We start from the raw sequence: 56,526 nt of genomic DNA, 5'->3' as shown, positions 1-56,526 counted from the left end.
GCGTTGGGCCTGCCGCTCGCCTGCGGGCTGTGGCCCCTGGCGCTGTCCGTCGCCGGCTATCTGGTGCTGAACATTGCGTACACGCTGAGCCTGAAGCACAAGGTGCTGGTCGACGTGTTCTGCATTGCCGCCGGCTTCATGATCCGGCTGGCCTGCGGCACTTACGCGGTCGGCATCATTCCGTCGCGCTGGATGCTGCTGTGCAGCTTCATGCTGACGCTGTTCCTGGGCTTTGCCAAGCGGCGCGCCGAATTCGCCTCGGCGCCCGTCGATGCGCCCGCCGCGAATGGCGGCACGCGCACCGTGCTGCGGCACTATTCCCCGCAATTGCTGGACATCCTGGTGGCCATCACCGCCAGCGCCACGTTGCTGGCCTACGGCCTGTACACGGTGGACGCGGAGACCGCGGCATTGCATGGCACGCAGCATCTGGTCATCACGCTGCCCATCGTGACCTTCGGCGTCTTTCGCTATATCTACCTGCTGCACAAGGGCGGATCGGGCGAGGAACCGGGCCGCGACCTCTTGGCCGACACGCCGATACGCATTGCGGTGCTGGCGTGGGTGGCGGTGGTGGTTTTGCTCGTAAGGACGTGAAGATGGCATATGTATGGCTGATACTCAGCGGGGCATGCAGCGTGGCGGCCAGCGTGGCGCTCAAGCTGGCGGGGGCCGCGTCCGCGCAGGCCGCCACGTCGTCGTTGCTGGCACAGGCATGGCCCTATCTGGGCGCGATTGGCGCCTACGGCCTGGGATTCGGCTTTTACGCGCTGGCGTTGCGCCAGCTCGATCTGACGCTGGCCTACCCGCTGATGGTGGCGTTCGCGATCGCGGGGCTGTTCGTTTATGGGCTCGTGTCGGGCACCGAGACCATCACGGCCCTGCGCATGGCGGGCGCGGCGTTCATCGCCATCGGCGTCTTTCTCATCTTGAAATAGGCGTGCGAGCACTCCATGAAGCGATTCTTCCATAGCGCAGGCTACCGCTGGTTTTTGCTGTGTTGCGCGTATGTCGTGGTCGCCGCCGCGGTGATGAACGGTTTCTACACCAAATGGCGGCTCAACGACGGCCATCCCGCCCTGGGCCTGTCGCAGATGGTGGAAGGCACCGCCCACCGCCCCTACGTGTATCGCCAGTTCATTCCGGCGCTCGCCAACGGCGTCCAGGCGCTGCTGCCGCCGGCGACCGTCGCGCGCCTGTCCGAACGCCTGTCCGAGCCGCGGCGGGTGAATAGCCGGTCGGGACTGGCGATGCGCTATCCGGCGTCCGAAGCCTTGCTCCCCGCTGTCACCCTGCGCTATCACCTGGTCTATTACCTGACGTTCGTCGCGCTGCTGGCGTCGCTCTTTGTCATGCGGCGGCTCTGCCTGCAGGCCGGCGCCACGGCGGTCGCCTCGACCGCCGCGCCTGCCGTGCTGGCGCTGATGCTGCCGTTCTTCCTTACCGAGGGCGGGTATTTCTACGACTTCGTCGAGCTGCTTTTCGTGATGAGCGCCGTGCTGCTGGCCTTGGGGGGATCGCGTCAGACACCGATGAGGCTTGTCGCGCTGGTGGCGCTGGCGGGGCTGGCGACTTGGAACAAGGAGTCTTTTTTCTTTTTCACGCCCGCCCTGTACCCGCTCTTGCGGCGGAACCTGCCCCGCCCGCAGTCGGCCGCGCTGGTGGCCGTGCTGCTCCTGGTCTGCGGCAGCGTCTACCTCGCATTGCGGATGCGCTACGCGGGCAATCCCGGCTCGACCGTCGACTACCAGCTGTGGGACAACCTGCGCTACTACCTCGATCCGGGCAACTGGCTGCGCACCGAAAGCACGTACGGCGTCCTGCTGCCGCGCGGCTTCGGCATCGTGACCGTGCTGGCTTTCGCCGGCATCGCCGTCAACGGATGGGCGGGGCTGCCGCCAGCGCTGCGCGGGCACGCGCGGGTGGCGTTGTGCATCAACCTGCCGCTGTTCTTGCTGTTCTGTTCGCCCGGCGAGATGCGCAACCTGAGCATGCTGTATCCGTCGCTGCTGGTGCTGATGGCGATGGCCTTGACCGCGTGGATGCGCGGCGCGGCAGCGCCTGCGCCTCGCGCAGGCAATCGATGAAGCACTGCGCCGCGGGGGTGGGCGGCGAGCCGGCGCGCGTCAGGATGGAGACGCGTGCCGCGGGAAGCGCATGATCCAGCGGCACCATGCGCAGCCCGCGGGGCAGCAGCTGGTGGTCGAACAGATTGCGCACGAAGATGCCCAGCGCGTCGCTTTCCGCAATGAGCGCCAGCGCCACGGCGATGGACTGGCAGGGAATGACGTCGCGCGGCGGCGGCAGCTTGTGCGCGTCGAACGCCAGCCGCAGCAGGTTGGCGGGCGCCTGGATGTTGCCGGGCAGCAGCCATAGCGCGTCGACCAGGTCCGCCAGGCTGCGCGCGCCGCGCAAGGGATGGCCCGCGCGCGCACCCACCGCCAGCGGCAGCGAGAACAGGGTGGTCCGTGTAAAGCCATCGTCGATCTCGCCGTCATACTCGGTCTGGACCAGGAAATCGTAGCGGCCCGACTCCAACTGCTCATGGCTGTAGGGCGGCGCGACTTCGTTGAAGGCCACCGCGACGCGCGGCATGCGCGCGCGAAACGCCGCCAGCGCGGCAGGCAGCACGGTCAGCGCGGCCGAGCTGATGGCCAGGTTGAGGGTGCCGCCTTCGCCGTCGCGCATCTGGCCGATTTCTTCCTGGGCCTTGCGCGCTTCCTGCAGAATCAGGACGGCGCGCTTGTACAGCGCCTCGCCATAAGCAGTGAGCTCGACGCCCTTGGCGCTGCGGCGAACCAGTTCGGCGCCCACGCTTTGCTCCAGTTCGCGCAGGCTGCGGGTGGCGGCGGGCTGGGTGACGAAAAGCGCGCGCGCGGCGGCGCGGATGCTGCGATGCTCGGCGATCAGCACGAAGGCGCGAAGTTGGCGCAGGTTCATGGGCGTTGCGGTCCAGTTGCGGGCCGCCCGCGGCCAGGGGCGGCAGCCATATAAAGAAAAGTATTCACTAGAACAAAAATACTGTCTTTTTCTTATCGTGCGCCATCCGTATATTCACGGCGATGGGGCAGGCAAAGCGTCCGGAGCCACGGACGGGCAGCCCCGACCGGACATCAAGGGGAAAACATGTCTATTGCCATCGCCGCATCGGGCGGTCATGCGCTGTACGCGCCGTCGATGCGCCGCCGGGTCATTGCCGGCACCACCATCGGCAACGCGCTGGAGTTCTTCGACTTCACCGTCTTCACCTTCCTGATGCTGGTCATCGGGCCGCTGTTCTTTCCGGCGGCGTCCGCGTACGGCCAGTTGCTGTTGACGACCGCCACCTTCGGCGTGGGCTTCCTGATGCGGCCCGTCGGCGGGATGCTGATCGGGTCGTATGCGGACCGGCATGGGCGGCGCGCCGCGATGACCCTGACGCTGTGGCTGATGGGCCTGGGCTGCGCGCTCATCGCGGCGGCGCCCACCCACGCGCAGATGGGCGTGCTGGGCCCGGTCCTGATGGTGCTGGCGCGGCTGATCCAGGGGTTCGCGGCGGGCGGCGAGGTGGGCGCGTCGACGACGCTTCTGGTCGAACACGCGCCGCCCGGCAAGCGTGGCTTTTATTCGAGCTGGCAGTTCGGCAGCCAGTCGCTCGGCGTGATGCTGGGCGCGCTGACCGTGGCCGTCCTGACCGCGGCATTGACCCAAGCGCAGATGCAGGACTGGGGGTGGCGCGTGCCTTTTGTGATCGGCATCCTGACGGTGCCGGTGGGCGCGTACATCCGGCGCAACCTCGAAGAAACGCTGGAACCCGCGCCCACGCCCGCCACCGGCGACCGGCGGGCCGCCGTGGCGGGCCATCAGCCGCTGCGGCGGGTGTTTGCCGAGCACAAGGGCACGGTGACCAAAGGCATCCTGCTCGTAATCGGCGGGATGGTGTGCGCGCAGATCATCGGCTTCTACATGCCGGCCTACGCCACCAAGGAACTCGGGCTGCCCGCCACGTCCACGCTGCTGGCCAGCGTGGTGCTGGGTGCGATCGGCTTTGTGCTGGCGCCCATGGTCGGCATGCTCGCCGACCGGGTCGGCCGCAAGCGCGTGATCTTCTGGTCGCGCGCCGTCACGGTATGCGCGCTGCTGCCGTGCTTCGAATGGCTGGTGTCCGCGCCCAGCACGGGCCGGCTGATGACGGTCATCGCCTTGCTGGCCGTGCTGCTCGCGATGCAGACCGCGCCGGTGATCACGATGCTGCCCGAACTGTTCCCCAAGTCCGTGCGCACCACGGGCATGTCGGTCGTGTACGGGCTGGGCATCTCCGTGTTCGGCGGGTTCGCGCAGTTCTTCGTGACGTGGCTGCTGCACGTGACCGGCAACCCGATGGCGCCCGCCTGGTACCTGATGGTCACCGTGACGCTTTCCACCGTGGTGCTGTTCTGGATACGGGACCGCACCGGCCACGACATCGACAGCCAGGAGCCCTGATCATGCCATCGCCGAATCGCTTTTTTTCCGACAGCTACGCGCAGGCGCGCGAGCGCTTCCTGGCCGCGGCCGCGCCGCTGGCCTCGCACGTGCAGTCCTACGCCATCGCGCCGACGGGCAGCCAGGGCGAGCCGCTGGCCACGGACGTAGCGCTGATCGGCGATGCCGACGCGCAGCGCCTGCTGATCATGACGTCGGCCACGCACGGCGTGGAAGGCTTCTGCGGATCGGGCTGCCAGCTTGCGCTGCTGGATGACGCGCCCATCCTGGAACGCGCGCGCCAGGCGGGCGTGGCGTTGCTGCTGGTCCATGCGGTGAATCCCTACGGCTTTTCCTGGATCGCCCGCACGGACGAGGACAACGTGGACCTGAACCGCAATGCCCAGCCGTTCGACGGCGGGCCGCTGCCGGCCAATCCCGGCTACGGCGACATCCATGACCTGCTGCTGCCGCAGACGTGGCCGCCGACCGAGCAGAACCGGCAGGCCATCGCGCGCCACATCGACGAGCACGGCCTGGCCGCCACGACGCAGGCGGTGTCGCGCGGTCAATACACGCATCCCGATGGTCTGTTCTACGGCGGCGCGCGCCATGCGCCGTCGCTGCTCAACCTGCGGGAGATCCTGCGGACCCACGCCAGTCGGCACGCGCGCATCGGCTGGATCGACGTGCACACCGGACTGGGGCCGCGCGGCCACGGCGAGAAGATCTACGCCGGGCGGCGCGACGACACGCAAGTGGCGCGCGCGCGGCAGTGGTGGGGCAGCGACCTCGCGGTGCCTTACCAGGGCAGTTCGGCGTCGGTGGACATCACGGGCCATTTGGCCGGGCTGATCTACGACGCCTGCCCGGCGTCCGAGCCCACCTTGATGGCGCTGGAATTCGGCACGCTGCGATGGGACGAGGTGGTGCACGCGCTGCGCGGACGCAACTGGCTGCGTGCCCATCCGGATGCGGACGACGCGGTGCGCCGCGACATCCTGCGCGCCACGATGGACGCGTTCTATTGCGGGCAGGAAGACTGGCACGGCATGGTGCTGGGCCAGAGCCGCGTGGCGGTGCTGCAGGCGGTGTGCGGCCTGGAGGCGGCGCCGTAGTTGCCCGGACGCTGCGTGGACGCGGCGCGGTAGCTGCGCGCGCGGATGCCGGGTTGCACCTGCTGGGCCAAGCCAATACGGCGGGTTGCACCGGTTATGGGGCTACCGCAGGGATAACCCGCGACTTTCGGCATGTCGTGGGTTATCCCTAGTTGAGCCGCGCAGCAACCGCTCGATATGCTTCGGTTAACCGTAGGGACCGAAGAGTCTCCGGAGGAGTTTCAAACCGAGCCGGCAGTTGCTGAAAGGATCCGGATTTGCAGAATGCACCTCCTTTGGACTCAGCCGTCGCGGTCTCGCGGGAAAAGCCGTTGCGCGTGATCCCGTGGGCCACGTGGCTGCACCGCGTTTTCGTGGTTCTCATGTATGCGTTCATGCTCAGCCCCATCGTGCTGGTGGTCTGGCTTAGCTTTTTCAAGGACGCCATCCTCTATTTCCCGCCGTCGGGCTACACGCTGTCCTGGTACGTGAAAGCCTGGGAGAACCCCGCGTTCGCCAATGGCTTCATCTTCAGCCTGCAGGTGTCGCTGGTGGCCGCGTTCATCGGCGTGGTCATGGGCGTGCTGGCGGCGGTCGCCATCGCGCGCTATCGCTTCGCGGGCAGCAAGGGCGTCAACACGCTGCTGCTCTCGCCGCTGCTGATCCCGGGCATCGTCGCGGGCGTGGGGATCTATCTTTTTTACCTGCGCGCCGAGAACGTGCTGGACCAGGACCTGGTCGGCACCTTCGGCGGGCTGGTCATCGCCCACGTGTGCCTCACCATTCCGTGGACCGTGCGCCTCGTCACGGCCGGCATGGCCGGCCTGGACGGCTCCATCGAAGAGGCCGCGCGCAACCTGGGCGCCAGCGCGCCCAAGGCCTTCCTGCGCGTGACGCTGCCCATGCTGCGTCCCTCCATCGTCGCGGCCGCGCTGTTCAGCTTCGTGGTGTCTTTCGAGAACCTGGAACTGTCGCTGTCGCTGGTGGGGCCCGGACGCACGACCCTGCCGATCGCGATCATGCAGTACCTCGAATTCAACCTGGACCCGACGATCGCGTCGGTGGCCTCGGTGCAAATCCTGCTGTTGGGCATCATCATGCTTGTGACCGACCGCTATGTGAAACTCAGTCAGGTGGTGTAAGAAATGGCGAAGGTCTCAATCGAGAACATCCGCAAGCAGTTCGGCGCGGCGGTCGCGGTGTCCGACTTTTCCCTGGAGATCGCCGAAGGCGAGCTGGTCACGTTCCTGGGCCCCAGCGGCTGCGGCAAGACCACGACGCTGCGCATGATCGCCGGTTTCATCACGCCCACGGCGGGGCGGATCCGCATCGGCGAAACGGACGTCACCAGGCTGCCCGTGCACAAGCGCGACACCGGCATGGTGTTCCAGCGCTACGCGCTGTTCCCGCACATGACGGTGGCCGAGAACGTGGCGTTCGGCCTGGAGATGCACAAAGTCCCCAAGGCCGACCGCGACGCCAAGATCCGCCGCGTGCTGGACATGGTGCGCATGACCGAGCTGCGCGACCGCTATCCCCGCCAGCTTTCCGGCGGCCAGCAGCAACGCGTGGCGATCGCCCGCGCGCTGGCCATCGAGCCCAAGGTGTTCCTGCTGGATGAACCGCTATCCAATCTTGACGCCAAGCTGCGCCTGGAGGTGCGCGAGGAAATCCGCGCCCTGCAGCGGCGCCTGGGCCTGACCACGGTCTTCGTGACGCACGACCAGGAGGAAGCCCTGGCCATCGCGGACCGCATGGCCATCATGCACGATGGCATCGTGCAGCAGGTCGGCGCGCCCGACACGCTCTATGAGCGGCCGGCCAATCTCTTCGTGGCCGACTTCCTGGGCAAGATGAACGTCTTCACGGGTCGCGGGCAGGCCGACGACCAGTTCCAGACCCAGGCCGGCCAGCGCATCGCCGCGCCCGGCGGCGGCAAGGCCACCCATGTGGGCGTGCGGCCCGAGCGGGTGCGGCTGCAGGCGCAGCCTTCGGGCGGCAACGCGCTGGCGGGCGTCGTCGAATCGTCGCTCTACCTGGGGTCGGTGCTGGAGGTGCGGGTGCAGCTCGATGGGGGCGATCGCCTGATCAGCCAGGTCGTCAACGGCGGCGCACGCGCCGCGCCGCCCGTCGCCGGTGCGCGCGTCTACGCGTGCTTCGAGCCGGACGACTGCGTGGCCTTCACGCAATAGGAGGCGACATGACGACCGCAACGCAGGACGGGCGGCCCAGCCGCTGGCTGGGTCCGGGGCTGGCATTTCCGGCGTCGCTGGTGGTGTTGGTGATCATCATGATCCCCATCCTCCAACTGGCGCGCTACAGCTTCAATCATTTCGACCCGGTCGAGATGATGCAGACGGCCTTCACCTTCGAGAACTACGCCAAGTTCTTTGGCGATCCCTACTATCGCGACATCTTCTTTACCACGCTGGGCATCGCGGCGCTGTGCACCGTGCTGGCCCTGGTGCTGGGCTTTCCGGTGGCGTACTTCCTGGCGCGCACACAGAGCCGCTTCAAGAGCCTGTTCGTGATCCTGCTCGTGTTTCCCCTGATGGTGGGCAATGTGGTGCGCGCCGCGGGCTGGATGGTGGCGCTGGGCAACGCCGGCGTCGTCAACGCCGTGCTGCAGGGGCTGGGCCTCATCGACAAGCCGCTGACCCTGATGTACACGCCCACCGCGGTCGTGATCGGCACGACCGCGGTGGTCATGCCCTATCTGATCCTGACGCTGCAAAGCGTGCTCGAAGGGATGGACCTGTCGGTGGAAGAGGCGGCGCGCAACGTGGGCGCCAGCTTCTTCACCACGTTCCGGCGCATCGTGCTCCCGATCGCCGCGCCGGGCGTGGCGGCGGGGACGATGCTGGTGTTCATCCTCTGCATGAATGCCTACGCCACGCCGGTGCTGCTGGGCGGCTCCGGCCTGACCATGATGGCGCCCGCGCTGTATGACCAGATCACCAAGGCGTCGAACTGGCCCTTCGGCGCGGCGCTGGCGGTCATCCTGGTCTGCGGCACGCTCATCATCGCGCTGTTTTCGAACTGGCTGATCCATCGCCGCTATATCAAGACCATGGCGTCCTGATCGCGACGCCACCACAAGGAACTCTCATGTCCGCTGTACTGTTCAAGAACGCGAACCTGCTCGATCCCCTGCAGCCCGACCTGCTGGAGGGGCACCACGTGCTGGTGGAAGACGGCGTCATCAAGGAAGTGTCGGACAAGCCGATCGGCGCGTCCTCGGCGCGCGTGATCGACGCCGCGGGCCGCACGCTGATGCCGGGCCTCATCGACCTGCACGTGCACGTGCTGGCCACGCAGTTGAATCTCAGCACGCAGGGCGTGCTGCCCGATGCGCTGGTCATGATGCGCGCGGTGCCCATCATGGCCGCGATGCTGCGCCGCGGCTTCACCACGGTGCGCGACGCGGGCGGCGCGGGCTGGGGCCTGAAATGCGCCGTCAATGAGGGCACGGTCAAGGGGCCGCGCCTGTTCATCTCGGGCCGCGCCATCAGCCAGACCGGCGGCCACGGCGATCCGCGTCCGCGCTCGGACCACCTGCGTCCCATGAGCTTCTGCGGCTGCTGCTTCCGCGCCGGCGACATCGGCCGGGTGGCGGACGGCATCGACGACGTGCGCAAGGCCGTGCGCCAGGAACTGCAGATGGGCGCCGACCAGATCAAGATGATGGCCTCGGGCGGCGTGGCTTCGCCCACCGATCCCATCGCCTCCTTCGGCTATTCGGAAGAAGAGATCCGCGTCATCGTCGACGAGGCCGCCAGCCGCCAGACGTACGTGATGGCGCATTCCTATACCGCCGAGGCCATCGAGCGCGCCATCCGCAACGGCGTGCGCACCATCGAGCACGGCAATCTGGTCGATGAACGCGTGGCGCGTTTCATGGCCGAAAAGGGCGCGTTCGTGGTGCCGACGCTGGTCACCTACGAGGCGCTTGCGAACGAAGGCGCCGACTATGGCCTGCCGCCCGATTCGGTGGCGAAGATCGCGACCGTGCGCACCGCCGGCCTGCATTCGCTCGAGATCTACAAGAAGGCGGGCGTGAAGATCGGCTACGGCTCCGACCTGCTGGGCCCGTCCCAGCGCCTGCAAAGCGACGAATTCCGCATCCGCCGCGAGGTGCTGTCCGCACAGGAGGTCATCCAGTGCGCGACCACGACCGCCGCCGAAGTGCTGAACCAGGTCGGCCAGCTCGGTCGCATCCAGGCGGGCGCGCTGGCGGATGTGCTGCTGGTGGACGGCAATCCGTACCGCGATCTGTCCTGCCTGCTGGGGCAGGGCGAGCACATCGGCCTGATCATGAAGGGCGGGGTCATCGAACACAACGAACTGGGGGTGTAGGGGCCATGAGCGATCCCACGTTTTCGCAGTCGGAAGTCGGCGAAGAGTCGCGCGACGTCAATGCCGCTAAGGGCTGGCATCCGCCCTCGGCGCCCGCGCCCCGCGACCGCGGGCTTGGGCCGTTTCCGCGGCTGATTCTGCGCGGGGCCACGATCATCGACGGCACCGGCGCGCCGCCGTGGGGGCCGGTGGACATCGTCATCGAGAATGAGCGCATCACGGCGCTGGTCAACGTGGGCACGCCGCACAAGGCCATCGACCCCAAGCGCCGGCCCGGGCCGGGCGACCACGAGATCGATTGCCACGGCAAGTTCGTGACGCCGGGTTTCGTGGACGCGCACGCCCACATCGGCACGCCTTATCACGCCATGAGCGGCATCGTGCCGCCCGCCGACTACATCTACAAGCTGTGGCTGGCCCACGGCGTGACGACCGTGCGCGAGATGGGCGCGATGGGCGGGCTGGGCTGGACGATGGAACAGCGCGAGCTGTCCGCCGCCAACAAGATCGCCGCGCCGCGCATGATCGTGCACTCGGTGTTCCCGGCGGTGAACGATCGCGTCAAGACCATCCACACGCCCGAACAGGGCCGCGAATGGGTCCGAAAGCTGGCCGCGCGCGGCGCGGACGGCATCAAGTTCTTCGGCGCGCCGCCCGCCATCATGGAAGCGGCGCTGGACGAGGCCGCCAAGGTGGGTCTGCGTTCGGGTTGCCATCATGCGCAGATGGCGGTCACGCGCGTGAACGCGCTGAAATCGGCGCGCTGGGGGTTGACCAGTTCCGAGCATTATTACGGCCTGCCGGAGGCGCTCTTTGAAGACCGCGTGGTGCAGTCCTTTCCCACGGACTACAACTACAGCGACGAATACTATCGTTTCGCGGTGGCGGGCCAGACCTTCATGCAGGCCGCGCAGCCGGGGTCGCCCAAGTGGCGCCAGGTGATGGACGAGTTCCTGGAGCTGGGCCACACCTTCGTGCCCACCTTCAACATCTACGACGCCAACCGCGACCTGATGCGCGCGCGCCGCGCCGACTGGCACGATGAGTACACGTGGAAGGCGGTGTGGCGCTACTTCCAGCCCCAGCGCGGGGGGCATGGCGCGTACTGGTATCGCTGGAGCACCACCAACGAGATCGAGTGGAAGCAAAACTACCGGCTCTGGATGCAGTTCATCAACGAATACAAGAACCTGGGCGGGCGCGTCTGCGCGGGCAGCGATTCGGGATTCATCTACCAGATCTACGGGTTCGGCTTCATCCGCGAACTGGAATTGCTGCAGGAAGCGGGCTTTCATCCCATCGAGGTCCTGCGCGCCGCCACGTCGCACAGCGCGGCGCTGCTGGGCATCGACGAGGACACCGGTTCCATCGACGTGCAAAAGCGCGCCGACCTGCTGATTCACGACCAGAATCCGCTGACCGACTTCAAGTTGCTCTTCGGCACTGGCGCCATGCGCCTGAACGACGATACGGCCAAGGTCGAGTGGCAGCGTTGCCTGCGCACCACCATCAAATCCGGCGTGGTGTATGACACCGCCGAACTGCTGGCGGACGTGCGCGCCCTGGTCAAGGACAGTTGGGCCGACGACCCGGACGGCGAACGGCCGCCGATTGGCGGGGCCCCCGCGGGCTCGCCGTGCGAACCCGGTGAGGACGCGTCCTGATGGCCGTCGACCTGTTCCTGTTGTGCGGGTTCCTCGGCAGCGGCAAGACCACGCTGCTGGTGGATTACCTGCGCGATCCGGAATCGCGGGACACGGGCGTAATCGTCAACGAGGCGGGCGAGGTCGGCGTGGACGGCGCCATCGTGGCCAACGACAGCGACAACGTGCCGATGACCTTGATGGCCAACGGGTGCGTCTGCTGCTCGCTGCGCAGCGACCTGGTTTTCACGTTGAGCGCACTGCTCGATGCGCCGCGGCCGGAAGGGGCGGGCCCGCTGGCCCGGGTCATCCTGGAATGCAGCGGCCTGTCGCGGCCCGGCCCGATCATCGCGTCGCTGGCGGATCCCGAGCTGGCGAGCCGCGGCCTGCGGCTGACGGTTGTCTGCACCGACGACTGCGCACGCGACCCCGATGCGCTGGCCGAGATGGACGAAGCCATGGCGCAGTTCGGCGCCGCCCATCGCATCGTGCTCACCAAGACTGATCTGTTGCCGGCGGCGCCGGACGCGCTGGCACGCCGCGCCGCGCGCGCCGCGGCCCTGAACCCGCTGGCGGCCATCGTTGCCGACACGGACCGGCGGCGCGCCGTGCAGGCCGCCTTTGCCCCGTCGCAAGGGGTCGCGGACCTGGCCGGCCTGGCCGCGCAAATGCTGGCGGCGGGCGGGCAGGGCGGGGCGCATCCCCGCATCCGCGTGATGGCGGCGCGCGCCGAGCCCGGCATCAGTTGGACCGATTTCTCTGAATGGCTGGACAACCTGGCCGGCCTTTGCGGCGAGCGCTTGCTGCGGGTCAAGGCCGTGGTGCGCGTCAGCGATTGCGAGGAGCCCATCTTGATCCAGTCGGTCGGCTCGACCTTCAGCGCGCCGCAGCGCCTGACCCGGCAGCCCGACGCGCGCGACGCCATCATCGTGATCGTGCGCGACATCGAGGCCGACGAGATCCGCGCATCCGCACCGGACGCGCCGGTGCGGATGCTGGTCTGAATACCGTTGAACCCAACGCCGCGCAGCGCACTGGCCTGTCGCGCGGCGCATCGTAGCAAGTCGTCAGTTCCTTTCGATACGAGGTCGTTATGCAAGAGAAAAACCTGAATCGCCGTGGCTTCATCAAGACGGCCTCCGGCCTGGCCCTGGCGCCGGCCCTGGGCTGGCTGCCCGGCATGGCGAACGCCGCCGAAAAGGAAATCGTGGTGGGCACCTGGGGCGGCGATTACCAGAATCTGCTGCAACAGATCATCAACCCCATCGTCGCCAAAGAAGACGTGAAGGTGGTCTACGACACAGGCAACGCCGTGGGCCGCGTCACCAAACTGCGCGCCGAGAAGAACTCGCGTCGCGGCAGCATGGACGTTGCGCTGCTGGGCGAAGTCGACATGTACGACGCCGAGCGCTCCGGCACCCTGGAGCCCATCGATGCCAAGAAGCTGCCCAACCTGGCTCACGCCATCGAAACGCTGAAGACGCCGTACTCCATTCCGCACATCTTCAGCGCGATGACGCTGGTCTACAACACCGAAAAATTCCCCACGCCGCCCGACTCGCTGCAGGTCCTGCTGGACCCGAAATGGAAAGGACAGGTGGGCTTTTCGGACATCTTGTATCTCTACAACTCCGTCTTCGTGGGCCTGGGCGCGGGCGGAACCACGAAGGACTTCGAAGGGGGCAAGCGCTTCCTCGCCAAACTCAAGCCCAACGAGCCGCGCATCTACCCCTCCAACGAAGCCGTCGCCGCCGCCTTCAAATCCGGCGAAATCGCCATCGCCGTCATGTGGAAAGCCCGCGCGCTGCAATGGAAGGACAGCGGCCTGCCGCTGGGCTTCGTCATCCCCAAGGAAGGCTCCGTGCCGGTGTCCTTCGAAGCCGCCGTCGCCAAGAACAGCCGCAACAAAGACGCCGCGTGGGCATATCTCAACGCCATGCTCGACCCGCAAGGCCAGATCGGCTTCGCCGAAAAAATGGGCTACGCGCCCACGGTGACCAATGCGTCGCTGCCGGAGGCGTTAAAGCGCGTGGGGTTCAGTGAGGCCGAGGTAAAGCTGCTGCACGCGTATGACCTGAAGGGGCTGACGGAAAAGAAGGCGGATATTCTGGAGTTCTGGAATAAGGAGTTCAAGGCGGGGTGAAGGCGGGGGGCTCATGCCGGGTTGATGGGGGGCTTGGCATGAGCTTGAATCGGGGGTGTGGCTCGCAACATTGCACTGCCATCGGCCGATTGGTAAATATCGACCCACCCGCAAACCTGATCGGATCCTTCGCGATGAGTCGTCCGGTCTGCGGATCGTAGTACCGATGCCGGTTGTAGTGCAGGCCCGATTCAGGGGCCAGATACTGTCCTTGGAATCGGATCGGATTACGTATCCGCTCCGCGCGGGCGGCATCGCTGATGGCTTCTTTTGCGGCGCCCCACGCGAGGTGGTGCGCGCTCCACGCAATCTCGCCCTGCGCGTCTGTCAGTTCCTGCGGCGGGCCCAGGTGATCGTAGTGATACCAGTGACCTGCTCGGATTTTTCACACCACCGGGATTTGGAACTTAGCTTTGGTAAGTAATGCTGATGCAGCGACCTGGGCGGCCTGCTGCGGTGTCAAATAGCCCAGGCTGGAATGTGGCCTGACGGTGTTGTAATGCTGGCGCGAATCCTCAATCACGATGCGTGCCTCGGTCCGGTTTCAGAACCATTCCATGTTCAGGCATTCGTCGCGCAGCTTACCGTTAAAGCTCTCCGTCGTGCCATTCTGCCAAGGCTTTCCTGGGTCGATCAGCGCGGTATCTATGCCTCGCTCCCCAATCCATTGCAAGGCATGCGAGACGAATTCCGGGCCATTGTCTGAACGAAGGTATCGGGGAGCCCCGCGGTCACTGATGAGGCGGGTCAATACCTCGATCACTCTGCGCGATCGGATCGACCCGGCCACATCAATGCTCACGCCGTGCCGCTTGGCACTTCGGCTACAGAATCTCGGTCGGCCTCGCGCAGTATCCGAACGCTCTGCTCTTCGCTGTATCTTGCCTTCTTCATCTCGCTTCCTTCTCGCGTTGGAAGCCATTTCCTCAAATACCCACTGGTACGAATTTCTCAGGGCAGGTCATCTCGTTGACTTCGATTATGCAGAGTACCCTTTCATTTTCATGGCGCTTTGCACCTTTCCTGAAAAGTCTCCCAATCTGTTGAACATTTGGAAAAACCATTCAAAGCAATCCTTTAGCAAATCATCATCAATTGGCTCCGGATATGTTGTGCACATAAGCGCTCGCACTATCGCTTCCGCCCTGCCGGAAGGCGCCGCTTTAAATTGCTTGCTATCCAGGAAGTCCCAGCAAGCCACTCTCATTTTTTCCAATTCAGCGGCGTTGTTGTTGTGACCGCCCCAATACTCTCGAGCGACGCTAAAGGCCCGCTTTCCAATATCCGGAATCTCGCGGTCCGATTCAATGAATTCGAAACACAGACACAGGAACTGCATCAGCGCGATATCAGACTCTTCTTTTGAATTCTCCTTTAGGTAGTATTTGATTTTCTTGTAAATAGCGTTTCCGTCAATCATGGTCTACACCGAATTGGCCTAATACGTTTGCGCAGGAACTGCATGCGCGCTTGAAAGTTCCGTGTCCTTTACCGGAACTTCCTATGTTTACGGCTTGACTCTTTCCGCCTTTTGGGTCGAGACCCGCTGCATGTGCTTGGCTCAAACAATCGACTTCGGCGCAGTGCCCGTGCCATGGAACGCGCTCTTTCTGAGGCACCTTATCAAGCGCGTCCTGCACTACCGGATGCACAGGCCTTCCAGTACCGCTGACCCCAGTGAAGATCTTGTCCCCCACATGTAATTCAGCGGCGGCGCCCTCTGCCTTTCCGCCTAACAGGGCAACATCTGCGGCACGTCTGGCAGACTCTCCCACCAACCCCAACGGATCCACCCACCCCACCGGGTTATCCGCATATCGATAAACATTCAACCCACCCGCAAACCCAATCGGATCCTTCGATATGAACCGCCCGATCTGCGGATCATAGTACCGGTGCCGGTTGTAATGCAGGCCCGTTTCCGGGTCCAGATACTGCCCCTGGAATCGGATCGGATTACGTATCCCCGCCGCGCGGGCGGCATCGGTGATGGCCTCTTTTGCGGCGCCCCACGTGTGGTAGTGCGCGCTCCAAATGATATCGCCTTGCGCGTCTGTCAGTTCCTGCGGTGTGCCAAGGTGATCGCAGTGATACCAGGCCATGGCATCCACCGGGTCCGGGTCGGGCGAGGTTGTCCATAGCTGGTCCTGATCGATGTCGTAGGCACCCGAGTAAACAGGTTGCTGATGCAGCAGTACGGGTTTGCGGCTGATTGCCTGAGCCAGCGGGACGAAGCTGCCCGGTTCGTAAAGGTAGTGCGTGGTCTGGTCGTCGTGGCCTTCCCATGCCAGGGTGTCGCCATCCCAGCCGTAGAGGGTCGTGCTGCAGCCCATCGCGCGATTCGCGCGCGCTTGTTCTTCCTGGCGCTGCGTGGGCGTCATGCCAGGCCGTTCGCGCCAGTGCGCTTCGGATTGCTTTAGCAAGCGGCGGCCCAGCGCGTCGTACTGGAAGCTCACGTGCAGGCGGTCGTTGCTGTAGCCCGTCAGGCGGTTGAAGAGATCCCATTCGAGGCGCGAGCGCTGGCCGTTGTGCACCTTCTCGACGAGGTTGCCGCGCGCGTCGTAGGTGTAGTGGGTGCCGGCGTATTCGCGCAGCAGGTTGTCCAGGCGCGCGGAACGCTGGCGGTAGGTGTAGACGGGGCCAGCCATGCCTAGGGTGCTGGTGTACGCCGGGTCGCTCGATGGGTCGAGGAGATTGCTTGCCGGATCGAAGGCGAAGGTTTCCTTGCCCAGGCTGCTGGTGGCCTCCAATAGGCGTCCTACCGGGTCATAGCGATACGCCAAGGGGCCTCGTCGGCTGTCCTGGATTGCTTCCAACTGGCCTGCCGCATCGTAGCGGTAGCCGCGGTGGATCAGGCGTTGCGCGCCCCGCGCGATGTTCTGTGCATTCAGGCGCCCCATCGCGTCCCACGATTGCGTCTGCGCCAGGCCATTGCCTTGCGTGCGCGTGATCTCGCGGTGCAGGTCGTCGCGTTCGATGCTGACGAGTTCATGGTCGTCGAACATCAGGCCGTGGACGTGGCCAGAACCATAGGTCAGCACGTTGACGCGATGACCGTCCGGGCGGAGCGTGGCGATGCGCTGGTTCAGTTCGTCGTACTCGTGCTTCCAGACCGCCACGACTGGCTGCGCCAGGGCCAAATAGTGCTGGTGTTCGCGGATCAGGTTGCCGGCGGCATCGTGGAACCATTGGAGCCGGCAGGCGGTGTTTTCGGCGAGGATCAGGCGGCCGTTGCCGTCGTAGGAGTAGCGCTCCGTTTGCGTCTCGACGCGAACCTGCGCTGAACGTGTCAAGGCTTGTGCTGACGTTTGCGCGCTCCTTTGCGCGACCGGTTGCACCGGGGCCTGCGCTGACGGCGCATACGGCCGCGCCAGTCGCTGCGTCACACGCCCCAACGCGTCGAACGTGAATTCAATGACCCGGTCACCGTCCTGCGTCGACAGCAACGTACCGCTGTCCGGGTCGTAGCGATATCGGGTGGCCACATCATCGAAGCCTCGCTCTTCCAACAGTCGCCCTACCGGGTCATAGACGAATCTCGCCTGCCGGTCGTTCTCATTCGCAAGCGCGGTGAGCCGACCCAGCTTGTCCCATTCGTATTGGAGCGTTCCGCCCGCCGCGTCCAGGCGCTGGGCAAGTAAACCGGCGCCGTTGTACGTCCATTGCGTGCGCCGCCCCAACGCGTCGATGTGGGCCAGCAACCGCCCTTCGGCGTCGCGTTCGAAGTGTTCGATCGTCTGGTCCGGATGCGTGACGTAGGCCAGGTGCCCCGTCTCGTACCCGTAGCGCGTGATGTTGCCCGCCGCATCGGTAAAGGCAGTCAACTGCCCCACGTCGTCATACACCCACGCGCTGCGCTTGCCCGAGCAATCCGTGTACTGCGTGAGCAGCCCAGCGGCATTGTAGGCCAGCAGCTTCTGACCGCCCCGGGCGTCCCGGATCGCAACCGGATTGCCCGCCGCGTCATAGGCATATTCGGTCTTGTTGCCCAGCGGATCGATGGTCTCGGTCAGATACCCACGCGGGCTGTAGTCGCGCTGCCACAGGCCGCCCTCGGCGTCGCGGATCTTGAAGAGCTGGTCCTGGTCGTCGTAGGCGTAGTGGACCGAGGTGCCATCCGCGCGCAGGTGTTCGAGCAGGTTGCTGCGCTCGTCGTAGGCGTAGCTGTCGATGTTGCCGTCGGGGTGGATGTGCGTGACCACGTTCTTGGCGTCGTCGCGATACAGCCACTCCGACAGGCCGTCTGGGTGCACGATGCGGTAGGTATAGCCGTCAATGTCGTAGTAGTGCTCCGTGACGTTCCCGAGCGCGTCGGTGACGTAGGTCAGGCGGATCTCGGGGTGCCAGCGCAGGCGCGTGTCGAAGCTGCCGTCGTCGGCCCATTCGCGGATCGCGCGCGCCTTGGGGCCTGAACCCTCCCACTCCAGGTTCATGCCGCGTCCGGTGCGGTCGGTGTAGCGGGTGATGAGATGCTGTCGGTAGTGGTAGTCCCACTGGGCGCCGTGTTCGTCCCGCACCTGCAGCAGATCCCCTTGCTCGTCGTAGTCGTAGCCCGCCAACTGCCGCTGCGGTTCTCCGTCCTTGAGTTGCCAGAGCGCGACGATGCGGCCGGCGTCGTCGATCTGTGTGCCGACGTGGGTGTGGATAGCATCGTCCAGATACGTGACGAGGTCGGACAGGACGCTGCGCCGCCCCACGACATGCCGGTAGTGCAGCGCGACGCGGGCGCCGTTGCGCAGGTGGATGCCCGTCAGCCGAAACCGCCGGCCCTCGCGTTGGTAGGTGGCGCGCCGCTCGTACCCTTGCGCCACGGTCAGTTCGGTGTCGGAAGTGCGAACCACCGTCAGGTTCTCGACGGGGTCGTAGTGGAACTTGCCGACGGCCGGCAACGGCCAGGCGTGGGTGCGCCCGTCGGCGGCGTGATAGCGCAGGGTTTCGCGATCGGCGCCTTCCGTCTTGATATCGATGCGCGTGGTGTACTCGTTGATCCAGCGCGCGCCCAGCGGGCCCCTATCAAACGCGGCGAGATCCGACGAATACGTGCGCGCCCAGTGCAGCGGAAATGGCCCGGGCAGCGAGAAGTCCCCATGCGTGATCCGCTCGGTCCCCATCGCAAAGCTGATGCTGTGGCAGGTGGCCGGGCACGCGCCGTTCTTGTCCGGGTTGGCGTTCCGGCGGGCGCGGGCCTGGCGGCGGATGCGCGCCAGGCGCATGGAGCGCGCCATCTGCCGGGCCTTGCTCGCCACGGCCGGTCGCACGTTCGCGCCGATCGCGTACCCCTTGCGCTGGCGCCACAGCACCACGGCCACCGACAGCTGCATCAGCAGCGACGCGATGCTGTTGACGTTGTTCTCGTCGGCGAGCGATTGCATGCTGTCATTGACTTGCGGCGCCAGGGCGTTCAGGCGCTGGGCGGAGCGCAGCATCAAGTCGCGCGCCTTGCCGGGCAGCAGGTCCTTGGCGGCGTTGCCGACCGACTGCTTGCTGCCGCGCACGCCGCTACCCAGGCCATCCCAGAGGTCGCGCGCGGCGCCCAGCGGCGAGTCCCATTTCTTGTCCCACGCGGACGAGAGCTGCGCGCCGGCTTTCTCGAACGAGGCATCCGCGTTGGCCGGCACGGTCAGGCTGACCAGGACATCGGCCAGCGCCCGGATGATTTCCTCTGCCTTGGCCCCCGCATCCCGCAGCAGCCCTTCCAGCCGTGCTTGGGCCTGTTGCGCGAAGTCTTCAATGTCGCCGGCGATGTTCTCGCTCAGGTGCGCAGCCAAGGCCATGATGATGGCGTTGCCCAGGCCCGCCTTGGCCTGGCGCGCGACCTCCTTTTGCACGAGAAACAGCGCCGGCCGCAGGCTCATGCGCGCAGCCGCCGTGCCCGGAACCGGCACCACGCCGAAGAGGTTGATGCCCAGGCTCACCCAATCCAGGAATTGGGTGGGATTGCTGTCGACCAGCGTGGTGATGTCGCCGATGGCGTCCACCAGCGCCATGAGGTTGCCCAGCACCGGCACCGCGCCCGCGGCCGCCTTGATGCGCGGCAGGGTGACCCAGCCGTCGCTGTTCTCGCGCAGCCACTGGTCAAAGGCGTTCTGGCCGGCCTCGACGTCTTCGGGGGCAATGGTGTTCAGCGGGGCGACGACGCCTTGCGGGCCGTCCAGGTCTTCGTCGCTCCATTCGATGCCGTCGTTCTCGGCTTCGGCTTCCAGGTACTCGGCCTCGGTATAGTCCTCTTCGACCGGGACATGGGGGGAACCTGTACGCGTCGTCATGGCTGGGGTTCTCGTTTATTTTTTAATGAGGACGTTGGCCAGGCCCGGTCCCGGCGTCGAATCGGATGGCGGTTTGATGGAGGGGGCGGCGAGCGGGATCAGGCGATGGGGCGCGTCGCGCAGGGTTTGCATCGCCGTGGACGCCTGTTGCGCGGTCTGCAACGCCTGCTGCGCGGCGCCGAGTATCCGGGTCGCCAGCGACTGGATCTGCGCGGGCGCAGTGGGCGCCGCGCCGGTCCATGCAGGGCCGGTCCACGCCTTGCCCGGCGTGTAGTTCGCCATGTCCCAGGTGTCCGAAGGATCCTTGCCGAAGGAGACCGAGGCCGGGCCCGGTGCGGCGCCGGAGACGGCCGCGAATCCCTGGCTGTCCAGCGCGCCGGTGTACACCTTGCCCAAGGCGTCTTCCACCCGAAACTCGCCGGCCTTGAATCCCTTGCGGTTGGCGTAGATGTTGTAGAGCTCGAGGTTTCCCTTGGATGGCTTGGGCTCATCCGGAAACGTCCCGGCCTGGCTCTTGGGCCCGGTGAACCGTGCTCCCGCCGAATGCACCTTGTACGCGCCACCGGTCGCATGCGTGATGCCGCCCGCGTTGTAGGTCGTGCCGCTGCCGCCGGCATTGATCACGATTTCTTCCTTGGCGCTGATCGTGATACGGGTGGCGCTGACGTTGACGTTCAGCTTGGCCAGCACGTTGATGCTGTCCTTGAGCGCCTTGATGTCGATGTCGCCGGCCGCGGCGATCAGGCGGTATCCCAGGCTCTGCACGAAGAAGCGCATGCCGCGGCTGGCGCTGGCCAGCAGCCGCTTGCCCGCCGAGACGCTGGTGTGGCCGGTGCTGGAGAGCGCGATGTGTTCGCCGCTGGCGATGTGCGTGCAGCCCGGCGTGCTGGTGGCGATGCCGGCGGGACTGGCCAGCACCAGGTGCGGCGCGCTGAGTTCGGGGTAGTGGTTGGCCTGCGGGTTGGCGGGGCCTTGTCCCTGGATCTGCCCGTGCTGCGCCTGCAAGGCGCTGGCCACGCCGTCCTGATCGCCGGGGTCCTGCGCCATCACGTCGCGCGCCAGCGTGGCGAAGGTGTCCTGCTGCTCGCGCGCGACAGACAGGCGCTCGGCGGTCTCGGGCAAGTCCTTGTGATGTTCGCCGGCATTGGCGCGCATCTCGGTGGTGAGCAGCATGCCGCCGCCTGCGCGCAACACGCCATGTGCGTCCGTGCGCAGTTCGAAGCCTTGGCCGCGCGGCACGCCGCCCGATGGCCTGGGATGAGTCAGGTAGCCAAGGTTGAGCGCCGTGGCCGCATGGTCGCTCATCAGCGCGGCGCTGATCTGGCCCGAGGTGTCGTCCAGGCGCAGCTCGTTGGCCCGGCTACCCTTGTGCTCCTTGGTCTTGACGGTGTTCAGGATGTTGTGACGGGGCAGCGCGTACGGCGGCAGGTTGGTCGCCCGATAGGTCCTGCCCGTGATGATGGGCTGGTCGCAGTCGCCGTCCAGGAAGTCCACGATCACTTCCTGGCCGATGCGCGGGATGGCCATGTGGCCCCAGGCCGCGCCCGCCCAGTTCTGCGAGACGCGGATCCAGCAGGAGCTGTGTTCGTCGTTGCGGCCCAGGCGGTCCCAGGGGAATTGGACCTTCACGCGGCCATATGCGTCGCAGTAGATTTCTTCGTTGGCAGGTCCCACGACCGAGGCGATCTGCGGGCCGTCGATGCGGGGTTTAAGGGCTGGTTCCGGCTTCCAGTCCACCTTGTCCGGCACGATGTCGGCGGTGTAGCGGTATTGCGTGCCTTGTGCGGCGTCTGCGCCGTCTTCCTGTTGGCTGGTGTGCTGGATGCCGTGGTGTTGCATCCGCACCGGGCGCCAGCCGTGGTTCCAGTCTTCGCGCGGGTGGCCGGTCAGGTCGAACGCCACGCCGGGCACGAGGCGCGCGTCGTCGCCTTCGACATGGGCCATGCGGGCGTCTCGGCGCAGACCGAGTAGGCGGCTGTGGGTGAAGGGCTTGCCGGCTTCGTCGCGCTTGTAGCGGCCGGGGTAGTCGTAGCGTTCGTAGCGGGAATCCTGGTGATCCAGTTCGCGCGCTAAAGCTGAATGCTCTTGGTCGTATTGCGGGTGGGTGTAGGTGTAGTCGCGTTGCGTCTGGCGCGCGGTGCGCACGTGTTCGGCATAGGTGAAGCGGCGCAGGGCCGGTTCAGGTTGATCGCCGCCGGGCGTGGGGTTGTAGATGACCGGTCCCCCATCGATCGCGCCATGGACGTAGATGCGATCACCGTGGATCAGTCGGTGACCCTTGTCGGTGTGTTCGAAGCGGTAGAAGAATCCTTCCTCTGCCGCGAGCCGGTCTAGGAACCGCAGGTCCGTGTCGCCGGCTTGGACACAGTATTCGCGCGGCAGGTGTTCGTGGGTCGTGACCTGTTCATAGTCCGTGATGCCGTGGGACTTGATGATCTGGCCAAGGATCTCCGGCACCGACTGCTGCTGGAAGATGCGCCAGTCGGAGCACAGCGACGCGCGCGCCAGTGCCGGTTCCACCACGGCGCGGTAGCGGGTGCGCCGGAAACCGGTGTCGCTTTGTTCAAAGCCCGTGACGATGCCGTGCACATGGCGCACCGGCGCATCCCCGCGCCAGATCGTGAATAGCGCAGGCTGGTCCAGCAGCGCACCGAAGTCCACGGCCGCGTCGAAGCTGGACAACGCCACGCGCAAAAGAAAGGTCTCGGACAGCGCTTCATCCAGCATGAACTCGATGACATCGAATTGCACGCCGGCGGCGGACGGAGAAAACGTGAACCGCAGATCCGATGATCGGGGGGCGTGATGGGCGTGGGTGCCGCGCAGGTTTCGCATGACGGAGTCCGGTGTCGACGCCAAGGCCCGAAGACGAGGCCCAAGGCATTCCGGTTGAGGGAATGCGGCGACATATGCGAAATCCGTGCCAGGTTGCGTGGCGCGTGGAAAACCAATGAGAAATCAGTCGCTTAGGGCTGAATCCGGCACGAATCAGCCTGCCTTGCGGCATCGCAGCCCGTGAAAAGCCGCGATCTGAACGAAAAATCGGGCCAAATTTGACCCGGTCATCGATAAGTTATTGATAAATAAGAAAACACAGCGGGCCAGATTTGGCCCGGGCGGGTCAAATCTGGCCCGCTGCCCGACCACCGCGCTCTTGCGGCTGTTATGAAATGTTATATCATTCAGGCCTTAATTTGTAATGATATAACATCTACGAGGTTAAAGATGAAAGGTAAGAAGCAGGGGATAGGGAAAGAACGCCGTCGCGCCGTGCGAGGCCACGCGCATCGCCGTGCGCCCTTGAAGCCGCTGGTGTGTTCGTTGATGCTGATGGCGCCTCTTGCGCAGGCGCAGACCGAAGACGAAACGGCGCGGACACAGACCGTCGCGCCCATCACGGTGTCGGCGAATCCGCTGGGACTGGATCTGAACAGCACCACCCTGCCGGCCTCGGTGCTGGAAGGCGATGCGCTGATCGAGCAGCGCAACGGGACGCTGGGCGAGACGCTCAAGAACCTGCCTGGCGTGAACAGCGATACGTTCGGCGGCGGCGCCAGCCGGCCGGTGATCCGCGGTCAGACCGCGCCGCGCGTGAAGGTGCTCTCGGATGGGTCCGAGGTGATGGACGCGTCGGCCATTTCCCCTGATCACGCGGTGACGGTCGAGCCCCTGCTGGCCGAGCGCATCGAAGTGCTGCGCGGCCCAGCCACGCTGTTGTATGGCGGCGGCGCCATCGGCGGCGTCGTCAACGTGGTCGACAAGAAGATCCCGACCGAAGTGCCGGAAAAGGGCATCGCGGCCGAGGCGGAACTGCGCGGCGCGACCGGGACCAAGGAGCGCGCCGGCGCGGTCGGCATCACGGCGGGCGATGGACAGTTCGCCGTGCGGGTCGAAGGCATGAAGCGCCGCACCAGCGACTATGACGTGCCGGATTGGCCGGGCGGCAAGCTGGAAGGCTCATACAGCGAGTCGACCCAGGGTTCGGTGGGCATGTCGTGGATCACGCCGCGCGGCTACGTGGGCGTGGCTTTCACGCACCTGCAAAGCGAGTATGGCCTGCCGGGTCACAACCACGAGTACGAAGGCTGCCACCCGCACGGCACGCACTTGCATTGCGGCAGTCATGATCATGACGAAGAAGGCGAAGCGGGCGAAGAAGGCCACGACCATGAGCACGAGCATGGCGGCGTGCCCTACGTGAAGCTGCGCAGCAACCGGATGGATCTGCGCGCCGAGTACCAGGAGCCGTTCGCCGGCTTCGAGAAGATCCGCTTTCGCGGCGGCCTCACGGATTATCAGCACGACGAAATCGAAGGCGGCGAGGTCGGCACGCGCTTCAAGAACAAGGGCTACGACGTGCGGGTGGAACTGCAGCACAAGCCCATCGCGGGCTGGCGTGGCGTGATCGGCCTGCAGAACGCCTACAGCGACTTCAGCGCCGAAGGGGAAGAGGCGTTCCTGCCGCCCAGCAAGACGCGCTCGAATGGCCTGTTCGTGCTGGAGGAGTACCAGTTGAACGACTGGCGCTTCGAACTGGGCGCGCGCCAGGATTGGCAACGCATTTCGCCGTCGGGCGGCGAGCCGCGCAGCAATCTGTCGGGAACGTCCCTGTCGGCCGCGGCGATCTGGGACTTTGCGCCGCAGTATTCCGTGGCGCTGTCGCTGTCGCGTTCGCAGCGCCTGCCGAACGCGCAGGAGCTGTATGCGGACGGCATCCACCTGGCGACCAATACGTATGAACTGGGTAATCCGGACCTGACGCGCGAAACGTCGCACAACATCGACCTCACGCTGCGCAAGCATTCGGGCGCGACCACGTTCTCGGCCAGCGTGTTCCACAACCGCGTGAAGAACTACATCTACGCCAATACGCTGGACCGTTACGAAGACTTCCGCCTGATCGAGTACACGCAGCAGGATGCGGAGTTCACGGGCGTGGAAGGCGAGCTGCGGCACCAGTTCACGCCGATCTTTTCGGCGGCGGTGTTCGGCGACTACGTGCGCGGCAAGCTGACCGGCGGCGACGGCAATCTGCCGCGCATTCCGGCGGGGCGCGCGGGCGTGCGCGGCAACGTGACGTGGCAGCAGTGGTCGGGCGGCGTCGAGTACGCGCGCGTGTTCGCGCAGAAGGACATCGCGGCCTATGAAGACACGACGCCCGGCTACAACATGGTCAACGCCGTCGTGGCCTATCGGGGGCAGTACGGCGCGACGGGCTATGAAGTCTTCCTGCGCGGCACCAACCTGCTGAACAAGCTGGCCTACAACCATGCGTCGTTCATTTCGACGGTGGCGCCGCTGCCGGGACGCAGTGTGCTGCTGGGCGTGCGCATGACGTATTGATTCCTGTTGGGGCGCGGTGCCCGGGTGTGATAATTTCGCCGGGTGCCGCCGCCCGCGGCGGCATAATGCGCCAGGAGCCCGCCATGCTGAAGTTCGCCGCCAATCTGTCGATGATGTACACGGAACATGCGTTCCTGGACCGCTATGCGGCGGCGGCCGCGGACGGCTACGCGGGCGTGGAATGCATGTTTCCCTATGAAGCGCCCGCAGCATTCGTGCGCGAGCGCATGGACGCCGCGGGCGTGGCGCAGGTGCTTTTCAATGCGCCGCCAGGCATCACCGCCCAGGGCGATCGCGGCCTGGCGGCCCTGCCCGGCCGGCAGGCCGAGTTCCAGGACGGCATCGAGCAGGCGCTCTGCTATGCGACCGCGCTGTCTTGTTCCAATGTCCATGTGATGGCGGGCATCGCGCCGCCGGATGCATCGCGCGAGGCGATGCGGGACTGCTATTGCGCCAATCTCGACTGGGCGGCCCGCGAGGCGCGCTCGGCGGGCGTGACCCTGCTCATCGAGCCGATCAACACCCGCGATATTCCGGGCTACTTCCTGAACCGCCAGGACGAGGCCCACGCCATCGTGCAAACCGTCAACGCGCCCAACCTGAAAGTGCAGATGGACCTGTACCACTGCCAGATCGTCGAGGGCGACGTCACCATGAAGCTGCGGGAGTACCTGCCCACCGGCCGGGTGGGCCACCTGCAGATCGCCGGCGTGCCGCTGCGCCAGGAGCCGGACCGCGGCGAGCTGGATTACGGCTGGGTCTTCGGCGTGCTGCGCGAATTGCACTACAGCGGCTGGATTGGCTGCGAGTACCGCCCCGCGGGCTCAACCTCCGCCGGCCTGCGCTGGCTGAGCGCCGCGCGCGCATAACCGGCCCCGCGCGGGCCATCGATATTCCATGGGAGTTCTCGTCATGTTCAAGGGCGTGCTGCGCATGCTGTGTTCGGCGGCGCTGGCCGCTGCTTTGCCGGCCGCGTCGCTGGCGGCCGATTATCCCGACCGTCCCATTCGCTGGCTGGTGCCGTTCAGCGCGGGCGGGGGCAGCGATCTTGCGACCCGGATCGTCGCCCGCCACGTCGCCGAGACGCTGGGCCAGGCGGTGGTGGTCGAGAACCGACCAGGCGCGGCCACGATCGTCGCCGCGCAGGAAGCCGCGCGCGCCGAGCCGGACGGCTACACGGTGCTGACTGCGGGAATGAGCACGCTGGCGCTCAACCCGTGGCTGTATCGCGATCTGCCCTACGATCCGCAAAAGGACCTGGCGCCGGTGTCCAGTCTGGTGGCGCTGCCCATCGTGCTGGTGGCGGCGCCGGATTCCGGTCTGCGCTCGCTGGACGACGTCAAGGCGTATCTGGGGCGCGAGCAGCCGGGCACCTTTGCGTCTCTGGGCGTGGGCAGTCCGCACCATCTGGCGATGACGCTTTTCATGGAGACCATCGGGGGCACGGCGACAGCGGTTCCGTACAAGGGGACGCCGCCGGCGCTGCAGGACGTGGCGGCCGGCGTGGTGCCCGTGATGATGGCGGACCTGGCCGCCGCCCGTCCGCTGATCCAGGCGGGCAGGTTGCGGGCCATTGCCGTGCCCGCCGCGACGCGGTCGGCGCAGTTGCCCGACGTGCCGACTTTTGCCGAGGCGGGCGGTCCGGCCTTCGAGGCTGCCGCGTGGCAGGGTGTGGTGGCGCCCGCGGGCACGCCGTCCCCGATCGTGGACAAGCTGAGCCAGGCGATCCGGCATGCGCTGCAATCGCCCGATGTCGTGCGGCAACTGAGCGTGCAGGGGATGGAGCCCACCGGCAGCACCCCGGATGCCTTCCGCGCCTACGCGGGGCAGGAGCATCAGCGGTGGGGCGCTGTCATCCAGGCCAAGGGGTTTTCGGCGGACTGAGCTTGCCGGCGTAATGGGCGCGGCAAGGCGCAACGGGCGCGGCAAGGTGTAACGCGCGCATCCATCGCGTCCGCACCGGCGTACGATGAAGTCATGTGCATCCGGCCCGGACGCTGGGCGGGGAGGTCGCCATGTCTTTGATCGTCGCTGCCCGATTCGAGGGCTTCGAGGCCGCCAAGGCGGCGGCCAGCCGCCTTGCCATAAGCGGCTTTCCTGACTGGGATATCCACACTTTCTACGTCAATCCCGCCGGCGAGCACGGCCGCTTCCCGTATGGCGGTGACCGGCGTTCGGACCCGGATTCCGGGCGCGCCGATATCGGCGCGTTTCTTGGCGCCGGCGGCGTGGGGGCGGTGTTCGCGGTGTTTGGCGGGTTTGTCGCGGCGGAACTCAGCGAATCCACGGCGGCCATCCTGGCCGCGGCGGGCGTGGGCGCCTACCTGGGCTCTTTATTTGGTGCGCTCTGGGTGACCGGCCATGGCGCGACCCGGCACGGCCATTTCAATCCCGACGCCCATGCCGAGGTCCGGCAGGCCGGCGTCATGGTCGCGGTGCGCACCCGGCCGCAGCGCGAGATGCTGGCGTGCCGCATCCTGCGCGACGCCGGCGGCGCGGACGTGGAGCACGCCAACGGCCGCTGGCGCAACAATCATTGGGAAGACTTCGATCCGCTGTCGCTGCCGCAGCGCGAACCGGGCTTCGGGTGATCGCGGCGGGGCTTTCGGCGCAAGGGCGCAGCGTGCGGTCGGCGTTCAGTCGGGCGCCGGCACGGGCGCCTTGCGGCTGCGCTGCGCCGTCGCCGCGCAGCCCGCGGAGGCGACGATGATGCCGCAGATGGCCAGCCATTGCGTCCGCGACAGGTGCTCGTTCAGGACGACCACGCCGGCCAGCGCGCCCATGGCCGGCTCCATGCTGAGCAGCACCCCGAACGTCTTTTGCGGCAGGCGGCGCAGCGCCACCATTTCCAGCGAATAGGGCAGTGCGCTGGAAAGGATGCCCACCGCCACGCCGGCCAGCACCAGCTTGGGATCGAGCAGCGCCATGCCCGCATGCGCCGCGCCCACCGGCAGGGCGACCATGGCCGCCGCCAGCAGTCCCAGCGACGTCGCCTGCCCGCCGTGCACGTGTCCCGCCATCTTGCCGAAGACGATGTAAAGCGCCCAGCACACGGCCGCACCCAGCGCGTAGGCGATGCCTTCGGGATCGAGATCGTGGATGGACTGCCCGGTCGGGATCAGCAGGATCAGGCCGGCCAGCGCGCAGGCGATCCAGACAAAGTCGATGGCGCGCCGCGACAGCACGACGGCCAGCGTCAGCGGCCCGGTGAATTCGATGGCGATGGCCACGCCCAGCGGCAGGGTGCGCAATGCCATGTAGAACAGCAGATTCATGCAGGCCAGCGTCACGCCATACAGCGCGATCCTGGCCGCGTTGGCGCGGGTCAGCGGAAAGCGCCAGGGCCGCCAGAAAGCCAGCAGGATGATGGCGCCGATGACGATGCGATAGGCCGTGGTGCCCTGCGCGCCCACTTCCGGGAACAGCGATTTTGCAAAGGACGTGCCCACGCACAGCGATGCCATGGCGCCGATCAGCGACAGGGTGGGAAGCAGGGTGGACGGGGAGTCGGTGTGTCCGTTGTTCAAGGTTGCGGCGGTCATGGGTGGCGGAAGTTGCGCAATGCGTGGGGCGGTTTGGGAAAGGGGGCGGTCAGGGCTGCGGATGCACGGCCGAGGCGTAGAGCACATAGAAGGCCAGCCCCAGCATGATGGCGCCCAACAGGCCCTGCTGCATCTGCAGGAACCAGGGATTGCGCCCCACCCAGCCGCGGATGCGCGACGCGCCGTAGGCAAAGAGGCCGCCGTACGGCAGGCTGAGCGCCTTCATGGTGACGCCCAGCACCAGCATCTGTATCCACACCGGTCCGTGGTCCGGCGAGGTGAATTGCGGCAGGAAGGCGATCATGAAAAGCAGGACCTTGGGATTCAGCAGATTGGTGATGAAGCCTTGCCAGAAGGCATCGCGCGCATCGCCCGGCCGCGCCACCAGGGTCACCTCGGCGGATTTGGCGCACCGGATCATCGCCTTGATGCCCAGGTATCCCAGGTACAGGCCGCCCGCCGCCTTGATGCCGACGAACAGCGCCGGAAAGGTCCGCAGCACGGATGCCAGGCCCAGCACCACCGCGGGCACCTGGATAAAGCCTGCCGCCACGTTGCCCAGCACGCTGTGGAAGGCAGGCCGGAATCCCTGGGTCATGCCGCGCGACAGCGTGAGCGCCATGTCCGGGCCGGGCGTGAGCTTCAAGGCCGCATCGGCGGCCAGGAAAAGCAGGAAAAGCTGGAGTGAGGGCATTGCAGGGTGCGGCAGGAAATCCCGCGGTGCGGGCGGAGGGCTCCCAGTGTAAGGAAGGCGCCCGATTAATTCCTGCGTCCACCTGGCCCGAAATGAAGTTTCCCGTCGAAATGGCGCAGTTTTGCGTCGCGGCCGAGATTAGAATCTGCCGATAGCGATATCCCGCCCGCCGCCCAGGCGTTTCCGGAAGCCTCATGGAATTAGACGATTTCGACCTGCAGATCCTGCAAAGCATGCAGGAAGACAACCAGCGCACCAGCCAGGAAGTCGCGCAGCGCGTGAACCTGTCGCCGGTGTCCTGCCTGCGACGGATGAAGCGGCTGCGCGAATCCAGGGTGGTGACGGCGGACGTGTCGGTGGTGGATCCGGCGGCCGTGGGGCGGGGGATCACGATGGTCGTGCTGGTGTCGCTGGAAAGCGAACGGGCCGACAAGCTGGACCAGTTCAAGCGCGCCATGCGCAACGCGCCCGAGATCATGCAGTGCCTGTCGGTCACGGGCGAGGTCGATTTCGTGCTGACGCTGACCATGCGCGATATGGCGGAGTACGAGGTGTTCGCGCAGCGCCATTTCTGGGGCAATCCCAACGTGAAGCGATTTTCCACGCTGGTGGTGATGAGCCGGGTCAAAAACGGGTTGACGGTGCCGGTGACGACCGGCGCGTGAGGCGTCCCGGCCAGGCGTCAGCCGGGCTGGGACGGGTCCGGCGCGGGCGGCCTGGCGGCAAAGAGCGCGCGGCTGGCGTCGTCCGACACGCTGCGCAGGTGCAGGTCCCGCTGCGGAAACGGGATGTTGATGCCCGCCGCCCTGAGCGCGTCGTACATCCGCGCCAGCAGGTCGCTGCGGATCTCGATCCATCGGTCGAAGTCGTAGGTCCACGCGCGCAGGCTGAAATCCAGCGTGCTGGCGCCAAATCCCATGAAAAGCGCCATCGGGGCGGGTTCGGTCACGACGCCAGGCGTCTGGCGGGCGATGCCATCGAGCAGTTCGAGCACCTGTCTTGGCTCCGTGCCATAAGCCAGCCCGATGCTGATTTCGATGCGGCGGCTGCGATCCAGCATGGTCCAGTTGGTCAGCTTGTCGGACAGCAGCGTGCCGTTGGGCACGACCACGTCGGCGCCATCGAAGGTCTTGATCCGCGTGGCGCGCATGCCGATATCGCGCACCTGGCCCGACGTGCCGCCGATTTCCACCACGTCGCCCGGCTGGATCGGGCGTTCGAACATCAGGATCAGGCCCGATACGAAGTTGTTCACCACGCCCTGCAAGCCAAACCCGATGCCCACGCCCAGGGCGCCGAACACCAGGGTGAGCTGGCTGGTCTGGAAGCCCGCCGCGGACAGCGCGATGCCCAGGCCCAGCAGCAGCACCAGGTAGTACGACAGCGAGGCGATGCTGTTGCCGACGCCGCGCGGCAGCGACATGCGCGTGAGCACCTCGTCGTGCAGGATGAGCCGTATCGTGCGCGCGGCCCAGAATGCGATCAGCACCGAGATCGCGAAGATCAGGATGTTGCCCAGGCTGATGGAGATCTGGCCGAATTCCAGCGTGTAGGCCAGCACCCGCGTCACCACGGCGTACGTCGAGCGCAGCACGCGGAAGCGGTCCATCGTGTAGATCGCCCAACCCACCACCGCGGCGGCCATCAGCAGGCGTATCAGAAGCTGGACCAGCGGCGGCGCATGCTCGCGCGCAAGCCGGAACCGCGAGATGCCCTGTCGCGCCAGCAGAAGCTGCAGCAGCGTGATGATGACGGTCACCCCGGCGTACAGCATCAGCCCGAAATAACCGCTGCCGATGATGCCGCTGGTCAGCATTTCGGACAGCGACACATTGCCGATCAAGTTCGCGACGAGGGATACGCCCAACAGCGCGGCCGCGCTCCAGGCCACGGCGCGCAGGGCGCGGACCAGGCGTTGGGAGCCGGGCGGATACGTCTGGCGCCGGCCGCGCGCCAACAGCCACAGAATGGCCGCAAGCGCCGTCGTCGCCATCACCACCGTGGACAGGCGGTAGACCAGGGTGTTCGCCAGGAACAGGAAGCCCAGCCGCTCGGCCAGGAACAGCGCCGTGATCACCCGGGGCCAATGGTCCAGTCGCCGCCGGCTGGACGGCGGAAGCAGGCGCAGCACGGGTATGGTCGACAGCACCAGGGCGATCTGCTGGACCATCAACGGCGCGTCCGGCTCCAGCGCCAGGACGCCCAGCATGGACAGCAGCACCCAGGTGGACAGCGGCCTGCCCAGCACGCCCGCGGAGGTTTCATTCATGATGCCGCTGCGGATCGCATTGCGGCTTTTGCGAGCCAGCCAGAGCAGCAGCGGCAGCAGCAGCAGCTGCAGGGCGTGCAGGGCGCGCTGGTTGCCGGCGCCCGCGGCGCTGTAGTCGCGGGCGAAGCGGGCTTCGATGTCCAGGCCGTCGCGCAGGAGGGACAGCGTGTTTTCGTCGGAAGTCTTGGCCCAGTCCAGATTCCAGAGCGGCGGGGAGTCCACCCGCAGCAGGCGCGCGTCGACGTCGTTGATTGCCTCGATCACCTGGCGCTGGCCGGCGTTGATCTGTTCCTCGATGGTATTGGCGCGCTGCTCCAGCTCGACCTGGCGGGATAGCGGGCCGGACAGCGCCTGGCCGGCCGCCGACAACTGCGCGATCACCGCGTCGATGCGGTCGGCCAGCGCGACCGGCAGGCCCGCCGCGCCCGGCGCGTCCTTGATCGCCTGCCAGGCCGTGCGTCGCCGCAGCAACTCCGCGGCATCGTTGGCATACCAGGCGGTCGCCTGCCGCATGGAGTCGCGCCAGCGGGCCAGCCGGCGGACGTCGAAAAGCCAATGCCGCTCCAGGCTCTCCAGCCGCATGATGGGAAAGTTGCGCAGCCGCGACGGCTGGAATTCGTAGAGTTTTTCGTCGGCGGACTTGGCGATCGCGTCCAGCTGCGGCATGAACGCGGACACGGGGTCCGCCGCGGCCGCGCGTTGCAGCACGTTTTCCGCAAAGCGCAGATCCGTGTCCGCCCGCAGCGGGATTTCAGCCATCTGGATCACGGCCGGCGTCTGCGTGGCGGGCGCCGGCGCATCGGCGCCAAACGCTACGCGCGCCCAGGCCAGGGCCAGTCCGAAGAGGCAGAAAAGGATTCGTGCGCGGGGGCGCATAGGTTGACTCCGTTCTGGGGTACGGATTTGCGGCAACGGGGCGGAATCTGCTGCGGGACGGCGGCGAGTCACAATATCGCGAAATGCCGCGGGCAAGAAGAGAGGCGATACCCGGTGTTGGCGTGCCGAGGTCGGGTGCCGAGGCCGGGCGCCCAGGCCGGGCGCGCGCCCGCGGATGACCCGGCGGGGGACCCTAAAGCGAAAGGCCCAGCCGGAAGCGGGCTGGGCCTTGATGGATTCTTGGTGGCCTGGGGCGGAATCGAACCACCGACACAAGGATTTTCAATCCTCTGCTCTACCGACTGAGCTACCAGGCCAACGAAGCCCGCAACTATACACAAAATGTCGGGGCTGGTGGGGCGTGCCAAGCAATTTCCGGCAACGCGCCGCGCCAACAAAAAACCCAGCGCTTGGGCTGGGCTTGGGGCTGGGTTTCTTGTGGGAACCGAAGCTCCCGGAAATTCTTTTGGTGGCCTGGGGCGGAATCGAACCACCGACACAAGGATTTTCAATCCTCTGCTCTACCGACTGAGCTACCAGGCCAACGAAGTCCGCAACTATACACAAATTTTTGGACTTGTGCCAGCCGCGAGCCGGAAGCGTCGCTTTTTTTTGCGTGGGCGGGAGAAAGCGGCGACTGTTGGCTGTACGGCACGAAATCGGCACGAATGCGGCGGGAAGGGGCGCAAAGGGGCTGAGATTGGGGACGGGAGTGGCTTGGGGATAACCCGCAGGGGTATAATCGTCAGCGGTTTGTTGTTGCAGCCGGACCCGTTGCCGCCTTTGATGCGCGACAAGCCGGCCGTGACGCATTGTTCTTATAGTGGCAGTACTTAACGCTCAGCCGCGGATGGCGCCAGCCATCCCTCAAACATGTCGGTAGCTGTCCTTGCCTTCGGTCTGAATCACACGTCCGCGCCGGTGTCGGTCCGCGAACGCGTGTCCATGCCCGTCGATCTGGTCAAGCCCGCCCTGGAAGGCCTGCGTTCGGCGTTCGGCGGATCGGTCCGCGAAGCCGCCATCCTGTCTACCTGTAATCGCACCGAGATCTACTGCGCGGCCGATGGCCACGTGGCCGATCAATTGCCCGCCTGGCTGGCCGACCACAATCGCCTGGACGCCGGCACGCTGCACCCGCATCTCTATCGCCATCACCAGGACGACGCCGTCCGTCATGCCTTCCGCGTGGCCAGCGGGCTTGATTCCATGGTGCTGGGCGAAACCCAGATCGTGGGCCAGATGAAAGACGCGGTGCGTGCGGCCGGTGAAGCCGGTTCGCTGGGCACCCTGCTGCACCAGATGTTCCAGCGCACCTTCTCGGTGGCCAAGGAAGTGCGGTCGCAGACCGCCATTGGCGCGCAGTCGGTGTCCATGGCCGCCGCGGCCGTGCGCCTGGCCGAACGCGTGTTCGGCAATCTGGACCAGGCCCGCACGCTGTTCATCGGCGCGGGCGAAATGATCGAATTGTGCGCCACGCACTTTGCCGCGCAACGTCCGCGCAGCATGGTCGTGGCCAACCGCACGGCCGAGCGCGCCGAACTGCTGGCCAACCGGTTTTCGGCCAGCACGATGAAGCTGTCCGACCTGACCGACCGCTTATCCGAATTCGACGTCGTCGTCTCCTGTACGGCAAGCTCCCTGCCCATCCTCGGCCTGGGGATGGTGGAACGGGCTACGCGCCTGCGCCGCCACCGCCCGATGGTGATGATCGACCTGGCCGTTCCGCGCGACATCGAGCCCGAAGTCGGCCGCCTGGACGACGTGTACCTGTATTCGGTGGACGATCTGGGCCGGCTGGTGCAGACCGGTTCCGACGCTCGCCGCGCCGCGGTGGTGCAGGCCGAGGCCATCATCGAAACCCGTGTCCAGGGCTTCATGCACTGGATGCAATCGCGCGAAGTGGTGCCCGTCATCCGCGACTTGCACCAGGCCGCCGAGGACGTCCGCGCCGCCGAGCTCGAACGCGCCCGGCGCCTGCTCGCGCGGGGCGAGTCGCCCGAGGCCGTGCTCGAGCAATTGGCCCACGGCCTGACCCAGAAGTACCTGCACGGCCCGCTGGCGGCGCTGAACCGCAGCGAAGGCGACGAACGCAAGCGACTGCTTGCCTGGATGCCGCGCCTGTTCCCCGGCCGCGACGCCCGCCGTTAGCGGCTCTGCCCCACGCCCCGCCTCATGGCGGGCGTTCGCTTTGTGGGCGCCCGCTTTTCCTGTCTTCTCCTTTGGTCATCCCCTCATGAAATCTTCCATGCGCAGCCGGCTGGAGCATCTGTGCCATCGCCTGATCGAGGTCGATGCGTTGCTCGCCGAACCGGAAACCGCGTCCGACATGGACCGCTTCCGCAAGCTTTCCCGCGAACGCGCCGAACTGGAGCCGGTAGTCGAAGCCTTCACGGCCTTCACCCGCTCCGAAGACGACATCGCGGCCGCGCAGGAGATGCTGTCCGATCCCGAAATGAAGGCCATGGCCGAAGACGAGATCAAGGCCGGGCGCGGCAAGCTCGAATCGCTGGAAGCCGCGCTGCAGTTGCTGCTGCTGCCGCGCGACCCCAACGACGGGCGCAGCGTGTTCCTGGAAATCCGCGCGGGCACGGGCGGCGATGAGAGCGCGCTGTTTTCGGGCGACCTCTTGCGCATGTATACGCGCTACGCGGAACAGCGCGGCTGGCGCGTGGAGCTGATGTCGGAAAGCCCGTCCGAGCTGGGCGGCTACAAGGAAGTGATCGCGCGCATCGACGGCGACGGCGCGTATGGCCGCCTGAAATTCGAGTCGGGGGCGCACCGCGTCCAGCGCGTGCCCGCGACCGAGGCGCAGGGACGCATCCACACGTCGGCCTGCACGGTCGCCATCATGGCCGAAGCCGACGCGATGTCCGAGATCGTCATCAACCCCAGCGATCTGCGCATCGACACCTTCCGCGCCAGCGGCGCGGGCGGCCAGCACATCAACAAGACGGACTCGGCGGTGCGCATCACCCACTTGCCGACCGGGCTGGTGGTGGAATGCCAGGACGACCGCTCGCAGCACCGCAACAAGGACAAGGCGATGCAGGTGCTGGCCGCGCGCCTGAAAGACAAGGAAGAGCGCGAGCGCCAAAGCAAGGAGGCGGCCGAACGCAAGAGCCTGATCGGCACGGGCGACCGCTCCGAGCGCATCCGCACCTACAACTACCCGCAGGGCCGCGTGACCGACCACCGCATCAACCTGACCCTGTACAAGCTGCAGCAGATCATGGAAGGCGACCTAGAAGAACTGACCGGCGCGCTGATCGCCGAGCACCAGGCCGAACAGCTCGCCGCGCTGGGCGACGACATCTGAGGCCGATGCGATGACGGCGCCCCAGATCAAGAGCCTGCTGCTCGACGCGCGGCTGCCGCGCCTGGAGGTGCGCATGCTGCTCGAGCACGTGCTGGACAAGCCGCGCGCATGGCTGCTGGCGCACGATACCGACGCGCTCGCGCCCGAGGCGGCCGCGGCGTACGAGGCCCTGGCGCTGCGCCGCCTGGCCGGCGAACCCATGGCCTACCTGCTGGGCCGGCGCGAGTTCATGGGGCACATGTTCCGCGTGACGCCCGACGTGCTGATCCCCCGTCCCGACACCGAGGTGCTGGTCGAAACCGCGCTGGAATCCGTGGCCGGCGTGGTCGGGCCGGCCGTGCTGGACCTGGGCACGGGCAGCGGGGCGATCGCCATTTCGATCGCGCTGGCGCGCCGCGACGCGCGGGTGATGGCGTCGGACGTCAGCGCGGCCGCGCTGGCCGTGGCGGCCGGCAACGCCTGGGACCTGACCGCCGCCGTGCGGTTCGTCGAAGGCAGCTGGTATGAGGCCGTGCCGGCCGGCGAGGGCTTTGACCTGATCGTCTCCAATCCGCCCTATGTGGCCAGCGACGATCCGCACCTGGAGCAGGGCGACGTGCGTTTCGAACCGCGTGGCGCGCTGACGGACGGCGCGGGCGGGCTGGACGACCTGGCGCGCATCATCCAGGGCGCCGACGCCCACCTGAAGCCAGGCGGCGCCCTGTGGATGGAGCATGGCTGGGATCAGGCGCAGGCCGTGCGGGACATGCTGGTCCAGGCCGGGTTCGAGGGCGTGCACAGCCGCAAGGACCTGGCGGGCATCGAGCGGATCTCGGGCGGTCGGCTGCCGGTGGCGGGGGCCTGACACCTGCGGGGCGAGGGGCGTCTCTGTAGCGGGCGTCTCACGCCGGCAGGCCGCCGCCCGGAGGCGCGTCTGTTACATCGCGCCGCCTCTGGAATCGCCCCGATAAACCGGCGCCGCGCCGGGGTAATCCCGGCCGTTTTCCCGGCTGTACCTATAATTGAGCAATTCCGTTTTGCCAGTCCAAGAGACCACCATGAGCGACGTTCAAGAATTCATCCGCGAAACCGTGACCCAGCACCCCGTCGTGCTGTTCATGAAGGGCACCGCCCAATTCCCGCAATGCGGCTTTTCCGGCAAGGCCATTCAGATCCTGAAGGGCTGTGGCGTGAAGAAGCTGGTCACCGTCAATGTGCTGGAGGACGACGAAGTCCGCCAGGGCATCAAGGAATTCTCCAACTGGCCCACCATTCCGCAGCTCTACGTGTCGGGCGAGTTCATCGGCGGCTCGGACATCATGAATGAAATGAACGAGTCCGGTGAGCTGAAGACGCTGCTGGAGCAATCCGGCGCCACGGCATAAAGGCCGTCATGCGGCGGCTCGTCGTCGGCATCACGGGCGCCACCGGGGCGCTCTATGCGGTGCGCATGCTGCAGGCGCTGCGCAACGTCGAAGACGTCGAAACGCATCTGGTGGTTTCGGCGTCGGGCGTGCTGAACATCAAGCACGAACTCGATGTCAGCCGCCAGGACGTCTATGCGTTGGCCGATCACGTTCACAGCGTGCGCGATGTGGGCGCCACCCTGGCCAGCGGGGCGTTCCAGACCGCGGGCATGGTGATCGTGCCGTGTTCGATGCGCACGCTGGCGGCGGTGGCGCACGGCCTGTCCGATAACCTCATCACCCGCGCCGCCGACGTCACGCTCAAAGAGCGCCGCCGGCTGGTGCTGATGGTGCGCGAGACGCCGTTCAACCTGGCGCACCTGCGCAACATGACGGCGGTGACCGAAATGGGCGGCATCGTCTTTCCGCCGCTGCCGGCGTTCTATCACCGGCCCGCGTCCATCGAGGAAATGGTGGACCACACCGTGGCGCGCGTGCTGGAGCTCTTTGACATCGCCGTGCCCGGGCCGCACTGGGAAGGCACGTAAGCCGGCATTGCTGCCGGGCTTATTCCACCAGCCCCAGACCGTTCAGCGCGGCCAGGTTTTCCGGCCACTTCCGGGCGCGGGCATTCTGCAGTTCGATGCGCGCCCAGGCCATCCATCCGGCCCATTCGATGCGCTTGTCCCATGCGGTGCCCCAGGCCTGCAACGCGGCCAGCCCGGCGGCGGCGTGGCGCTCGGCGGCATCGAAGTCTTCCGCGGTCAGCGCCAGTTGCGCCAGCAGCAGGCGCGGCTCGCCCACCCACGGATTGTGCTCGACCGCCGCTTCCAGCATGTGGCGGGCGCTGTCCATTTCGGTCAGCGGATGCATGCGCGTGATGACTTGCCAGTACAGCGCGCTGGCGGCGGCTTCGTCGCGCGGGCTGAGCGTGGCGCGGCAATGGTCGAAGGCGGGCGGGATGGGAATGCCGGTGTCCTGCGGCATGCGCGACAGCGGCGCCAGCAGGTGCGACAGCATCGACAGGATGTTCGACGGCGGCTTGAGCGGCCCGGGCCATAGCGATGACGCCCAGTTTGTCTTCAGGTCACGGCGCTGCTGCTGGGGATAGCCAGCGAAGATCTCGTCCTGCCAGCTATGCCATTGCTCGCCGATGTCGGCGGCGGACACGACCGTGAACGCCGCGACCTGGCGCGGCGTGAACGTGTAGACCCGCCCGTCGGCGCCTTCCAGCGTCAGGCCTTCCGCGCCGGTGCCCTGGCCTTGCAGGATGGCCTGCACGAACTTCGTGCGCGGCATGGCGCAGAACTGGCTGACCCATTCCTCGGCCTCCGCGCCCAGCACGCCGCGCAGCGTGTCGCGCTCGCGTTCTCGGTCAAACAGGGTGAGGTCCACGTATTCGTTGCCGTAGACGCTGTGGAAGAGACCCAGGAGACGCACTTCGCGCGGCTGGTTCCAGAGCGCCAGCGTGCGGTAGACGCCCAGCAGATGATGCTTGAACGTGCCGGCCTTGTGCCAGTCTTCGCCGGCGCTGCGCGCAAACAGCAGATCCAGCAGGTCGGGCAGGTCGGGGTCGACGGCGGCGTAGTGGTCGGCCAGCAGCGCGCGCGCGTGCGGATGGAGTTCGGGGTTGGTGGACATGGATGGCGCAAGCAGGAATGAAAGCAGGCTCTATTGTGGCCGCATGCGCCGGCGCTGTCATCGCGCGGCTCATATCGGATTGCACATATCAATATGAATAATCATCGCTTCCGGTTTTGAAGGACGCTCACTAGAATCCGGGGTCATTCTTCTTACCTGTAGAGATTTCCCATGCGCCTTCGCCATACCCTGGCCGTTCTTGCCACCCTCATTGGATTTGCCGGCACCTCGGCGATGGCGCAGGACGCCGAACTGAAAGTGGGCGTGACCGTCGGTCCGCACGCGCAGATCGGCGAGGTCGTGCAGCAGGTCGCCGCCAAGCAAGGCCTGAAGGTCAAGCTGATCGAGTTCAGCGACTTCATCCAGCCGAACGCCGCGCTGGACGCCAAGGAGCTGGACGTGAACATCTACCAGCACCGGCCTTTCCTGGAATCGCAGAACAAGGCGCGCGGCTACAAGCTGGTGCCGGTGGCGACTGCCGTGGTGCAGCAGATGGGCATCTATTCCAAGCGCGTGAAGTCGCTGGACGAACTGCCGCAAGGCGGCAAGGTGGCCATTCCGAACGATCCGACCAATGGCGCGCGCGCGTTGCTGGTGCTGCAGGCCGCCAAGCTGATCAAGCTGAAGGATGGCGTGACGGTCACGGCGTCGATCTTCGACATTGCCGACAATCCCAAGAACCTGAAATTCATCGAGATCGAGGCCGCGCAACTGCCGCACTCGCTCAAGGACGTGGACGCCGCCGCCGTGAACTCCGCCTACGCGATCCCGGCGGGCCTGTCGCCCGCCAAGGACGCGCTGGCGCTGGAAAGCAAGGACGCGCCGTTTGCGGCCGTGGTGATCGCGGCGCGGGAAGACAACAAGGACGACCCGCGCATCGCTCGCTTCATCAAGGCCTACCAGTCCGACGAGGTCAAGGCCTTCGTCGCCAAGCAGTTTCCGGGCGCCTACTCGACGTCCTGGTAAGGCGGCTGGCTCAGCCTGGCTTCCCGCGCGCGCGTGCCGGCCTGCGCGCCGGCGGCGCCGCATCGGGCCGCGACAGCCACATCCGCGCCTGCTCCGCCAATCCCTCCTGCAGCAGGCGCGCCGGCGCGCTCATGGCGCGGTCGCGTGACCACACCACTGCTAGTACCGGGTCCTCCAGCGCCAGCAGATGGCGCGCGGCCAGGCCCTGGCGTTCGGCGTAGTGCGCGCCCAGGCTTTCGACGATGGCCACGCCCAGGCCTTGCGCGGCCAGGGCGCAGGCGGCTGACGACTGCGCCACTTCGATGATGGGCCGATAGGGAAGGCCGCGTGCTTCCAGCGCCTGGCGCGTTGCGCGGCCCGCGGGCAGGGCGGTAGCCAGCACGATGGGGCCGGCCGCGGCCACTTCTTCCAGCGTCAGCGCGGGCTGCCGCGCCCAGGGATGATCCGGGGGCATGACCGCATGCAATCCCAATGGCGCGAGCCGCAGGCTGGACACCCTGTCGATGTCCGGCGGCGAGCCGATGATGATGCCCAGGTCGATGCGGTGGTCCACGGCCATTTCGATGATTTCCAGCGCGGTGCCGGCCCGCACGGTTACCGCCACGGCCGGATGCGCGCGGCGCATGCCGGCCATGGCCGCAGGCAGTACGCTGGACGCCGCGATTGCGACGGCGCCCACGTCCAGCCGCGCCAGCGCGCCCTGGCGAATGTCGACGGCAAGCCGGTCCACCGACTCGATGCCGGCCAGCGCGTTGAGCACTTCCGGTATCAGGGCGCGGCCCTGGCTGGTGAGGTGCAGGCGGCGGTTCTCGCGGCTGAACAGCGCAAAGCCCAGCCGCGTCTCCATGTCGCGCAGCAGCGCGCTGGCGGCGGGCTGCGTCATGTTGACCGAGGCGGCCGCGGCCGTGACCGTGTCGTGCCGGTACATGGCGCGCAGCAGCAGAAGTTCTCTGCGGTTAAACATATGAAATTCATATGGAAATAGTTGATTCATCTATTTGACCATATGAACGTGCGGCCGCCAGAATAGCGCCATCGCATCCCGCTTCCTGCTATCTGCCGATCCGTCATGCCCGCCAACACCATTGTTTCCGTCACCTGCATCCCCCTGCGCCTGCCGTTCCATCACTGGAGCCCGTCGCCGCTGTTTGCCGGCCGTCCTCGCGACAAGCTGGATAGCGCGCTGGTCCGGGTGCAGACCGAAGACGGGACGGTGGCCTGGGGCGAGTCGTACTGCGTGGAGCCGCGCGCCTTGCCCGCCATCTTCGAGACCCTGATCGCGCCGCTGGCCTGCGGACGCGACGCGGACGACGACACCTTGCTGCCCGGCATGCAGCGCACGCTGCACAACCTGGGGCGGTCCGGTCCCGTGGTGCACGCGCTGGCCGGCCTGGACATCGCGCTGTGGGACCTGCGCGCCAAGCGCGCGGGCGTGCCGCTGTACGCGCTGCTGGGCGGCAAGCGCCGCGAGCGGGTGCGGGTGTATGCGTCGCTGCTCCAGTACTACGGCAACGCCGAACGCCTGGACGCCGTGACCACGCGCGCGCTGAACGAAGGCTATGCCGAGATCAAGCTGCACGAGCGCACCGCTGACGCGCTGGCCGCAGTGCGCCGCAGCACGGGGCCGGACGTGCCCATCATGGTGGACACCAATTGCGCCTGGCTGCCCGGCGAGGCCGAGGCCGCCATCGAGGCCATGCGCCCGCATGATCCGTTCTGGATCGAAGAGCCGTTGTGGCCGCCCGAGGACGACCGCGCGCTGGCGCGGCTCAAGCGCGCCTGCGGCATCCCCCTGGCCGTGGGCGAGAACGCCAGCAGCGCGACGGACCTGGAACGGATCGTGGACAGCGAAGCGGCGCAGTACGTGCAGCCCAGCGTCATCAAGCTGGGCCTGACCGCCGCGTGGCGCATCGCGCAAAAGTGTGCGGACACGCGCGTCGTGTGCGCGCCGCAGGTCGCTTTCTTCGGTCCGGGCTACCTGGCCAGCCTGCACCTGATCGCGGCGCAGCAGGCCGAGGTGTCGCTTGAACGCCTGTACGTCGAACTGGCGCACGTGCCCTATGGCGACAGCGTGCCCATCGTGGACGGCTGGGTCGGCGTGCCTGACGGCCCGGGACTGGGCGCGGACCCCGAAGCGGCGCTGGCCGAGGGCCGGTTCAGCACCTGACGGCACGGCGCCGTGGCGTCAAGGGTCCAAAGAGCCCGCCAAGAACATAAACCTGGAGACAAAGACATGCATTCATCGCGCAGAGCGTTCCTGATCAACGGCACGGCCATGGCGCTGGGCGGCGCCATGCTGCCCTGGACCTTCGCGGCGCGGGCCGCGCAGTATCCGGACAAGGCGGTCCGCCTGTACATCCCCTATCCGCCGGGGGCCGCCACCGATACGCTGGGCCGCATGGCGGGGCAGGTGTACGCCGAGGCGCTGGGCCAGCCTTTCGTCGTGGAGAACCGTGGCGGCGGCGGCACCACCATCGGCACGCGCGCGCTGGCCGTGTCGGCGCCGGATGGCTACACCATCGGCATGGTGGACTCCACGTTCACCATCAATCCGGCGCTGCTGGGCGACCGCCAGCCCTACGACGCGATCAAGGACTTTGCGCCGATCTCGCTCATGGCGACGGCGCCCTTTGTCATGGTGGTGCATCCGTCCGTCAAGGCGGCCGATCTCGCCGCCTTCGTGGCGCTGGCCAAGGCGCAGCCGGGTACGCTGTCGTTCGGCTCGGCGGGCGTTGGCAGCGGGCCGCATCTGGCCGGCGAGCAATTGCGGCAGCAGGCGGGCGTGGACGTGCTGCATGTGCCGTACCGCGGCGGCGGCACCGTGATCACCGACCTGCTGGGCGGCCAGGTGCAGTTCGCCTTTGCCACCGTGCCCACGCTGCTGGAACACATCAAGGCGGGACGCCTGCGCGCGCTGGCGGTCACCAGCCCGCAGCGCGTCAGCCAATTGCCCGACGTGCCGACCTTCACCGAAGGGGGCCTGCCGGGGGTGGATATCTCGCCCCTCTTCGGGCTGGTCGCGCCGGCCGGGGTGCCGGAGCCGATCATCGAGCGCCTGTCGCAGACGCTGGCCGATTCGGTGCGCAATGGCGCGTTGCGCGACAAGCTGGCCGGACTGGGCTTTCAGCCGGTCGGCAGCACGCCGGCGCAATTCGCCCAGCGCATCCGCGACGACGTGGCCAAGTGGACGGGCGTGATCCAGCGCGGAAACATCAAGGCGGAATAAGAAGGGCGGAATAGGAAGGGCGGAATGACAAGGACGAACCAAGACGGGCGGAACAGCGGCGCCGGCGCGCCTCAGGCGTACTTGCCGGTCAGTCCGCCGTCGACGACCAGTTCCGTTCCGGTGATGTACGACGCCTCGTCCGACGCCAGGAACGCCACGGCGTTGGCGACTTCCCAGGGTGTGCCCATGCGCCCCAACGGCACCTGCCGGTCGCGGGCCGCGCGCGCGGCGTCCAGGTCGTTCGCATCGAACATCCGCGCGACGTTGCCGGCGACGCGGGGCGTGTCGATCAGCCCCGGAATCACGGTGTTCACGCGGATGCGGTCGGCGGCATACTGCTGCGCGGCCATGCGCGCGAAATGGATGACGGCCGCCTTGCTGACGCTGTAGGCCAGATGCGGATAGCCGGTGTACCGGATGCCCGCAATCGACGACACGGCCACGATGGCGCCGCCGCCCTGCGCGCGCATGAGGGGCGCCAGAAGCCGCGTGGCGATCAGCAGGCTGGTCACGTTGACCTGCTGGATGCGGTCCCAGTCCTGCAGCGAGATGTCTTCGGGGCCGCCCACCTTGCCGATGCCCGCGTTGGCCTGCAGGATGTCGATGCGGCCGTAGCGTCCCAGCGCCGCCTCGACCGCCGCCTGCATGGCGGCCGGGTCGGCGACGTCGGCCTGCACCGGCAGCGCGCTGCCGCCGGCCAGGGCCACCTCATGCGCGGCCTCTTCGGCAGCGGCTTGGCTGGCATCCAGCGCGACGATGGCGGCCCCCTGGCGCGCCAGCGTCACGCAGCTTGCCTTGCCGATGCTCCAGCCGGGCGCCGACGTGCCCGCGCCCGCCACCAGCGCCACCTTGCCGGCCAACCGTGTGCCGGTGCCGCCCGTCATGATGGCTCGCCGCCTTGCTGGTGGCTCTTGCCCTTGCCCACATAGGGGATGGCGTGGTCGATGGTTTCCCAGATGTAGCGGCCCGACGGGCTCTGCTGTTCTTCGGCAACGTGGGACACGAGACCCGCCGCGCGCGAGATGACGGCAAAGCCGCGCATCAGGTCCGTGGGCACGCCGATCTCGCTGAGGAGCGCGGCCACGGCGCCCGTGGCGTTGATGGTGATGTGCTTGCCGTAGGTCTGGTCCACCGCGCTGGCCAGCCAGCGCAGCGCCTGGATGGATTGGCCGCCCAGTTCGCTTTCCGCCTCGGCCAGCGCCAGCAGCTTGATCGCGCGCGGATCGTCCGGCTTGTGCAGGTGATGGCCAAAGCCGGGCAGCGCGCTGCGCGTGGACCGGAACTCCCGCGCGATCGCCAGGGCTTCGGCCGGGCCGTCCGCGGCCTGGCGGATGCGGTCCAGCAGGCGCGAGCAGTTCTCCATGGTGCCGACGAACTGGCTGCCCACGGCCATCAGGCCCGAGGCCACCGCGCCCTGCAGGTTCTCGGGCGCGCTCATGTAGATCAGCCGCGTGGCGATCGCGCTGGGCGTCATGCCGTGTTCCATCAGCGTGACCAGCACGGCGTCCACGATGCGCATGTCGACGGGGCGCGCATCGCGGCCCAGGATCTGCATGATCATGACCTCGGTGAAGGACTTCTTGCCGATCAGGTCTTCCACCAGGTCCACGTCGCGATAGGACATGCCGGTGAGGTGGTGGGCGCAAAGGCGGGTTTCGGGTTGCTTCATGGCGTTTCCTTCAGGGCGGCGTCGCGCACCGCGTTCTTGAGCACCTTGCCCACGCTGGAGCGCGGCAGGCTGTCGTGGAAATGGATCTGCTTGGGCGTGGCTACCGGGCCCAGCAGCGCCCGGACGTGGGCCTTGAGTTCGTCGTCGCTGGCGAGCGCCCCGGGATGCAGCTGGACGGCTGCGTGGACGGCTTCGCCCCATTTGTCGTCGGGCAATCCGAACACGGAACACTCGTACACGGCCGGGTGCGCGGACAGCGCGTTTTCGACGTCGACCGGATAGATGTTGAAGCCGCCGGTGATGATGACGTCGCGCAGCCGATCCTTCAGGAACAGGTAGCCGCGGGCGTCGATGAGGCCGGTGTCGCCGGTGTGCAGCCAGCCGTCGATCACGGTCTCGGCGGTTTTTTCCGGAAGCCGCCAGTAGCCGGTCATCACCAGGTCGCCCTGCACGACGACCTCACCGATCTCGCCGCGGGGCAGCAGCGCGCCGTCCGGGCCCATGATGGCCACGTCGGACAGGTGCGTGACACGGCCGACCGAGGCGCGGTTCTCCGGTGCTTCCAGGTCGGCGGGCCGCAGCACGGTGACGATCTGCGGCGCCTCGGTCTGGCCGTAGGTCGTGCCCAGCACGGGGCCGAAGAAGGCGCGCGCGCGCTCGATCTTTTCGACGGGCATGGGCGCGCCGCCGTAGATCAGGTTGCGCAGCCGCGGGAAGTCGGCGCGGGACACGCCGGGCTGCGCCATGATCATGTAGATCAGGGTGGGCGGCATGAAGCTGAGCGTGCCGCCGCGCTCGCGAAACGCCGCGGTGATGGTGGCCGGGTTGACCTGGTCCAGCAGCAGGTGGGAGCCGCCCTGCGCCAGCACCGGCAGCAGGTAGGTGCCCGTGCCATGCGTGATGGGCGCCGACACCACATAGCGGTCTTCGGCGGTCAGCCCCCAGTGCATGATCTGGTTGATGATGCCGGCGTTCCAGGCGTGATACGGCTGCATCACGCCCTTGGGCAGGCCGGTGGTGCCGCCCGTGAACTTGATGGCCTGCGTGGCGTCGCGCGGCAGCGCGTGGCGGACCGGCTCGCGTCCCGCGAAGCCCGCCAACAGGCCGGCCAGCGTCGGTGCCTCGGCGTCGTCGTCCAGGCTGATGCGCCGCGCCGGCCCCGCCGGCACGAGCGGCGCGCCCACGCTGTCCACGATCACGATGGATGGTTCCGTGGCGTCCAGGATGCGGCCGATCTCCCGCGCGGTGCTGCGGTAATTGAGCGGCACCCACACCTTGCCGCTGGCCAGCACGGCCAGCAGCGCAAGGATGTGGCGCGCGGAATTGCCCGCGCAGATCGCCACGCGCGTCTGGGGCTCGGGGTCCAGGTCTTGCAGGGCCGCCGCCAGCGCGCGGGTGTCGGCAGCCAGCCGCGCGTAAGTGACCGGGCCCTGCGGACCGTCGAGCGCCACGCGGTCCGGATGGCGTTCAGCCGCGCGGAAGAAAAAGTCGATCGGGTACACCTGTGCTCCTTGATGCGCGTGGCTAGTTGGCCTTGAGGTTGGCGCTTTTCACGACGGCGCCCCACTTGTCGATCTCGCTGGCGATCTTCTTGCCAAAGGTCTCGGGCGTGTTGGGCGGCTGCGGGGCAAAGAAGCCGCTCTGCTTGTACGACGCCTGCAGCTCGGGGCTGGCGAGCGCCTTGTTCACCGCCTGGTTCAGGCGGTCGATGACGGGGCGCGGCGTGCCGGCGGGCGCCACTAGGCCGAACCACGATTCCACGTCAAAGCCCGGCAGGCCGGACTCGTCCAGCGTGGGCACGTCGGGCGTGACCGGCAGGCGCTTGGGCGACGTGACGCCGATGGCGCGCAGCTTGCCCGCCTGCACGTGGGGCAGCGACGAGGGCAGGTTGTCGAACATGGAATCGACCTGGCCGCCCAGCAGGTCGGCCACCGCCGGACCGCTGCCGCGGTAGGGCACATGCAGGATGTCCGTGCCGGTCTTCATCTTGAAGAGTTCGCACGACAGGTGAATGGACGAGCCGCTGCCCGATGAGGCGCAGGTCAGCTTGCCGGGATGCTGCTTGGCATAGGCGATGTATTCCTGCACGGTCTTGATCGGCAGCTTGGGGTTGACGACCAGGATGTTCGGGATGGTCGCCAGCAGGCCCACCGGCTCGAAGCCTTTGACGAAGTCGTAGTTGAGCTGGCTGTACAGCGTGCGGTTGATGGTGTTGGCGATGGAGCCCACGTACAGCGTGTAGCCGTCCGGCGCCGCGCGCGAGACGATCTCGGCGCCGATGTTGCTGTTGGCCCCGGTCTTGTTCTCGACGACGACCGTCTGCTTCAGCTCTTCCGAGAGCGACTTGGCCATCAGGCGCGCCACGATGTCGGTGGCGCCGCCCGCGGCGTAGCCGACCACGAGGGTGATGGGGCGTTCGGGGTAGGGGTTGGCCGCCCAGGCGGGGGCGGCGGCCAGCAGGCTGCCGCTCAAGGCCACCGCCGCAGCGGTCCAGCGCTTGCCGAATGTCTTCATTGTTGTCTCCGTCCTGTTTGTCTAATAATTGGACAAATCTCTGTCTGTCCGCCTTCATATTCGGCTTTGATGGGGGCGTCATCAACGCAAGGTGTCCAGAAATTGAACAAACCGGATTCCGAGGGTTCAGGTCCGCGCATCCTGCGGCGCGGGCTGCGGGTGTTGGGCGTGCTGCGCCAGGCCGGGGCGGCCGGCATGCACGTGGTCGACATCGCCCGGGCGGCGGACATGCAGCGATCCACCGTCTACCGCTACCTGGACGTGCTGGTCGAAGAGGGCTATGCGCTGCGCGAGTCGGATGCGCCGCGCTGGCGGGTGGCCGAGCTGGGCGTGATGATGGCCGGCGACCCGCACGCGCAGGCCGTGCGCAGCCTGCGGCCGCTGCTGCGCCAGATCAGCGATGTCAGCGGGGATTCGGCGTTTCTCATCTGCCGGGCGGCCAACGATTCCCTGTGCCTGCATCGCGAGGTCGGCAACTATCCGGTGCAGGTGCTGGCCGTCACGGTCGGGCACCGCCAGCCGCTGGGCGTGGGGGCGGCGGGGCTGGCGCTGCTGGGCGCCTTGCCTGCCGCCGAGGCCGACGAGGTGGTGGTGCAGAACGAGCAGGCGTTGCGCGCCTATGGCGGCATGACGGTCGCGCAGATGCGCCGGCTGGTCGAGAACACGCGCGACCGGGGCTGGGCGGTGGTGGGCAACGCGGCGGTGCCGGGCGTGCTGGGGGTGGGGGTGGCGCTATGCGACGCGGGGGGCTATCCGCGGCTGGCGGTCAGCGTGTCCAGCCTGATCAGCCGGATGCAGGCCCCGCGCCAGCGCAGCATTGCCGACCTGATCCGCGCGCAACTGGCGCAGAGCGGATTCGGCATGCAGCACGGGGGGGCGCCGGGCGGCCGGGGCTGATGCCCGGGGCGCCGCATGTCAGGACTGTCAGGACTGTCTGGACGTCGTCAGGCCGTGGCCGCGGCCGGCGTCGGCGCCCGGTACGTCTTCTGGTAGTGCACCGTGAACGTCTTGAACGCGTCCAGCGCCTTGTGCGGATCGTGGCCGGGTTTGACGAGGAAGCTGTCAAAGCCCACGCGCGCCTGGTAGTGGATGGTGTCGATCATCACGTCGCCGACCGCGCGCAGCTCGCCCTGCCATTGATAGCGCGTGCGCAGCAACTGCGCCAGCGAATAGCCGCGGCCGTCGGTGTAGACCGGAAAGTCCACGGCGATGAAGGCGATGCCCTCGGGGTGCAGCGTGCCGTCGGCGTCCGCCAGGTCGGTCAGGTCGGCGTCGGGGTTCAGCAGCACGGCGACGGGATGCTTGTGGCGGCGCAGCGTGGCGCGCGACGTTTTCCAGACAGACAGCGGCACGATCCAGCCGGGTTCGTCGGCGGGCACCTGGCCTTCGGCGGGCACTTCGGGTTCGGGCACGAACGGACGCGAGGTGTCGGCTTCCAGCCGGCCGTTGCGGATGAGGTGCGGGCCGGGAGCGTCGTGGGCGTAGATTTCAGACATGGGCGGCCTCCGCGACCGGGGCGGGTTTGGCGAAGGCAGGGTCCGCGTACACGTCCTGCTTGAAGGGATCGATGCCGACGCGGTCGACCACGTCGATGAAGCGCTCCGCTTCGCTGTCGCGCAGGCCCAGATAGGTGCGGATCAGGCGGTCGACCACGCCGGGCACCTGATGGCGCGCAAACGACGGGCCGATGATGCGGCCGATGGCCGCGCCGCCGCCATGGGTGGATTCCAGGTCGGGCAGGGGCTTGGCGGCGCCGTTCTGGCGGCCGCCCACCGTGACCTGATACCACTCCTCGCCGGCCTTGTCGACGCCGAGGATGCCGATGTGGCCGACGTGATGATGGCCGCAGGAATTGATGCAGCCCGAGATGTTCAGGTCCAGCTCGCCGATCTCGAACAGGTAGTCCAGGTCGTCGAACTGGCGCTGGATGGCTTCGGCCACGGGGATGGAGACGGCATTGGCCAGCGCGCAGAAGTCTCCGCCCGGACAGGCGATGATGTTCGAGAGCAGCCCGATGTTGGGCGTGGCGAGGTTCAGCGATTCCAGCTTGAGCCAGAGTTCGTGCAGGCGCGCGCGGCGCACGTCGGCCAGGATCAGGTTCTGTTCGTGCGACACCCGCAGTTCGCCATAGCCGAAGTCGTCGGCCAGGTCGGCCACGGCATCCATCTGGTCGGCGGTGATGTCGCCCGGCGGCACGCCGGTGGGCTTGAGCGAGACGGTGACCGCGGCATAGCCGGCCACCTTGTGGGCATGCACGTTGGTGCGCAGCCAGCGCGCGAAGCGCTTGTCGGCCGCGGCCAGCGCCGCGGTGTTGTCGATGTCGGACGCGGCGCTGGCGTCGTATTGCGGCCAGACGAAACGCGACTTGATGGTGTCGACGAATTCCTGCGTGATGGTGTCCGGGCCGCCCTTGATGCGCTGCCACTCTTCATCGACCTGCTGGGCGTAGACCTCGGGCGTCAGGTCCTTGACCAGGATCTTGATGCGCGCCTTGTACTTGTTGTCGCGGCGGCCATGCAGGTTGTAGACGCGCAAGGCGGCCTGCAGATAGGTCAGCAGGTCCTGCCACTCGACGAAAGGATTGATCAGCTTGCCGACGATGGGCGTGCGGCCCAGGCCGCCGCCGACCCACACGCGAAAGCCCAGCTTGCCGTCGCGCTCGACGGCCTGCAGGCCGATGTCGTGCACGCCCACGGCCGCGCGGTCCTCGACGGCGCCGCTGACCGCGATCTTGAACTTGCGCGGCAGGAAGGCAAATTCCGGATGCAGGGTGGACCACTGGCGGATGATCTCGCACCAGACCAGCGGATCGACGAGCTCGTCCGGCGCGACGCCGGCAAAGTGATCGGTGGTGGTGTTGCGGATGCAGTTGCCGCTGGTCTGGATGGCATGCATCTGCACCGTGGCGAGTTCGGCCAGGATGGCCGGCACGTCTTCCAGCTTGGGCCAGTTGAACTGGATGTTCTGGCGGGTGCTGAAATGCCCGTAGCCGCGGTCCCACTTGCGCGCGATGTGGGCCAGGGTGCGCAGTTGGCGCGACGCCAGCATGCCGTACGGAATGGCGACGCGCAGCATCGGCGCATGGCGCTGGATGTACAGGCCGTTCTGCAGGCGCAGGACGCGGAAATCATCTTCGGTCAGCTGGCCGTCGAGAAAGCGGCGCGTCTGGTCGGCGAATTGCGCCACACGCTGCTCGACGAGCTGTTGGTCGACGGGGTCATACACGTACATGTCTACTGCCCTTGAAGTCTTTTCGATCTGAGCCCCACGGCGGGGCGGGCGCAGGGCGCCGGCAAAACGGGATTCATAACCGTAACAGCCACCCGTCGCGGGCGTCTAAGTCATTCTGGTAATAAAGAAATAAGGGCTCGGGAAGGGGCCCGGCGCCATGTCCTCGGATTCGCCTTGGGCGGCTTCCTGGGCCAGACCAAAGCGGATCGTCGTCAGCCGGCCGTATCGGTGGCCGCGGCCGCGTGCGCGCCGATGCCGCGCACAATGTGTTCCAGCAGCTCGCGCGCGGCGGGCGAGATGTGCCGGCCCGCTCGGCTGAGCACATGCAGGCTGCCCTGGTTCAGGATGGGATTGGCCAGCGGCAGGCTGGCCAGGCGCTGGGCCTGCATGTCGGCGGTGACCGCGATGGGCGGCGTGAGCGCGTAGCCGATGCCGGCCGCCGCGAACTGCCACAGCGCCTTGAAAGACGAGGTGGTCAGCACGTTGCGCAGCCGGACCTGCTCGCTGATCTCGGCGGCCTGGATGTGTTGGCGCACGCCAAACCCTTCCTGCATGGACGCGCCGGGATAGTCGGCCAGGTCGGTCAGCAGCAGGGGGCGGCCCAGGCGCGTGAGCGGGTGGTCCTGGCGCACGATGGCGCGAATGGGTTCGGGGCGCGAGTAATGCGTGCGCAGGCGGGCGTCGGTGGGCGGCTGGAAGACCAATCCTATATAGGCGCGGTCGTCCACGATGCGCTGCACGATCTCGGACGTGCGGGCCACATCGATGTCCAGCGTCACTTCGGGATGGCTGCGCCAATAGCCGGGCAGGACGCGGTCGAACATCAGTTCCACGAAGCCCTCGCCCAGCACCAGGTCGATGTGGCCGCGCTCGGCCTTGCGCAGGCTGTCGATCTCGGAAAAAAAGCTCTCCTGGATGTCCTGCTGGCGCTTCACGTAGCGGGCCAGGATGTGGCCGGCGTCGGTAGGCACCACGCCCCGGCCGCGACGCTCGAACAGCGCCATCCCGCAGTCGCGCTCCAGCGCGGCGATGGCCCGGCTGACGGCGGAGGGGTCCATCTCCAGCGCTTCGGCGGCGCCCCGCACCGAACCCCGGCTCATGACCTGCATGAAATAGTGGGTGCGGCGGGCGTCGAGTTTTTCGTCCATGGCGTCAGGTCCCGTGACGTGATTGCGGCTGATTTTCCACGATCGGAATTAAGGGTTTACCCTAGTAAAACGCTGTCCCGTGCAAAATTTTCCCAGTAAATCGGCATTCGTTGCATTTTACGCAACGTTTAACGGCGTTCGCTGTCATGGTTGCCCGCGGAAGGGGCGAGCGAAAATTGCGCACGCCGGCAGGGCGCCGATGGCGCTCATGCCCGGCTGCGCGGCACGAGCCGCCCGGCGCGCTCCGGGTCGCCGTCACGCACACGATTCACGTCATCAGGGGAAAACCAATGTCTCACGCCAGCGCCAGCCTGGCCCTGCCTTCCATGCCGCTATCGGGGCGCGTGCGCATGCTCGCCGCCATCCTGCTGGTGGTGATCATTTCCGAAGCGATCGGCAGCGTCACCTTCTCGGTCGGTCCGGGCAAGATCGTTCTGCAGCCCATGCTGTGGGCGATCTTCATCGGCGCCGTCGTCGCGGCGTTTGGCCAGCGCCTGCCGGCGGGCGCCGGCATCGACAAGGCCATGCAGACCCGCATCAGCGGCTACCTGCAGTACGCGCTGCTGCCGTTCCTGGCCAAGCTGGGCCTGATGGTGGGCGGCGCATTGCCGCAGGTGCGCGAGGCGGGCTGGGCGCTCGTGTTCCAGGAGTTCGGCCATTTCTTCGGCACCATGGCCATCGGCCTGCCGCTGGCCCTGCTGCTGGGCATCAAGCGCGAAGCCATTGGCGCCACGTTCTCGGTGGGCCGCGAGCCCAGCCTGGCCATCATTGGCGAACGCTACGGCATGAACTCGCCCGAAGGCCGCGGCGTCATGGCGGAATACATCACCGGCACTGTGATCGGCGCGCTGTTCGTGGCGCTGATGGCCGGCTTCATCACCAGCCTGAACATCTTCGATCCGCGCTCGCTCGCCATGGGCGCCGGCGTGGGCTCGGGCAGCATGATGGCCGCCGGCGTGGGCGCCATCGCCTCGCAGCAGACGCCCGAGATGGCGCATCAGGTCGCCGCCCTGGCCGCCGCCGCGAACCTGCTCACCACGGTCGTGGGCGTGTACTTCACGCTGTTCATCTCGCTGCCCACGACCATCTTCCTGTACGGCAAGCTGGAACCCGTGCTGGGCCGCTTCTCGCGCGGCAAGTCCGGCGAGGCCGTCGTGGACGAGAGCGTGTCCGAAGACGTCCCGGCGCACAGCGCCAAGATGGGTTTCGGCGACCGCCTGACCGCCTACGTCATCTGCGGTCTGTTCGCGCTGGTGGGCAACAGCCTGGGCTACAAGGTGCCGTTCCTGGATGCGTTGCCCGGCATGGGCATCATCATCCTGCTGGTCGTCGTCACCGACCTGATCCTGCGCGTCGTGCCCAAGCTGCCCGCCGTGTTCGTGCTGTCGCTGATCGCCATGACCGCGGGCTGCCCCGGCGTGCTGCCGTATTCCGACCAGATCATCGCGCTGGTCGGCAAGGTCAACTTCCTGCCGTTCACCACGGTGATCCTGGCCATGGCCGGCCTGTCGATCCTGAAGGACCTGCCCGCGTTCCGCAAGCTGGGCTGGAAGATCGTGGTGGTGTCGCTGGCCGCCAACGCCGGCACCTTCATGGGCGCCACGATGATCGCGGAATTCTTCCACTGATCACACCGCGCTTCACGACAAAGCCGCCTCTTGCAGGCGGCTTTGTCATTGGTGCGCCATGCGGCGGTCAGGGCGTCGCGCCGGGCCGGTAGCGCGCGTTGTCCGTGGCGTTCTCGGTGGGGCCGATGTTGGCGACCTTCGGCACGCCGATGCCGGCAGCCTTCAGCGCCGCGGCCGCCTGCAACTCGACCTGCGGATTGCCCATCGCGACGCGGTAGGGCTGCAACGGGGCCAGCCCTTCGATGGTGCCCCAGTCATTGGCGGTGTCGGCGCGCTGCGCCAGCGGATCCGGGCGGGCGGAAAATTCCTCGACGGCGCGCCGCATCCGGGATTCGGCGTAGAGATCGCGCAATTCGTCGACGTTGAGCGCCGGGGCGGCGAGCGCGAGCGGAGAAGCCGGGGAGCGCGCCGGGTCGCGGACCGCCGATGCGTCTTGATCGGCGCGGACCGATCTGGCGGCCTCGGCCTGTTCGATGCGCCGGGCTTCCCAGGCGTCCTGGGCGCGTGCCGTGCGCTGGGCCTGCCGGGCAGCGTGGGTGCGCGCCGCCTGTTCGGCTTCCCAGGCGGGGCGGTTTTCATCCAGCATCGACGCGCGCGCGGGGTAGGGCGCGGCAGCGCCGGAAACAGCGGAGATCGCAGCAACGTTCATGCGGGGCTCCTGTTCGTGGTTGGCCTGAAAGTTGGTCCGTCCAGCGAGTTACAAGTTCAATGTAACAGAGGAGGAAGCTGCCCGCGCCCTGCGTCGGGGTATACCCGACCGGGCGCCTGCGACGTTCAACTGCGCGCGGAGACCTCGTCCACGCCACCCCCGTCCGTGGAAACGGTCAGGGCCTCCCAGGCAGACATTTCCTGGTTCAAGGCGGACAGCTTGTCGCGCACCAGCGCCAGGGCGTCGCTGCCCAATAACAAATGGGCGGGCGGATGCTCTGCGGCGATGGCCGCAAGCATTGCGCGCGCCGCTTTGCGCGGATCGCCCAGTTGCCTGCCGCTTTTCGCTTCGCGGGTCTGGCGGATGGGGTCGAAAATGCCGTCATAGTCCGCAATCGAGCGCGGCGTGCGCACCATGGACCGGCCAGCCCAGTCGGTGCGGAACGATCCCGGCGCCACGGCCGTCACGGCGATGCCCAGGGATCGCACCTCCTTGCCCAGCGCCTCGGAAATGCCTTCCAGCGCGAACTTGCTGCCGCAGTAGTAGGCGATGCCGGGCATGGTGATGTGGCCGCCCATGGAGGTGATGTTCAGGATGTGGCCACGCCGGCGCTGGCGCATGAAGGGCAGGACTGCCTTGATCATCGCGACCGCGCCGAACACGTTTACATCGAACTGGCGGCGCATTTCCGACAGCGGCGATTCTTCCATCACGCCCTCGTGCCCGTAGCCCGCGTTGTTGACCAATACGTCGATGCCGCCGACCTGGGCGTCGACCTCCGCCACGACGCCGTCGATGGCATCGAAGTCGGTCACGTCCAGCACACGGCCGATCGCGGCGCCGGGGGACAGGGCTTCGAACGCGAGCCGGGCCTGGACGGTGCGCACCGTTCCGACGACCTGATGGCCGGCTGCGAGAGCCTCTTCGGCGAGCGCGCGGCCAAAGCCGCTGCTGACGCCTGTGATGAGCAGGGTTTTGGGGGATGTCATCGATCTTCTCTCAAATGTCTGTAAGGGCTACTGGAGACTGCATGCTAGTCTTGCCGATGGCGCTGAATAAGCCAGATTTCCCTATATTTCTTGCACAAAACTATGTCCGTTTCCGCTGCGGCCGAGGATGGCGCCGGGGCCGAGCCTTGCGCGGTCACCCCGATGGTGGCGCTGCTGCGCGACTTGGCCCCCAATGAGGGCTACAACCTCACCGCCCTGCCCAGCGTGCGCGTGCTGCGCGCCAACGGTCCGCTGGCGCGCACGCCCGTGCTTTACGACCCCGGCATCGTGATCGTCTGCCAAGGCCGCAAGCGCGGGTATTTCGGCAATCGCCAATATCTGTACGACGAGCAGCATTACCTGGCCGTGTCCGTGCCCGTGCCCTTCAGCATGGAGACCGACGCCACGCCCGAACGTCCGCTGCTCGCGCTCTACCTGCACCTGGACTTCGTGCTGGCGGCGGAACTGATGGCGCAGATCGACGACGCCGGACCGGCGGCGCCCGTCCAGGCGCCGCAAAGCATGATGTCGACCCCGATGGACGACCGGATGCGTGCGTCGGTGTTGCGCTTCATCGAGGCCTTGAACCGGCCGCTGGAGGCCGCTGTGCTGGGTCCCGCGCTGCTGCGCGAACTCTATTTCCGGGTGTTGACCGGCCCGCAAGGCAGTTCGATGCGGGAAGCGCTGGCCATGCGGGGGCCATTTGGCCGTATCGGCAGGTCCCTGCGTCTCATCCACGCGGAATTCGCACAACCGCTGGACGTGGCGCGGCTGGCGGCCGAGGCGGGCATGAGCGTCCCAAGCTTTCACAGCCACTTCAAGGCGGTCACGCAGGCGTCACCCATGCAGTACGTGAAATCGACGCGCCTGCATCAGGCGCGCCTGCTGATGGTGCGGCAGGCGCTGACGGCGGAGACGGCGAGCCTGGCCGTGGGCTACACCAGCCCGTCCCAGTTCAGCCGCGAGTTCAAGCGCCTGTTCGGCCTGACGCCCGCGGCCGAGGCCCGGCGCATGCGGCTGGGCTTTGCCTTGCCGCCGTTCGCGGACGCGACCTTCGTGTCGTCGCATTGAACAAAAAAGCCCCTGTCCATGCGGTCCAGGGGCTTTGATGCAACGCGGTGGCGCTGGCGCGTTCGATCAGGGTTTGGTCGCCTGCATCGAGGGGCGCTGGCTGAAGCCTGCATACCAGGCCGCGGCGGCCGGATGCGACGCGCGCCAGTCCAGATCCGGAAAGCGGAAGTCCAGGTAGCCCAGCGCGCAGCCGATGGTGATGGTGCCGATGTCCACCCGGCCGTCCAGGCCCGCGGCGTTCTTCTCGATGAGCGCGAGGCCGTCGCGCACCTTACCCAACTGGCCCTCGACCCAGGCGTCCCAGCGCAACGCTTCGGGACGCAGCACCGCCTCATAGCGCGCCAGCAGCGCCGCGCCCAGCATGCCGTCGGCCATGGCCTGCTCCGTTAGCGCCTGCCAGCGGTCTTTGCCGGCGGGGAAA

Annotated in this window: 47 protein-coding genes, 2 tRNA genes and 1 pseudogene (2 of these 50 running past the window's edge); 27 read left to right on the top strand and 23 right to left on the bottom strand. The window is 67.0% G+C overall.

Annotation, left to right across the window (positions count from 1 at the left end; genetic code table 11):
• Positions 1-597 carry the 3' portion of a decaprenyl-phosphate phosphoribosyltransferase gene (locus BXA00_RS07195; RefSeq protein WP_197685564.1) on the top strand. 294 nt of this gene lie to the left of the window's left edge, so only the last 597 of its 891 coding nucleotides appear in the window; its start codon lies beyond the left edge, outside the window; its stop codon occupies positions 595-597.
• 2 nt (positions 598-599) lie between these two features.
• Complete coding sequence (locus BXA00_RS07190) at positions 600-938, top strand: multidrug efflux SMR transporter (protein WP_076517482.1); 339 nt, start codon at positions 600-602, stop codon at positions 936-938.
• Positions 939-1,935: 997 nt separating this feature from the next.
• On the opposite strand, the gene BXA00_RS29205 is transcribed toward BXA00_RS07190, so the two are convergent.
• Positions 1,936-2,940, bottom strand: coding sequence for a LysR substrate-binding domain-containing protein (locus BXA00_RS29205; RefSeq protein ID WP_083714207.1), 1,005 nt, complete (start codon positions 2,938-2,940; stop codon positions 1,936-1,938).
• Between the two features lie 186 nt (positions 2,941-3,126).
• Between BXA00_RS29205 and BXA00_RS07175 the strand changes: the two genes are divergently transcribed.
• The 9 genes from BXA00_RS07175 (at position 3,127) to BXA00_RS07135 (ending at position 13,682) form a co-directional block, all read left to right on the top strand.
• The gene (locus BXA00_RS07175) at positions 3,127-4,464 is read left to right on the top strand and encodes an MFS transporter (RefSeq protein WP_076517479.1); all 1,338 of its coding nucleotides are present in this window, start codon (positions 3,127-3,129) and stop codon (positions 4,462-4,464) included.
• A 2-nt stretch (positions 4,465-4,466) separates the two neighbouring features.
• Positions 4,467-5,561: a M14 family metallopeptidase gene (locus tag BXA00_RS07170; protein ID WP_076517477.1), complete on the top strand. Its 1,095-nt coding sequence runs from the start codon at positions 4,467-4,469 to the stop codon at positions 5,559-5,561.
• 275 nt (positions 5,562-5,836) lie between these two features.
• A complete protein-coding gene (locus BXA00_RS07165; RefSeq protein WP_156902764.1) occupies positions 5,837-6,682 on the top strand; it encodes an ABC transporter permease in 846 nt (281 codons plus the stop codon).
• A 3-nt stretch (positions 6,683-6,685) separates the two neighbouring features.
• The gene (locus BXA00_RS07160) at positions 6,686-7,732 is read left to right on the top strand and encodes an ABC transporter ATP-binding protein (protein ID WP_076517473.1); all 1,047 of its coding nucleotides are present in this window, start codon (positions 6,686-6,688) and stop codon (positions 7,730-7,732) included.
• Between the two features lie 8 nt (positions 7,733-7,740).
• Positions 7,741-8,622 carry an ABC transporter permease gene (locus tag BXA00_RS07155; RefSeq protein ID WP_076517471.1) on the top strand — a complete coding sequence of 294 codons (882 nt, stop codon included), beginning with the start codon at positions 7,741-7,743 and terminating at the stop codon, positions 8,620-8,622.
• 26 nt (positions 8,623-8,648) lie between these two features.
• Positions 8,649-9,896, top strand: a complete 1,248-nt coding sequence (locus BXA00_RS07150) for an amidohydrolase family protein (RefSeq protein WP_076517469.1) — start codon at positions 8,649-8,651, stop codon at positions 9,894-9,896.
• A gap of 5 nt (positions 9,897-9,901) precedes the next feature.
• Positions 9,902-11,560: an amidohydrolase family protein gene (locus tag BXA00_RS07145; protein WP_076517468.1), complete on the top strand. Its 1,659-nt coding sequence runs from the start codon at positions 9,902-9,904 to the stop codon at positions 11,558-11,560.
• On the top strand, positions 11,560-12,543 hold the full coding sequence (locus BXA00_RS07140; protein ID WP_076517466.1) for a GTP-binding protein: 984 nt from the start codon (positions 11,560-11,562) through the stop codon (positions 12,541-12,543). The genes BXA00_RS07145 and BXA00_RS07140 overlap by 1 nt, the downstream gene beginning before the upstream one ends.
• 89 nt (positions 12,544-12,632) lie before the next feature.
• Complete coding sequence (locus BXA00_RS07135) at positions 12,633-13,682, top strand: ABC transporter substrate-binding protein (RefSeq protein ID WP_076517464.1); 1,050 nt, start codon at positions 12,633-12,635, stop codon at positions 13,680-13,682.
• Here the strand turns inward: BXA00_RS07135 and BXA00_RS29495 are convergent.
• The 5 genes and pseudogenes from BXA00_RS29495 to BXA00_RS07110 form a co-directional block, all read right to left on the bottom strand.
• Positions 13,669-14,064, bottom strand: coding sequence for an RHS repeat-associated core domain-containing protein (locus BXA00_RS29495; RefSeq protein ID WP_083714406.1), 396 nt, complete (start codon positions 14,062-14,064; stop codon positions 13,669-13,671). The genes BXA00_RS07135 and BXA00_RS29495 overlap by 14 nt on opposite strands.
• Before the next feature lie 3 nt (positions 14,065-14,067).
• Positions 14,068-14,493 (bottom strand): annotated as a pseudogene (locus BXA00_RS07125) (integrase core domain-containing protein); the annotation flags it as partial.
• Between the two features lie 168 nt (positions 14,494-14,661).
• Positions 14,662-15,102 (bottom strand): hypothetical protein, encoded by a 441-nt coding sequence (locus BXA00_RS07120; RefSeq protein WP_076517462.1) that lies wholly within the window; start codon positions 15,100-15,102, stop codon positions 14,662-14,664.
• A complete protein-coding gene (locus BXA00_RS07115; protein WP_083714206.1) occupies positions 15,095-19,948 on the bottom strand; it encodes an RHS repeat-associated core domain-containing protein in 4,854 nt (1,617 codons plus the stop codon). The genes BXA00_RS07120 and BXA00_RS07115 overlap by 8 nt, the downstream gene beginning before the upstream one ends.
• A 15-nt stretch (positions 19,949-19,963) precedes the next feature.
• Positions 19,964-22,783, bottom strand: a complete 2,820-nt coding sequence (locus BXA00_RS07110; RefSeq protein ID WP_083714205.1) for a type VI secretion system Vgr family protein — start codon at positions 22,781-22,783, stop codon at positions 19,964-19,966.
• A 489-nt stretch (positions 22,784-23,272) separates the two neighbouring features.
• Between BXA00_RS07110 and BXA00_RS07105 the strand changes: the two genes are divergently transcribed.
• The 4 genes from BXA00_RS07105 to BXA00_RS07090 all read left to right on the top strand — a co-directional run bounded on the left by BXA00_RS07105 (position 23,273) and on the right by BXA00_RS07090 (position 27,882).
• Positions 23,273-25,291 carry a TonB-dependent receptor domain-containing protein gene (locus BXA00_RS07105; protein WP_231952267.1) on the top strand — a complete coding sequence of 673 codons (2,019 nt, stop codon included), beginning with the start codon at positions 23,273-23,275 and terminating at the stop codon, positions 25,289-25,291.
• 83 nt (positions 25,292-25,374) lie between these two features.
• Positions 25,375-26,160, top strand: coding sequence for a 2-oxo-tetronate isomerase (gene otnI, locus BXA00_RS07100; protein ID WP_076517458.1), 786 nt, complete (start codon positions 25,375-25,377; stop codon positions 26,158-26,160).
• 28 nt (positions 26,161-26,188) lie between these two features.
• Entirely contained in the window at positions 26,189-27,175 is a 987-nt protein-coding gene (locus BXA00_RS07095; protein WP_076517456.1) for a tripartite tricarboxylate transporter substrate binding protein, read from the top strand.
• A 131-nt stretch (positions 27,176-27,306) separates the two neighbouring features.
• On the top strand, positions 27,307-27,882 hold the full coding sequence (locus BXA00_RS07090; RefSeq protein WP_076521836.1) for a hypothetical protein: 576 nt from the start codon (positions 27,307-27,309) through the stop codon (positions 27,880-27,882).
• A 45-nt stretch (positions 27,883-27,927) separates the two neighbouring features.
• On the opposite strand, the gene BXA00_RS07085 is transcribed toward BXA00_RS07090, so the two are convergent.
• Both BXA00_RS07085 and BXA00_RS07080 read right to left on the bottom strand, forming a co-directional pair.
• Complete coding sequence (locus tag BXA00_RS07085; protein ID WP_076517454.1) at positions 27,928-28,833, bottom strand: DMT family transporter; 906 nt, start codon at positions 28,831-28,833, stop codon at positions 27,928-27,930.
• 49 nt (positions 28,834-28,882) lie between these two features.
• Positions 28,883-29,527 carry a LysE family translocator gene (locus BXA00_RS07080; protein WP_083714203.1) on the bottom strand — a complete coding sequence of 215 codons (645 nt, stop codon included), beginning with the start codon at positions 29,525-29,527 and terminating at the stop codon, positions 28,883-28,885.
• Between the two features lie 194 nt (positions 29,528-29,721).
• Between BXA00_RS07080 and BXA00_RS07075 the strand changes: the two genes are divergently transcribed.
• Positions 29,722-30,192, top strand: coding sequence for an Lrp/AsnC family transcriptional regulator (locus tag BXA00_RS07075; RefSeq protein WP_076517452.1), 471 nt, complete (start codon positions 29,722-29,724; stop codon positions 30,190-30,192).
• A 17-nt stretch (positions 30,193-30,209) separates the two neighbouring features.
• Here BXA00_RS07075 and BXA00_RS07070 read toward each other — a convergent pair whose 3' ends face one another.
• The 3 genes from BXA00_RS07070 to BXA00_RS07060 form a co-directional block, all read right to left on the bottom strand.
• Positions 30,210-32,672 carry a mechanosensitive ion channel family protein gene (locus BXA00_RS07070; RefSeq protein ID WP_076517450.1) on the bottom strand — a complete coding sequence of 821 codons (2,463 nt, stop codon included), beginning with the start codon at positions 32,670-32,672 and terminating at the stop codon, positions 30,210-30,212.
• Between the two features lie 241 nt (positions 32,673-32,913).
• A tRNA-Phe gene (locus BXA00_RS07065) sits at positions 32,914-32,989 on the bottom strand.
• Between the two features lie 150 nt (positions 32,990-33,139).
• Positions 33,140-33,215, bottom strand: a tRNA-Phe gene (locus BXA00_RS07060).
• A 330-nt stretch (positions 33,216-33,545) separates the two neighbouring features.
• Here BXA00_RS07060 and hemA point away from each other — a divergent pair.
• The 5 genes from hemA (at position 33,546) to BXA00_RS07035 (ending at position 37,921) form a co-directional block, all read left to right on the top strand.
• Positions 33,546-34,820, top strand: a complete 1,275-nt coding sequence (hemA, locus tag BXA00_RS07055; protein WP_076517448.1) for a glutamyl-tRNA reductase — start codon at positions 33,546-33,548, stop codon at positions 34,818-34,820.
• Between the two features lie 85 nt (positions 34,821-34,905).
• Positions 34,906-35,988: a peptide chain release factor 1 gene (prfA, locus tag BXA00_RS07050; protein WP_076517446.1), complete on the top strand. Its 1,083-nt coding sequence runs from the start codon at positions 34,906-34,908 to the stop codon at positions 35,986-35,988.
• Between the two features lie 10 nt (positions 35,989-35,998).
• Positions 35,999-36,832 (top strand): peptide chain release factor N(5)-glutamine methyltransferase, encoded by an 834-nt coding sequence (gene prmC, locus BXA00_RS07045; protein WP_076517444.1) that lies wholly within the window; start codon positions 35,999-36,001, stop codon positions 36,830-36,832.
• 193 nt (positions 36,833-37,025) lie between these two features.
• Complete coding sequence (gene grxD / locus BXA00_RS07040; protein ID WP_076517441.1) at positions 37,026-37,352, top strand: Grx4 family monothiol glutaredoxin; 327 nt, start codon at positions 37,026-37,028, stop codon at positions 37,350-37,352.
• 8 nt (positions 37,353-37,360) lie between these two features.
• Positions 37,361-37,921: a UbiX family flavin prenyltransferase gene (locus BXA00_RS07035; RefSeq protein ID WP_076517439.1), complete on the top strand. Its 561-nt coding sequence runs from the start codon at positions 37,361-37,363 to the stop codon at positions 37,919-37,921.
• Positions 37,922-37,940: 19 nt separating this feature from the next.
• Here BXA00_RS07035 and BXA00_RS07030 read toward each other — a convergent pair whose 3' ends face one another.
• The gene (locus BXA00_RS07030; RefSeq protein ID WP_076517437.1) at positions 37,941-39,014 is read right to left on the bottom strand and encodes a DUF6817 domain-containing protein; all 1,074 of its coding nucleotides are present in this window, start codon (positions 39,012-39,014) and stop codon (positions 37,941-37,943) included.
• Positions 39,015-39,185: 171 nt separating this feature from the next.
• Here BXA00_RS07030 and BXA00_RS07025 point away from each other — a divergent pair, with 171 nt between their 5' ends.
• Complete coding sequence (locus tag BXA00_RS07025) at positions 39,186-39,980, top strand: MetQ/NlpA family ABC transporter substrate-binding protein (protein ID WP_076517435.1); 795 nt, start codon at positions 39,186-39,188, stop codon at positions 39,978-39,980.
• A 10-nt stretch (positions 39,981-39,990) separates the two neighbouring features.
• Here BXA00_RS07025 and BXA00_RS07020 read toward each other — a convergent pair whose 3' ends face one another.
• Entirely contained in the window at positions 39,991-40,944 is a 954-nt protein-coding gene (locus BXA00_RS07020; protein ID WP_076517433.1) for a LysR family transcriptional regulator, read from the bottom strand.
• 105 nt (positions 40,945-41,049) lie between these two features.
• Here BXA00_RS07020 and BXA00_RS07015 point away from each other — a divergent pair, with 105 nt between their 5' ends.
• Together BXA00_RS07015 and BXA00_RS07010 are read left to right on the top strand one after the other, a co-directional pair.
• On the top strand, positions 41,050-42,147 hold the full coding sequence (locus BXA00_RS07015; protein ID WP_076517431.1) for a mandelate racemase/muconate lactonizing enzyme family protein: 1,098 nt from the start codon (positions 41,050-41,052) through the stop codon (positions 42,145-42,147).
• 66 nt (positions 42,148-42,213) lie between these two features.
• A complete protein-coding gene (locus BXA00_RS07010; protein ID WP_083714202.1) occupies positions 42,214-43,206 on the top strand; it encodes a tripartite tricarboxylate transporter substrate binding protein in 993 nt (330 codons plus the stop codon).
• A gap of 71 nt (positions 43,207-43,277) precedes the next feature.
• Here BXA00_RS07010 and BXA00_RS07005 read toward each other — a convergent pair whose 3' ends face one another.
• Genes BXA00_RS07005 through BXA00_RS06990 form a run of 4 tightly spaced genes read right to left on the bottom strand, consistent with a single transcriptional unit; the run spans position 43,278 to position 47,389 of the window.
• Positions 43,278-44,090 carry an SDR family NAD(P)-dependent oxidoreductase gene (locus BXA00_RS07005; RefSeq protein WP_076517429.1) on the bottom strand — a complete coding sequence of 271 codons (813 nt, stop codon included), beginning with the start codon at positions 44,088-44,090 and terminating at the stop codon, positions 43,278-43,280.
• Positions 44,087-44,875 (bottom strand): citryl-CoA lyase, encoded by a 789-nt coding sequence (locus BXA00_RS07000; protein ID WP_076517427.1) that lies wholly within the window; start codon positions 44,873-44,875, stop codon positions 44,087-44,089. The genes BXA00_RS07005 and BXA00_RS07000 overlap by 4 nt, the downstream gene beginning before the upstream one ends.
• Positions 44,872-46,377 carry a class I adenylate-forming enzyme family protein gene (locus BXA00_RS06995; protein WP_076517425.1) on the bottom strand — a complete coding sequence of 502 codons (1,506 nt, stop codon included), beginning with the start codon at positions 46,375-46,377 and terminating at the stop codon, positions 44,872-44,874. Before BXA00_RS06995 ends, BXA00_RS07000 begins: the two co-directional genes overlap by 4 nt.
• Before the next feature lie 22 nt (positions 46,378-46,399).
• The gene (locus BXA00_RS06990; RefSeq protein ID WP_076517423.1) at positions 46,400-47,389 is read right to left on the bottom strand and encodes a tripartite tricarboxylate transporter substrate binding protein; all 990 of its coding nucleotides are present in this window, start codon (positions 47,387-47,389) and stop codon (positions 46,400-46,402) included.
• 102 nt (positions 47,390-47,491) lie between these two features.
• On the opposite strand from BXA00_RS06990, the gene BXA00_RS06985 reads away from it, so the two are divergent.
• Positions 47,492-48,286 carry an IclR family transcriptional regulator gene (locus tag BXA00_RS06985; protein ID WP_076517421.1) on the top strand — a complete coding sequence of 265 codons (795 nt, stop codon included), beginning with the start codon at positions 47,492-47,494 and terminating at the stop codon, positions 48,284-48,286.
• Positions 48,287-48,333: 47 nt separating this feature from the next.
• Here BXA00_RS06985 and BXA00_RS06980 read toward each other — a convergent pair whose 3' ends face one another.
• The 3 genes from BXA00_RS06980 to BXA00_RS06970 form a co-directional block, all read right to left on the bottom strand.
• Entirely contained in the window at positions 48,334-48,885 is a 552-nt protein-coding gene (locus BXA00_RS06980; protein WP_076517419.1) for a DUF934 domain-containing protein, read from the bottom strand.
• Positions 48,878-50,620, bottom strand: coding sequence for a nitrite/sulfite reductase (locus BXA00_RS06975; RefSeq protein WP_076517417.1), 1,743 nt, complete (start codon positions 50,618-50,620; stop codon positions 48,878-48,880). Before BXA00_RS06975 ends, BXA00_RS06980 begins: the two co-directional genes overlap by 8 nt.
• Positions 50,621-50,832: 212 nt before the next feature.
• Positions 50,833-51,768, bottom strand: a complete 936-nt coding sequence (locus BXA00_RS06970; RefSeq protein WP_076517415.1) for a LysR family transcriptional regulator — start codon at positions 51,766-51,768, stop codon at positions 50,833-50,835.
• Between the two features lie 290 nt (positions 51,769-52,058).
• Between BXA00_RS06970 and BXA00_RS06965 the strand changes: the two genes are divergently transcribed.
• Positions 52,059-53,396: a DUF3100 domain-containing protein gene (locus BXA00_RS06965; protein ID WP_076517413.1), complete on the top strand. Its 1,338-nt coding sequence runs from the start codon at positions 52,059-52,061 to the stop codon at positions 53,394-53,396.
• A 67-nt stretch (positions 53,397-53,463) separates the two neighbouring features.
• On the opposite strand, the gene BXA00_RS06960 is transcribed toward BXA00_RS06965, so the two are convergent.
• Together BXA00_RS06960 and BXA00_RS06955 are read right to left on the bottom strand one after the other, a co-directional pair.
• Positions 53,464-54,045: a hypothetical protein gene (locus BXA00_RS06960; RefSeq protein WP_076517411.1), complete on the bottom strand. Its 582-nt coding sequence runs from the start codon at positions 54,043-54,045 to the stop codon at positions 53,464-53,466.
• A gap of 125 nt (positions 54,046-54,170) precedes the next feature.
• Positions 54,171-55,034 (bottom strand): oxidoreductase, encoded by an 864-nt coding sequence (locus tag BXA00_RS06955; RefSeq protein ID WP_076517409.1) that lies wholly within the window; start codon positions 55,032-55,034, stop codon positions 54,171-54,173.
• 102 nt (positions 55,035-55,136) lie between these two features.
• On the opposite strand from BXA00_RS06955, the gene BXA00_RS06950 reads away from it, so the two are divergent.
• Positions 55,137-56,105, top strand: coding sequence for an AraC family transcriptional regulator (locus BXA00_RS06950; RefSeq protein ID WP_076517407.1), 969 nt, complete (start codon positions 55,137-55,139; stop codon positions 56,103-56,105).
• A 66-nt stretch (positions 56,106-56,171) separates the two neighbouring features.
• Here the strand turns inward: BXA00_RS06950 and BXA00_RS06945 are convergent, their stop codons facing one another.
• Positions 56,172-56,526 carry the 3' portion of a glutathione S-transferase gene (locus tag BXA00_RS06945; RefSeq protein ID WP_076517405.1) on the bottom strand. It continues 245 nt past the right edge of the window, so the window shows 355 of its 600 coding nt (coding positions 246-600); the start codon falls outside the window, past its right edge; its stop codon occupies positions 56,172-56,174.

The sequence above is a fragment of the Achromobacter sp. MFA1 R4 genome, from assembly GCF_900156745.1.
Taxonomy (GTDB): Bacteria; Pseudomonadota; Gammaproteobacteria; order Burkholderiales; family Burkholderiaceae_B; genus Achromobacter.
This window is presented reverse-complemented; position numbering and strand designations above follow the sequence as displayed.

Excerpts from the sequence above, each read along its gene's own strand:
- BXA00_RS07110 (WP_083714205.1), bottom strand. The coding sequence starts at position 22,783 with ATGCGAAACCTGCGCGGCACCCACGCCCATCACGCCCCCCGATCATCG.
- BXA00_RS07095 (WP_076517456.1), top strand. The coding sequence starts at position 26,189 with ATGGGAGTTCTCGTCATGTTCAAGGGCGTGCTGCGCATGCTGTGTTCG.
- BXA00_RS07085 (WP_076517454.1), bottom strand. The coding sequence starts at position 28,833 with ATGACCGCCGCAACCTTGAACAACGGACACACCGACTCCCCGTCCACC.
- hemA (WP_076517448.1), top strand. The coding sequence starts at position 33,546 with ATGTCGGTAGCTGTCCTTGCCTTCGGTCTGAATCACACGTCCGCGCCG.
- prmC (WP_076517444.1), top strand. The coding sequence starts at position 35,999 with ATGACGGCGCCCCAGATCAAGAGCCTGCTGCTCGACGCGCGGCTGCCG.
- BXA00_RS07135 (WP_076517464.1), top strand. The coding sequence starts at position 12,633 with ATGCAAGAGAAAAACCTGAATCGCCGTGGCTTCATCAAGACGGCCTCC.
- BXA00_RS07025 (WP_076517435.1), top strand. The coding sequence starts at position 39,186 with ATGCGCCTTCGCCATACCCTGGCCGTTCTTGCCACCCTCATTGGATTT.
- BXA00_RS07005 (WP_076517429.1), bottom strand. The coding sequence starts at position 44,090 with ATGACGGGCGGCACCGGCACACGGTTGGCCGGCAAGGTGGCGCTGGTG.
- BXA00_RS07160 (WP_076517473.1), top strand. The coding sequence starts at position 6,686 with ATGGCGAAGGTCTCAATCGAGAACATCCGCAAGCAGTTCGGCGCGGCG.
- prfA (WP_076517446.1), top strand. The coding sequence starts at position 34,906 with ATGAAATCTTCCATGCGCAGCCGGCTGGAGCATCTGTGCCATCGCCTG.
- BXA00_RS07020 (WP_076517433.1), bottom strand. The coding sequence starts at position 40,944 with ATGTTTAACCGCAGAGAACTTCTGCTGCTGCGCGCCATGTACCGGCAC.
- BXA00_RS06950 (WP_076517407.1), top strand. The coding sequence starts at position 55,137 with ATGTCCGTTTCCGCTGCGGCCGAGGATGGCGCCGGGGCCGAGCCTTGC.
- BXA00_RS07145 (WP_076517468.1), top strand. The coding sequence starts at position 9,902 with ATGAGCGATCCCACGTTTTCGCAGTCGGAAGTCGGCGAAGAGTCGCGC.
- BXA00_RS07170 (WP_076517477.1), top strand. The coding sequence starts at position 4,467 with ATGCCATCGCCGAATCGCTTTTTTTCCGACAGCTACGCGCAGGCGCGC.
- BXA00_RS07080 (WP_083714203.1), bottom strand. The coding sequence starts at position 29,527 with ATGCCCTCACTCCAGCTTTTCCTGCTTTTCCTGGCCGCCGATGCGGCC.
- BXA00_RS06965 (WP_076517413.1), top strand. The coding sequence starts at position 52,059 with ATGTCTCACGCCAGCGCCAGCCTGGCCCTGCCTTCCATGCCGCTATCG.
- BXA00_RS06975 (WP_076517417.1), bottom strand. The coding sequence starts at position 50,620 with ATGTACGTGTATGACCCCGTCGACCAACAGCTCGTCGAGCAGCGTGTG.
- BXA00_RS07115 (WP_083714206.1), bottom strand. The coding sequence starts at position 19,948 with ATGACGACGCGTACAGGTTCCCCCCATGTCCCGGTCGAAGAGGACTAT.
- BXA00_RS07150 (WP_076517469.1), top strand. The coding sequence starts at position 8,649 with ATGTCCGCTGTACTGTTCAAGAACGCGAACCTGCTCGATCCCCTGCAG.
- BXA00_RS29205 (WP_083714207.1), bottom strand. The coding sequence starts at position 2,940 with ATGAACCTGCGCCAACTTCGCGCCTTCGTGCTGATCGCCGAGCATCGC.
- BXA00_RS07090 (WP_076521836.1), top strand. The coding sequence starts at position 27,307 with ATGTCTTTGATCGTCGCTGCCCGATTCGAGGGCTTCGAGGCCGCCAAG.
- BXA00_RS07075 (WP_076517452.1), top strand. The coding sequence starts at position 29,722 with ATGGAATTAGACGATTTCGACCTGCAGATCCTGCAAAGCATGCAGGAA.
- BXA00_RS07105 (WP_231952267.1), top strand. The coding sequence starts at position 23,273 with ATGCTGATGGCGCCTCTTGCGCAGGCGCAGACCGAAGACGAAACGGCG.
- BXA00_RS07010 (WP_083714202.1), top strand. The coding sequence starts at position 42,214 with ATGCATTCATCGCGCAGAGCGTTCCTGATCAACGGCACGGCCATGGCG.
- BXA00_RS06960 (WP_076517411.1), bottom strand. The coding sequence starts at position 54,045 with ATGAACGTTGCTGCGATCTCCGCTGTTTCCGGCGCTGCCGCGCCCTAC.
- BXA00_RS07000 (WP_076517427.1), bottom strand. The coding sequence starts at position 44,875 with ATGAAGCAACCCGAAACCCGCCTTTGCGCCCACCACCTCACCGGCATG.
- grxD (WP_076517441.1), top strand. The coding sequence starts at position 37,026 with ATGAGCGACGTTCAAGAATTCATCCGCGAAACCGTGACCCAGCACCCC.
- BXA00_RS06990 (WP_076517423.1), bottom strand. The coding sequence starts at position 47,389 with ATGAAGACATTCGGCAAGCGCTGGACCGCTGCGGCGGTGGCCTTGAGC.
- otnI (WP_076517458.1), top strand. The coding sequence starts at position 25,375 with ATGCTGAAGTTCGCCGCCAATCTGTCGATGATGTACACGGAACATGCG.
- BXA00_RS07070 (WP_076517450.1), bottom strand. The coding sequence starts at position 32,672 with ATGCGCCCCCGCGCACGAATCCTTTTCTGCCTCTTCGGACTGGCCCTG.
- BXA00_RS06955 (WP_076517409.1), bottom strand. The coding sequence starts at position 55,034 with ATGACATCCCCCAAAACCCTGCTCATCACAGGCGTCAGCAGCGGCTTT.
- BXA00_RS07175 (WP_076517479.1), top strand. The coding sequence starts at position 3,127 with ATGTCTATTGCCATCGCCGCATCGGGCGGTCATGCGCTGTACGCGCCG.
- BXA00_RS07120 (WP_076517462.1), bottom strand. The coding sequence starts at position 15,102 with ATGATTGACGGAAACGCTATTTACAAGAAAATCAAATACTACCTAAAG.
- BXA00_RS07190 (WP_076517482.1), top strand. The coding sequence starts at position 600 with ATGGCATATGTATGGCTGATACTCAGCGGGGCATGCAGCGTGGCGGCC.
- BXA00_RS07140 (WP_076517466.1), top strand. The coding sequence starts at position 11,560 with ATGGCCGTCGACCTGTTCCTGTTGTGCGGGTTCCTCGGCAGCGGCAAG.
- BXA00_RS07015 (WP_076517431.1), top strand. The coding sequence starts at position 41,050 with ATGCCCGCCAACACCATTGTTTCCGTCACCTGCATCCCCCTGCGCCTG.
- BXA00_RS07030 (WP_076517437.1), bottom strand. The coding sequence starts at position 39,014 with ATGTCCACCAACCCCGAACTCCATCCGCACGCGCGCGCGCTGCTGGCC.
- BXA00_RS06980 (WP_076517419.1), bottom strand. The coding sequence starts at position 48,885 with ATGTCTGAAATCTACGCCCACGACGCTCCCGGCCCGCACCTCATCCGC.
- BXA00_RS07035 (WP_076517439.1), top strand. The coding sequence starts at position 37,361 with ATGCGGCGGCTCGTCGTCGGCATCACGGGCGCCACCGGGGCGCTCTAT.
- BXA00_RS06970 (WP_076517415.1), bottom strand. The coding sequence starts at position 51,768 with ATGGACGAAAAACTCGACGCCCGCCGCACCCACTATTTCATGCAGGTC.
- BXA00_RS07155 (WP_076517471.1), top strand. The coding sequence starts at position 7,741 with ATGACGACCGCAACGCAGGACGGGCGGCCCAGCCGCTGGCTGGGTCCG.